Source organism: Actinokineospora bangkokensis, from assembly GCF_001940455.1.
Lineage (GTDB): Bacteria > Actinomycetota > Actinomycetes > Mycobacteriales > Pseudonocardiaceae > Actinokineospora > Actinokineospora bangkokensis.
The window spans coordinates 1-57,671 of the sequence record NZ_MKQR01000002.1 but is presented as its reverse complement, the minus strand read 5'-3'; the positions used below and the strand labels follow the sequence as shown (position 1 = coordinate 57,671).

47 protein-coding genes and 2 tRNA genes are annotated in these 57,671 nt (G+C 73.6%); 18 read left to right on the top strand and 31 right to left on the bottom strand.

The window, feature by feature from the left end; translation table 11 throughout:
• Positions 1 to 129: 129 nt before the first annotated feature.
• The 7 genes from BJP25_RS00715 to BJP25_RS00685 all read right to left on the bottom strand — a co-directional run bounded on the left by BJP25_RS00715 (position 130) and on the right by BJP25_RS00685 (position 7,819).
• Positions 130 to 1,665 (bottom strand): alkaline phosphatase D family protein, encoded by a 1,536-nt coding sequence (locus BJP25_RS00715; RefSeq protein WP_075972780.1) that lies wholly within the window; start codon positions 1,663 to 1,665, stop codon positions 130 to 132.
• A gap of 83 nt (positions 1,666 to 1,748) precedes the next feature.
• Positions 1,749 to 1,943 (bottom strand): hypothetical protein, encoded by a 195-nt coding sequence (locus BJP25_RS32955; RefSeq protein ID WP_143218809.1) that lies wholly within the window; start codon positions 1,941 to 1,943, stop codon positions 1,749 to 1,751.
• Positions 1,944 to 2,081: 138 nt separating this feature from the next.
• The gene (locus tag BJP25_RS00705) at positions 2,082 to 2,531 is read right to left on the bottom strand and encodes a hypothetical protein (protein ID WP_075972778.1); all 450 of its coding nucleotides are present in this window, start codon (positions 2,529 to 2,531) and stop codon (positions 2,082 to 2,084) included.
• Positions 2,528 to 3,211 (bottom strand): hypothetical protein, encoded by a 684-nt coding sequence (locus tag BJP25_RS36495; protein WP_408607081.1) that lies wholly within the window; start codon positions 3,209 to 3,211, stop codon positions 2,528 to 2,530. Before BJP25_RS36495 ends, BJP25_RS00705 begins: the two co-directional genes overlap by 4 nt.
• A 164-nt stretch (positions 3,212 to 3,375) precedes the next feature.
• Positions 3,376 to 3,795 (bottom strand): DUF4233 domain-containing protein, encoded by a 420-nt coding sequence (locus tag BJP25_RS00695; RefSeq protein ID WP_075972776.1) that lies wholly within the window; start codon positions 3,793 to 3,795, stop codon positions 3,376 to 3,378.
• Positions 3,792 to 5,174, bottom strand: a complete 1,383-nt coding sequence (gene folC, locus BJP25_RS00690) for a bifunctional tetrahydrofolate synthase/dihydrofolate synthase (protein WP_075972775.1) — start codon at positions 5,172 to 5,174, stop codon at positions 3,792 to 3,794. The genes BJP25_RS00695 and folC overlap by 4 nt, the downstream gene beginning before the upstream one ends.
• A complete protein-coding gene (locus tag BJP25_RS00685) occupies positions 5,171 to 7,819 on the bottom strand; it encodes a valine--tRNA ligase (RefSeq protein ID WP_075972774.1) in 2,649 nt (882 codons plus the stop codon). Before BJP25_RS00685 ends, folC begins: the two co-directional genes overlap by 4 nt.
• Positions 7,820 to 8,204: 385 nt before the next feature.
• Here BJP25_RS00685 and BJP25_RS00680 point away from each other — a divergent pair, with 385 nt between their 5' ends.
• From BJP25_RS00680 to BJP25_RS00665, 4 genes are all read left to right on the top strand, one after another.
• Positions 8,205 to 8,534: a hypothetical protein gene (locus tag BJP25_RS00680; protein WP_143218808.1), complete on the top strand. Its 330-nt coding sequence runs from the start codon at positions 8,205 to 8,207 to the stop codon at positions 8,532 to 8,534.
• 86 nt (positions 8,535 to 8,620) lie between these two features.
• On the top strand, positions 8,621 to 9,082 hold the full coding sequence (locus BJP25_RS36045; protein ID WP_075972772.1) for a hypothetical protein: 462 nt from the start codon (positions 8,621 to 8,623) through the stop codon (positions 9,080 to 9,082).
• 185 nt (positions 9,083 to 9,267) lie between these two features.
• Positions 9,268 to 11,574: an FdhF/YdeP family oxidoreductase gene (locus BJP25_RS00670; RefSeq protein WP_075972933.1), complete on the top strand. Its 2,307-nt coding sequence runs from the start codon at positions 9,268 to 9,270 to the stop codon at positions 11,572 to 11,574.
• A 111-nt stretch (positions 11,575 to 11,685) separates the two neighbouring features.
• A complete protein-coding gene (locus tag BJP25_RS00665) occupies positions 11,686 to 11,937 on the top strand; it encodes a mycoredoxin (protein WP_075972771.1) in 252 nt (83 codons plus the stop codon).
• A 30-nt stretch (positions 11,938 to 11,967) separates the two neighbouring features.
• Here BJP25_RS00665 and BJP25_RS00660 read toward each other — a convergent pair whose 3' ends face one another.
• From BJP25_RS00660 to BJP25_RS00650, 3 genes are all read right to left on the bottom strand, one after another.
• Entirely contained in the window at positions 11,968 to 12,264 is a 297-nt protein-coding gene (locus BJP25_RS00660) for an SCO4225 family membrane protein (RefSeq protein WP_143218807.1), read from the bottom strand.
• Positions 12,261 to 13,817, bottom strand: a complete 1,557-nt coding sequence (locus tag BJP25_RS00655; protein ID WP_075972769.1) for a phytoene desaturase family protein — start codon at positions 13,815 to 13,817, stop codon at positions 12,261 to 12,263. Before BJP25_RS00655 ends, BJP25_RS00660 begins: the two co-directional genes overlap by 4 nt.
• Positions 13,818 to 13,924: 107 nt before the next feature.
• Positions 13,925 to 14,707 carry an SDR family NAD(P)-dependent oxidoreductase gene (locus BJP25_RS00650; protein ID WP_233157852.1) on the bottom strand — a complete coding sequence of 261 codons (783 nt, stop codon included), beginning with the start codon at positions 14,705 to 14,707 and terminating at the stop codon, positions 13,925 to 13,927.
• A 58-nt stretch (positions 14,708 to 14,765) separates the two neighbouring features.
• On the opposite strand from BJP25_RS00650, the gene fdhD reads away from it, so the two are divergent.
• From fdhD to BJP25_RS00635, 3 genes are all read left to right on the top strand, one after another.
• Positions 14,766 to 15,587, top strand: a complete 822-nt coding sequence (gene fdhD / locus BJP25_RS00645) for a formate dehydrogenase accessory sulfurtransferase FdhD (RefSeq protein WP_075972768.1) — start codon at positions 14,766 to 14,768, stop codon at positions 15,585 to 15,587.
• Complete coding sequence (locus BJP25_RS00640) at positions 15,584 to 16,759, top strand: CaiB/BaiF CoA transferase family protein (protein WP_075972767.1); 1,176 nt, start codon at positions 15,584 to 15,586, stop codon at positions 16,757 to 16,759. Before fdhD ends, BJP25_RS00640 begins: the two co-directional genes overlap by 4 nt.
• Positions 16,760 to 16,895: 136 nt before the next feature.
• Positions 16,896 to 17,786 carry an alpha/beta hydrolase gene (locus BJP25_RS00635; protein WP_075972766.1) on the top strand — a complete coding sequence of 297 codons (891 nt, stop codon included), beginning with the start codon at positions 16,896 to 16,898 and terminating at the stop codon, positions 17,784 to 17,786.
• Positions 17,787 to 17,850: 64 nt separating this feature from the next.
• Here the strand turns inward: BJP25_RS00635 and clpX are convergent, their stop codons facing one another.
• The 5 genes from clpX to BJP25_RS00610 form a co-directional block, all read right to left on the bottom strand.
• A complete protein-coding gene (clpX, locus tag BJP25_RS00630; protein ID WP_075972765.1) occupies positions 17,851 to 19,143 on the bottom strand; it encodes an ATP-dependent Clp protease ATP-binding subunit ClpX in 1,293 nt (430 codons plus the stop codon).
• Between the two features lie 285 nt (positions 19,144 to 19,428).
• Positions 19,429 to 20,058, bottom strand: a complete 630-nt coding sequence (locus BJP25_RS00625; protein WP_075972764.1) for an ATP-dependent Clp protease proteolytic subunit — start codon at positions 20,056 to 20,058, stop codon at positions 19,429 to 19,431.
• A gap of 32 nt (positions 20,059 to 20,090) precedes the next feature.
• Positions 20,091 to 20,699 (bottom strand): ATP-dependent Clp protease proteolytic subunit, encoded by a 609-nt coding sequence (locus tag BJP25_RS00620; protein WP_075972763.1) that lies wholly within the window; start codon positions 20,697 to 20,699, stop codon positions 20,091 to 20,093.
• 150 nt (positions 20,700 to 20,849) lie between these two features.
• Entirely contained in the window at positions 20,850 to 22,253 is a 1,404-nt protein-coding gene (gene tig, locus BJP25_RS00615) for a trigger factor (protein ID WP_075972762.1), read from the bottom strand.
• 143 nt (positions 22,254 to 22,396) lie between these two features.
• A tRNA-Gly gene (locus tag BJP25_RS00610) sits at positions 22,397 to 22,470 on the bottom strand.
• A 65-nt stretch (positions 22,471 to 22,535) separates the two neighbouring features.
• Between BJP25_RS00610 and BJP25_RS00605 the strand changes: the two genes are divergently transcribed.
• Positions 22,536 to 22,609 (top strand) — tRNA-Pro (locus BJP25_RS00605).
• Positions 22,610 to 22,947: 338 nt separating this feature from the next.
• Here the strand turns inward: BJP25_RS00605 and BJP25_RS33925 are convergent.
• The 3 genes from BJP25_RS33925 to BJP25_RS00590 form a co-directional block, all read right to left on the bottom strand.
• Positions 22,948 to 23,703, bottom strand: coding sequence for a HEAT repeat domain-containing protein (locus BJP25_RS33925; protein WP_075972761.1), 756 nt, complete (start codon positions 23,701 to 23,703; stop codon positions 22,948 to 22,950).
• Positions 23,704 to 23,723: 20 nt separating this feature from the next.
• A complete protein-coding gene (locus BJP25_RS00595) occupies positions 23,724 to 29,825 on the bottom strand; it encodes a PA14 domain-containing protein (RefSeq protein ID WP_198943296.1) in 6,102 nt (2,033 codons plus the stop codon).
• Positions 29,826 to 30,757: 932 nt separating this feature from the next.
• The gene (locus tag BJP25_RS00590; RefSeq protein ID WP_269844510.1) at positions 30,758 to 31,390 is read right to left on the bottom strand and encodes a DUF6518 family protein; all 633 of its coding nucleotides are present in this window, start codon (positions 31,388 to 31,390) and stop codon (positions 30,758 to 30,760) included.
• Positions 31,391 to 31,715: 325 nt separating this feature from the next.
• Here BJP25_RS00590 and BJP25_RS00585 point away from each other — a divergent pair, with 325 nt between their 5' ends.
• Complete coding sequence (locus BJP25_RS00585) at positions 31,716 to 32,114, top strand: VanZ family protein (RefSeq protein WP_158075577.1); 399 nt, start codon at positions 31,716 to 31,718, stop codon at positions 32,112 to 32,114.
• 75 nt (positions 32,115 to 32,189) lie between these two features.
• On the opposite strand, the gene BJP25_RS00580 is transcribed toward BJP25_RS00585, so the two are convergent.
• Genes BJP25_RS00580 through BJP25_RS00570 form a run of 3 tightly spaced genes read right to left on the bottom strand, consistent with a single transcriptional unit; the run spans position 32,190 to position 34,791 of the window.
• On the bottom strand, positions 32,190 to 32,759 hold the full coding sequence (locus tag BJP25_RS00580) for a UbiX family flavin prenyltransferase (protein ID WP_075972757.1): 570 nt from the start codon (positions 32,757 to 32,759) through the stop codon (positions 32,190 to 32,192).
• Complete coding sequence (locus BJP25_RS00575) at positions 32,756 to 34,111, bottom strand: UbiD family decarboxylase (RefSeq protein WP_075972756.1); 1,356 nt, start codon at positions 34,109 to 34,111, stop codon at positions 32,756 to 32,758. Before BJP25_RS00575 ends, BJP25_RS00580 begins: the two co-directional genes overlap by 4 nt.
• A complete protein-coding gene (locus BJP25_RS00570; RefSeq protein ID WP_075972755.1) occupies positions 34,108 to 34,791 on the bottom strand; it encodes a transglutaminase-like domain-containing protein in 684 nt (227 codons plus the stop codon). Before BJP25_RS00570 ends, BJP25_RS00575 begins: the two co-directional genes overlap by 4 nt.
• A gap of 189 nt (positions 34,792 to 34,980) precedes the next feature.
• Between BJP25_RS00570 and BJP25_RS00565 the strand changes: the two genes are divergently transcribed.
• Entirely contained in the window at positions 34,981 to 35,724 is a 744-nt protein-coding gene (locus tag BJP25_RS00565) for a hypothetical protein (RefSeq protein ID WP_075972754.1), read from the top strand.
• Between the two features lie 102 nt (positions 35,725 to 35,826).
• Here the strand turns inward: BJP25_RS00565 and BJP25_RS00560 are convergent, their stop codons facing one another.
• Positions 35,827 to 36,720 (bottom strand): class I SAM-dependent methyltransferase, encoded by an 894-nt coding sequence (locus BJP25_RS00560; RefSeq protein WP_198943295.1) that lies wholly within the window; start codon positions 36,718 to 36,720, stop codon positions 35,827 to 35,829.
• Positions 36,721 to 36,896: 176 nt separating this feature from the next.
• On the opposite strand from BJP25_RS00560, the gene BJP25_RS00555 reads away from it, so the two are divergent.
• The 3 genes from BJP25_RS00555 (at position 36,897) to BJP25_RS00545 (ending at position 40,063) form a co-directional block, all read left to right on the top strand.
• Positions 36,897 to 38,390 (top strand): FAD-binding oxidoreductase, encoded by a 1,494-nt coding sequence (locus BJP25_RS00555; RefSeq protein WP_075972753.1) that lies wholly within the window; start codon positions 36,897 to 36,899, stop codon positions 38,388 to 38,390.
• A gap of 48 nt (positions 38,391 to 38,438) precedes the next feature.
• On the top strand, positions 38,439 to 39,536 hold the full coding sequence (locus tag BJP25_RS00550; protein ID WP_084793571.1) for a serine hydrolase domain-containing protein: 1,098 nt from the start codon (positions 38,439 to 38,441) through the stop codon (positions 39,534 to 39,536).
• A gap of 110 nt (positions 39,537 to 39,646) precedes the next feature.
• Positions 39,647 to 40,063 (top strand): organic hydroperoxide resistance protein, encoded by a 417-nt coding sequence (locus BJP25_RS00545; RefSeq protein WP_075972929.1) that lies wholly within the window; start codon positions 39,647 to 39,649, stop codon positions 40,061 to 40,063.
• Positions 40,064 to 40,139: 76 nt separating this feature from the next.
• Here BJP25_RS00545 and BJP25_RS00540 read toward each other — a convergent pair whose 3' ends face one another.
• Positions 40,140 to 40,919, bottom strand: coding sequence for a TetR/AcrR family transcriptional regulator C-terminal domain-containing protein (locus BJP25_RS00540; protein ID WP_075972752.1), 780 nt, complete (start codon positions 40,917 to 40,919; stop codon positions 40,140 to 40,142).
• A 98-nt stretch (positions 40,920 to 41,017) separates the two neighbouring features.
• On the opposite strand from BJP25_RS00540, the gene BJP25_RS00535 reads away from it, so the two are divergent.
• The gene (locus tag BJP25_RS00535) at positions 41,018 to 43,273 is read left to right on the top strand and encodes an ATP-binding cassette domain-containing protein (protein WP_075972751.1); all 2,256 of its coding nucleotides are present in this window, start codon (positions 41,018 to 41,020) and stop codon (positions 43,271 to 43,273) included.
• A 54-nt stretch (positions 43,274 to 43,327) separates the two neighbouring features.
• On the opposite strand, the gene BJP25_RS00530 is transcribed toward BJP25_RS00535, so the two are convergent.
• A complete protein-coding gene (locus BJP25_RS00530) occupies positions 43,328 to 44,161 on the bottom strand; it encodes an NAD(P)H-binding protein (protein WP_075972750.1) in 834 nt (277 codons plus the stop codon).
• A 133-nt stretch (positions 44,162 to 44,294) separates the two neighbouring features.
• Between BJP25_RS00530 and BJP25_RS00525 the strand changes: the two genes are divergently transcribed.
• The 3 genes from BJP25_RS00525 to BJP25_RS00515 all read left to right on the top strand — a co-directional run bounded on the left by BJP25_RS00525 (position 44,295) and on the right by BJP25_RS00515 (position 46,924).
• On the top strand, positions 44,295 to 44,747 hold the full coding sequence (locus tag BJP25_RS00525; protein WP_198943294.1) for an ester cyclase: 453 nt from the start codon (positions 44,295 to 44,297) through the stop codon (positions 44,745 to 44,747).
• 1 nt (position 44,748) lies between these two features.
• The gene (locus tag BJP25_RS00520; protein WP_143218805.1) at positions 44,749 to 45,798 is read left to right on the top strand and encodes a zinc-binding dehydrogenase; all 1,050 of its coding nucleotides are present in this window, start codon (positions 44,749 to 44,751) and stop codon (positions 45,796 to 45,798) included.
• A gap of 79 nt (positions 45,799 to 45,877) precedes the next feature.
• The gene (locus tag BJP25_RS00515) at positions 45,878 to 46,924 is read left to right on the top strand and encodes a Gfo/Idh/MocA family protein (RefSeq protein WP_075972749.1); all 1,047 of its coding nucleotides are present in this window, start codon (positions 45,878 to 45,880) and stop codon (positions 46,922 to 46,924) included.
• On the opposite strand, the gene BJP25_RS00510 is transcribed toward BJP25_RS00515, so the two are convergent.
• The 7 genes from BJP25_RS00510 to BJP25_RS00480 all read right to left on the bottom strand — a co-directional run bounded on the left by BJP25_RS00510 (position 46,834) and on the right by BJP25_RS00480 (position 56,836).
• Positions 46,834 to 48,174 (bottom strand): SWIM zinc finger family protein, encoded by a 1,341-nt coding sequence (locus BJP25_RS00510; protein ID WP_233157862.1) that lies wholly within the window; start codon positions 48,172 to 48,174, stop codon positions 46,834 to 46,836. The two genes, BJP25_RS00515 and BJP25_RS00510, sit on opposite strands and share 91 nt — an antisense overlap.
• A gap of 2 nt (positions 48,175 to 48,176) precedes the next feature.
• Positions 48,177 to 50,948 (bottom strand): DEAD/DEAH box helicase, encoded by a 2,772-nt coding sequence (locus BJP25_RS00505; RefSeq protein WP_233157850.1) that lies wholly within the window; start codon positions 50,946 to 50,948, stop codon positions 48,177 to 48,179.
• Positions 50,949 to 51,029: 81 nt separating this feature from the next.
• Positions 51,030 to 52,061, bottom strand: a complete 1,032-nt coding sequence (locus BJP25_RS00500) for an alpha-ketoacid dehydrogenase subunit beta (RefSeq protein ID WP_075972747.1) — start codon at positions 52,059 to 52,061, stop codon at positions 51,030 to 51,032.
• A gap of 118 nt (positions 52,062 to 52,179) precedes the next feature.
• On the bottom strand, positions 52,180 to 53,157 hold the full coding sequence (locus BJP25_RS00495) for a thiamine pyrophosphate-dependent dehydrogenase E1 component subunit alpha (protein WP_198943293.1): 978 nt from the start codon (positions 53,155 to 53,157) through the stop codon (positions 52,180 to 52,182).
• A complete protein-coding gene (locus BJP25_RS00490; protein ID WP_075972746.1) occupies positions 53,154 to 54,611 on the bottom strand; it encodes an NDP-hexose 2,3-dehydratase family protein in 1,458 nt (485 codons plus the stop codon). The genes BJP25_RS00495 and BJP25_RS00490 overlap by 4 nt, the downstream gene beginning before the upstream one ends.
• Positions 54,611 to 55,894 carry an activator-dependent family glycosyltransferase gene (locus BJP25_RS00485; RefSeq protein ID WP_075972745.1) on the bottom strand — a complete coding sequence of 428 codons (1,284 nt, stop codon included), beginning with the start codon at positions 55,892 to 55,894 and terminating at the stop codon, positions 54,611 to 54,613. The genes BJP25_RS00490 and BJP25_RS00485 overlap by 1 nt, the downstream gene beginning before the upstream one ends.
• A gap of 48 nt (positions 55,895 to 55,942) precedes the next feature.
• Positions 55,943 to 56,836 (bottom strand): cytochrome P450 family protein, encoded by an 894-nt coding sequence (locus BJP25_RS00480; RefSeq protein WP_143218804.1) that lies wholly within the window; start codon positions 56,834 to 56,836, stop codon positions 55,943 to 55,945.
• A 161-nt stretch (positions 56,837 to 56,997) separates the two neighbouring features.
• Here BJP25_RS00480 and BJP25_RS00475 point away from each other — a divergent pair, with 161 nt between their 5' ends.
• Complete coding sequence (locus BJP25_RS00475) at positions 56,998 to 57,579, top strand: dTDP-4-dehydrorhamnose 3,5-epimerase family protein (protein ID WP_075972743.1); 582 nt, start codon at positions 56,998 to 57,000, stop codon at positions 57,577 to 57,579.
• Positions 57,580 to 57,671 lie beyond the last annotated feature (92 nt).

Below are 57,671 nucleotides of genomic sequence, written 5' to 3'. Positions count from 1 at the left end.
TTGCCTCGGTAGAGATTGTCTCTGTAGGGGTTGCCCGCATCGGGGGAAGCCCCCCGGGGGACAGCTGTGACCAGGGTAACCGCCGGTCCCCCGCCCCTTCCCGCAAGGTCATCCCGACGGCCTCGGGGGTCAGCGCTGCGGGGTGAGGGTCTTCGACCAGAGGGACGCACCCGTGGCGTCGCGCAGGTCCACGGTGAGGGCACCGGTGCGGCCGTCGACGTTGACCTCACCGAAGTGCTGGTAGCCGTCCAGCGGGGAGGTGTTGGCCGCAGGCGGGGCGTGCACGAAGACCGCCTGCGGCCCGAAGGTCGGGTCGAGGGTGTTGGGCCCGAACGCCCCCGCGTGCAGGGGACCGGAGACGAACTCCCAGAACGGGTCGAAGTCGCCGATCGCGGCCCGCTCCGGCGAGTAGTGGTGGGCCGCGGTGTAGTGCACGTCCGCGGTCAGCCAGACGACGTTGCGCACCCGCCGCCGGGCCAGCGACCGCAGCACCCACGCCAACTCGAACTCCCGCCCGCTGGGCGCCCCCGCCAGCCCGTTGGCCACGCCCTCGATGCCCGCCCCGTCCGGCACGATGAGCCCGATCGGCAGGTCAGCGGCCACGACCTTCCACGTCGCCCGGCTGCGGGACAACCCGTCGACCAACCACCTGGCCTGCCGGTCGCCCAGGACGCGACCACGACCGTCCTGCGGGGCGGAGTTGTCGTCCTTGTAGGTGCGCATGTCCAGCACGAACACCTCGACCCGCTCGCCGTAGGCGAAGCTGCGGTAGACCCGCCCGTCCACCGCCCGGCGCCGGTCCACCGGCTGCCACTCGTGGAACGCCTGGTGCGCCCGCGCCGCCAGCACGTCCACCCGCTTCTCGGTGTACTGCGGCAGGTCCAGGATCTCCCCCGGGTACCAGTTGTTGACCACCTCGTGGTCGTCCCACTGCACCACCTGCGGCACCCGCGCGGCGAACGCGCGCACGTGCTCGTCGAGCAGGTTGTAGGCGAACTGGCCCCGGTACTCGTCCAGCGTCTCGGCCACCTTGGTCTTGGCCGGGGTCACCACGTTGCGCCACACCCGCCCGTCCGGCAGCACCACCCGCTCGGCCAGCGGCCCGTCGGCGTAGACGGTGTCGCCGCTGTGCAGGAAGAAGTGCGGCTCGCGCGCGGCCATGGCCCGGTAGGCGGTGAGCCCGCCGAACTCCGGGTTGATCCCCCACCCCTGCCCCACCACATCGCCCGACCAGGTGAACCGCACATCAGCCCGCCCCCGCGGCGCGGTCCGGAACGACCCCACCACGGGCTCGCTCACCCCGCGGTCGTCCTCCGCCCGCACCCGGTAGTGCACCTCCCGCCCCGGCGCCGACCCGCTCACCCGCACCTGCCCGGTGCCGTCGGTGGCGGGGGTCAGCAGCGGCCCGCGCACGGTGCGCGCGTGCCGGAAGTCCGGCCGGTCGCTGACCTCGACCACCATCCGGGACGGCCGGTCGGCCCTGGTCCAGACGATGGCACCGTCGGCGGTGGCGTCCCCGGTCTGCACCCCGTGGGTCAGCACGGGACGGGACCGGGGCCCGGCGGAGGAGGGCGTGGTGGTGGCCAGCGCGGCACCGGGCAGCACGACGCCCGCAGCGACGGACAGGCCGCTGGCGCGCAGCAGGGTGCGTCGGGAGATGTCCATGCGGGGTTTCTAGGCGGACGTCACGTCCAACAGGCCAATCTCCGCTGACCGGGGGATGACACCTCGGCACCGCACACCGGGGGTTAGACGGCCCGCAGCACTTCCCAGAGCAGCTGAGCGTCCTCCCTGGCACTACCTGCCGCCGCCCACGCCACGTGGCCCGGCTTGTCGAGCACATCGGCCAAGGCGAGATGCCCCTCCTTGGGAGGGTCACCAAGAGCTGTGAGGACCTGTTCGACGTCTTCGATCAACGAGACCAGGAATGCCAGGTCGTTCAAGTGCCGGGATTGAGCTGCGCGCGCGGGGGCCAACCTGTGCTCCGCCGCGTACGCGGCAGCTTTGATCTTGAGAGATCGTGGGAGGTCCGGCAGCACGACGCCGACGACGCGATCCGCATGAGCCGTGCGGACCACGGTTCAGTGCCGCAACGCCTCCCGTCCCCCGTAAACCTCGATCGTGCGTCCCGGTGGCGTGGTGGTCAAGTCCGGAGGCGGGAAGTCGTCCAACCTCGGAGCGAGCACATCGATGGATTCACCACTGGGACCGAGGTATCGGTGGGAGGACTCACGCGGACTCCCTGGAGCGAGCGAGTACCCCATGGCACCGAGGACAGCCACGGCGTCGCGGAGGGACGACGGGGCGAGCTGGATGTCGAAGAGGACATCGACATCCTCGGTGACCCTGGGTAGTGGTCTGCCGCAGACAACCCCGTGCAGGTAAACCATGATCCCGCCGATGACCACGTGGTCTGCCGGCAGGCGCTCGCTGAGGTCGAGCAGAGTCGTCCAGAGCTTGCCGCCGTCCCGGAGATCGGGCAGGGTCACGTGTCCGAGCACGGGCAGGTCGGGCCACCGATCGACGATCATGGCCGCGCAGGGTAGTCGTCCCTGCCCAGGAGTTCGGCCGCGGCGCGCGAGGACCGGTCGTCCCCCAAGTCGAGCAGATCCGCCGCAGCCACTGCTACCGGGACGACTCCTGCTTCGAACACCTCTCCGAGGGGCAGATCCGCGTCGACGACGCACAAAGCGGCATTCGGGGCGGTGCTGCCCCACCCGATGCCCCTCTGCTCCCGCAGCGCGTCCAGCGCGCTCCGGGTCAAGTAGAGGACGATGGTCTCCTCTGCGGACTGGACGAAGGGCGCACCGTGCTGGACCGCTGCACCGATCCCTCCGAGGGCTACTCCCGGCTGTGCTCGAACACGGCGCAACAGCGGAGCGGGGATGCGCACACCAGTGGTTTCAGCGCGTCGGGCCAACATCCTCGACCACTGCCTCAGGGGGCGCCGGACGAAGCGTGCGAGGCGCACCTTCTCCGAGGCTGGGATGGTCCACGGCGGAGCCAGCCCCGACGCCAGCAGCAGCACGGTCCACGCCGATCTGGGGGCCAGCGGCCGTCCCCGGGCAGGTTCGGAGGCAATCCGCCGAGCGACCGAGTCTGCGCTGATGAGAACAGAGCGGCCGACTTTCCGCGTGATCAGCTGTCCTGATCGGGTCAAGTCGCGGACGTGCCCTGAGGACACCCCGAGCTGAACTGCTGCCGCCTCCACGGACAGCCAGCCAGGGACATCGTCCACCACTGCTGACACCTCCTCAGCTGGCCTGATTCAAACAATACCCCCACTCATGGGGGGTATTGTTCGGAGCCGACGTGAGTTGCCGGGCAGCGATGGCGCGCAGGCCTCGGGTCACAGCGCTTCCAGGGCTGCGGAGGCTACTGCTGGCTGGTGAGCCTGCCCTCTTCCATGCGCTTGCGGACGTCGTTGCGTGCCCAGAACATCCAGGCCCAGACCAGGGCGAACAGGATGCCGACGACGGCGAGGGCGGGGAGGAACCAGCCGCAGGCGATGAGCAGGGCGTGCAGGGCGATGACGACCCAGTGCAGCCAGCGGCGGGCGACCAGGGCGCAGCTGAGGACGAGGGCGAGGGCGATGAGGCCGACCAGCCAGCCCTGGGTGGTGGTGATGTCGTCGTCCTTGGCGACCACGAGCAGGGCGAGCAGGACGACGATGGCTTCCAGGATGAACATGGCCGAGCAGACGCCGCGGAAGCCCTTCATCGGGTCCGGCGGGGGTGCGGGCTGCTCGACCCCGTCGCCACCGGGGGTGGCGGGGGTGGTCGGGTCGTCGGTCATGCCGGTTCCTTCCCGAACAGGGCGCGGACCTCGCCCGCGGTGACGACCGAGCCGGTGGCGACCACGCCCGCGCCAGAGAGGGGCTCGGAGGGGTCGTCGGACTGCTCGGCGAGCTGGACGGCCAGCTCGATGGCGTCGTCGAGGCGGGGGGCGGGGTGGACGCGGTCGTCGCCGAAGGTGTCGGCGGCCAGTTCGGTGAGGCGGTCGGGCGACATGGCGCGAGGGGAGGAGTTGGTGGTCACGACCACCTCGTCGAGGACGGGCTCCAGGGCGGTGAGGATGCCGGTGGCGTCCTTGTCCTCCAGCACCCCGAGGACGCCGATGAGCCTGCGGAAGCCGAACTCGTCCTGGAGCGCGGCGGCGAGGGCCTGGGCGCCGTGCGGGTTGTGCGCGGCGTCGACGAAGACCGTGGGGGCCGAGCGGACGCGCTCCAGCCTGCCCGGCACGGTCACCGCCGCGAACGCCGCGCGGATGGCCTCGACGTCGAGCTGCTTGTCCGCGCCCGCGCCCAGGAACGCCTCCACCGCGGCCAGCGCGAGCGCGGCGTTGGCCGCCTGGTGGGCGCCGTGCAGGGGCAGGAACACCTCGTCGTAGACGCCGCCAAGGCCCTGCAGGCGCAGCACCTGGCCGCCGACGGCGACGTCGCGGTCCAGCACGCCGAACTCCAGGCCCTGCCTGGCCACGGTCGACTCGGTCTCGGCGGCGCGCTCCAGCAGCACCCTGGCCGCCTCGGGGTCCTGCTCGGCGAGCAGCGCGATCGAGCCGGGCTTGATGATCCCGGCCTTCTCCCGCGCGATCGAGACCAGGTCCGGGCCCAGGAACTCCTGGTGGTCCAGGCCGATCGGGGTGATCACGGCGATCCGGGCGTCGGCGACGGAGGTGGCGTCCCAGCCGCCGCCCATGCCGGTCTCCACCACCGCCACGTCCACCGGGGCGTCGGCGAAGGCGGCGAAGGCCATGGCGGTGAGCACCTCGAACTTGCTCAGCCGCACGCCCTCGCCGTCGGTGGTCGCCCGGTCGTCGACCATGGCCAGGTACGGCTCGACGTCGCGGTAGACCTCGACGTAGCGGGCCGGGTCGACCGGCACCCCGTCGAGGCCGATCCGCTCGGTGACCAGTTGCAGGTGCGGGCTGGTGAACCGGCCCGTGCGCACGCCCAGGCCGGTCAGCAGCGCGTCGACCATGCGGGTCACCGAGGACTTGCCGTTGGTGCCCGCGACCTGGATGACCGGGTACGCCCGCTGCGGGTCGCCCAGCAGGTCCAGCAGCGCGCGGACCCGGTCGAGCGAGGGGTCGATGCGCGCCTCGGACCACCGGCCGTCCAGCTCGGACTCGACCTGGTGCAGGTCCTCCAGCGCCGCCGGGTCGAGCACGCTCACTCGCCCCCCGGCAGGGCCGCGAGCCGCGCGGTGACCCTGGCGATCTCGGCCGCGGCGGCCTCGCGCCGGGCGCGGATGCCCGCCACCACGTCCGCGGGCGCCTTGTCGGTGAACTTGGGGTTGCCGAGCTTGGCCTCGCACTGGGCGAGCTCCTTCTCGGCCACCGCGAGGTCCTTGCCCAGGCGCTTGCGCTCGGCGGCGACGTCGACGGTGCCGGACAGGTCCAGCTCCACCGACACCGCGCCACCGGCCAGCGGCACCTCGATCGAGGCGCTGGCGGCGAAGTCGTCGCCGGGCTCGGTCAGCCGGGCCAGCGACGCCACCGCGGCGGTGTGCGCGGCCAGGCCCGCCGCGTCCACACCGGACAGCCGGGCCTTGACCCGCTGGCCGGGCTTGACGCCCTGGTCGGCGCGGAACCGGCGGATCTCGGTCACCAGCTTCTGCACGCCCTCGACCCGGGCGGCGGCCGCGGTGTCGGCGGGGGCGCCCGCCGCGGTGGGCCACTCGGCCACGACCAGGCTCTCGCCGCCGGTCAGCGCCTTCCACAGCACCTCGGTGACGAACGGGGTCACCGGGTGCAGCAGCCGCAGCACGGTGTCGAGGACGTGGCCGAGCACCGCCCGGGTGGCCTCGGCGCGCTCGCCGCCCTCGGCGACCTGCACCTTGGCCAGTTCCAGGTACCAGTCGCAGAACTGGTCCCAGGTGAAGTGGTAGAGCGCGTCGCACAGCTTGGCGAACTGGAAGCCGTCGAACAGCCCGTCCACCTCGGACACCAGGGCGTCGGCGGCGTCGAGGATCCAGCGGTCGGCGTCGGTCAGCGCCGACCGCTCGGGCAGCGCGACCGCGGTGGTGGCGCCGTTCATCAGCGCGAACCGGCTGGCGTTCCACAGCTTCGTGCAGAAGTTGCGCGACCCGGCCGCCCACTCCTCGGCCAGCGCCATGTCGCTGCCCGGGTTGGCGCCGCGGGCCAGGGTGAACCGGGTGGCGTCGGCGCCGAAGCGGTCCAGCCAGTCCAGCGGGTCGAGCACGTTGCCGCGCGACTTCGACATCTTCTTGCCGTGCTGGTCGCGGATGAGCCCGTGCAGGTACACGTGCTGGAAGGGCACCTTGCGCTCGGCCTCGGCGAACGGGCTGCCGTACAGGCCGAACATCATCATCCGGGCGACCCAGAAGAACAGGATGTCGTAGCCGGTGGACAGCACGCTGGTCGGGTAGAACTTCGCCAGGTCGGCGGACTCGTCGGGCCAGCCGAGGGTGGACAGCGGCCACAGGCCCGAGGAGAACCACGTGTCGAGCACGTCGGGGTCCTGGTGCCAGCCGTCGCCGGTGGGCGGCTGCTCGTCCGGGCCGACGCAGACCACCTGGTCGTCCGGGCCGTACCAGACCGGGATGCGGTGCCCCCACCACAGCTGGCGGGAGATCGTCCAGTCGTGCATGTTGTCGACCCAGTCGAAGTACCGCTTGGCCAGCTCCGGCGGGTGCACCTGGGTGCGGCCGTCGCGCACGGCGTCGCCCGCGGCGCGGGCCAGCGGCTCGACCTTGACCCACCACTGCATCGACAGCCGCGGCTCGACCACGGTGTCGCAGCGCGAGCAGTGCCCGACCGAGTGCAGGTAGGGGCGCTTCTCGGCGACGACGCGGCCCAGCTCGCGCAGCGCGGCGACCACCGCGGGCCGCGCCTCGAACCGGTCGAGGCCCTGGAACGGGCCGGGGGTGGTGATCACCGCGGTCTCGTCCATCACGGTGATGGCGGGCAGGTCGTGGCGGCGGCCGATCTCGAAGTCGTTCGGGTCGTGCGCCGGGGTGACCTTGACCGCGCCGGTGCCGAACGCCGGGTCGACGTGCTCGTCGGCCACGATCGGGATCCTGCGGCCGGTCAGCGGCAGCTCGACCTCGGTGCCGATCAGGTGCCGGTACCGCTCGTCGTCGGGGTGCACGGCCACGGCGGTGTCGCCCAGCATCGTCTCCGCGCGGGTGGTGGCGACCACGATCGAGCCGTCGCCGTCGCCGTAGCGGATCGAGACGAGCTCGCCCTCGTCCTCGGAGTGCTCGACCTCGATGTCCGACAGGGCGGTGCGGCAGCGCGGGCACCAGTTGATGATCCGCTCGGCCCGGTAGATCAGCCCGTCGTCGAACAGCCGCTTGAACACCGTCTGCACCGCGCGGGACAGGCCCTCGTCCATGGTGAAGCGCTCGCGGGTCCAGTCGACGCCGTCGCCGAGGCGGCGCATCTGGCCGAGGATGCGGCCGCCGTACTCGGCCTTCCACTCCCAGACCCGCTCGACGAACTTCTCCCGGCCCAGGTCGTGCCGGGACAGCCCCTCCCCGGCCAGCTGGCGCTCGACGACGTTCTGGGTGGCGATGCCCGCGTGGTCCATGCCGGGCAGCCACAGCACCTCGTAGCCCTGCATGCGGCGGCGGCGGGTGAGCGCGTCCATCACCGTGTGGTTGAGCGCGTGGCCCATGTGCAGGCTGCCGGTGACGTTGGGCGGGGGCAGCACGATCGAGAACGGCGGCTTGTCGCTGCCCGCGTCGGCGGTGAAGTACCCGGCGTCTACCCAGCCCTGGTACAGCTCCGCCTCTACCGAGGCCGGCTCCCAGGCCGGCGGGAGGTCGGTGGTGCGCAGGGTGGGGGTGTCAGTCACACCCACAAGTCTACGAACGCCCGGGAAATGGGGTCGAACCGGGAGGACCAGCGCCGATACCGCTCCACCACGACGAGCGCCGACGCCCGGCCCCAGACGGGCGGGGAGCGGAGCGGTGGGACGAGGTCGGCGTCCACGGCCGACCGGGCGGCGGGCGCAGAACCGCTCCCGGGGGGCGCGGCGAGGAGCTGTCGGTAGCAGTGGAGCTGGCCGCACCATCCCGCTGACCTGGGCGTCGAGTGACGAACCAGCCCTGGTTGTCCCACCGCGGGTGACCGCCGGACGGCACTGGTGTGCCGTTCGGCGCACCACCCGCCCGGCTGTTAACACCGGACCGCGCGGTCTCGATGAGGTGGGCACCAGGCAGGCGGCAGGGGGACGGGCGGTGGACCGACACGCGACGGCTCGGCGCACCCGGATGTGGGCGCTGGAGCGCTGGCTCGTCATGTCCATGGTCCTGCTCGCCGCCGTCTCCGTCCTGATGCTCCTGGTCAGCATGGGCCTGTTCTCCGCCCGCGAGGCCACCACCACCGGCGGCCCCGCCGACGCCCCCGGCGGCGCCACCCCCGCCCTCGTCCGCGCCTCCCCCTTCGACGGCACCCCCGCCTCCGGCTGGGCCGAGGGCGCCGACGGCATCGTCCCGCCCCCGCCCCCCTCGGCCCCTTCACCGCCGCCCGGGTCGGCGAGGCGACCGCCCGCGCCCGAGCGGCCCTGATCGCCAGCCGCCTGGACCCCGCCCTGCTCACCGGGCACATCCCGGACGGCTACCTGCGCCTGCTGGCCCCCGACGCGGCCGCCCAGTTGCAGCCGCTGTTCGGCACCGGCCGCGAGCCGGAGGCCCAGGCGCTGGTGTCCCTGATCGACCCGGGGACGCCGCTGGCCGGGGTGCAGCCCCGGGTGACGGGGTCGATGGCGGTGGCCCTGGGCGCGCCCGGGGAGATCGTCGTGCACACGAACTACCTGTTCGCGTACGCCTTCACGGCCCCGGAACGGCTCGCGGACCCGATGGACGCCGTGGTGGTGGTGCGCGCGGACGTGGACTACGTGCTGCGCGAGGGGTCCCAGTGGACCTCCAGCAGCCAGGGGCTCTGGTACGGCCACGTCGCCGGGTACGGCTACTCCATCGCCTGCGACGCCTACGAGCGCGGTTTCCTCGCCCCCACCTACCGCAACCCGGACGCGTTCCGCCCGCCCCCGCAATCCGACCCCGGCGCCTACTTCGACCCCGACGCCCCCCTCCCCGGCGAGATCGGCTGCACCTAGCCTCAGCCGGCGCCCGGAAAATCCGCATCTGGGCGTTCACGGCACACATCACCACGGCGAAGGTGCCGAGCGCAGCGCTCTCGCCGCTGGTCAGGGATTCGGGCGGGGTGGCAGGCGGCCGCCCCGCGTTCTCGGCTGTGGACAATTGTTGGCGATCTTCGGCCAACAGGTCGACCATGGTGGGCATGGTGACCAAACCCCCCGCGCAGGACGTCGACGAGGATGACCTGGCCGTGGGTGAACCCAAGCGCTGGGCCGCGGGCATCCCGGGCGTGGCGGTGTCGTTGCAGCGCGGGCTGGAGCAGATGGGGCCGGTGCGGACCGCCCGGACGCTGCGGCTGCTCAACCAGCGGGAGGGGTTCGACTGCCCCGGGTGCGCGTGGCCGGAGCCGCAGGGGCACCGCAAGCTGGCGGAGTTCTGCGAGAACGGGGCCAAGGCGGTCGCGGAGGAGGCGACCAGGCGGCGGGTGGGGCCGGAGTTCTTCGCCGAGCACCCGGTGGCCGAGCTGGCCGGGCGCACCGACTACTGGTTGGGGCAGCAGGGGCGCATCACCCAGCCGGTGCTGCTGCGGCCGGGGGCCACCCACTACGAGCCGGTGGCGTGGGACACCGCGTTCGAGGTGGTGGCCGACGCGCTGCGCGGGTTGTCCACACCGGACGCGGCGGCGTTCTACACCTCGGGGCGGACCAGCAACGAGGCCGCGTTCGTCTACCAGCTGTTCGCGCGCAGCTTCGGCACGAACAACCTGCCCGACTGCTCGAACATGTGCCACGAGTCCTCCGGCGCGGCGCTGGCGGAGACCACCGGCATCGGCAAGGGGTCGGTGACGCTGGCCGACATCACCACCGCCGACCTGATCGTCGTGGTCGGGCAGAACCCCGGCACCAACCACCCGCGGATGCTCTCGGCGCTGGAGGAGGCCAAGCGCGGCGGGGCGAAGGTCGTGGCGGTCAACCCGCTGCCGGAGGCGGGGCTGCTGCGGTTCAAGAACCCGCAGAACGTGCGCGGGGTGGTCGGGGAGGGCACGCCGATCGCCGACGAGTTCCTGCAGGTGCGCCTGGGCGGGGACCAGGCGCTGTTCCAGGCGTTCGGCAACCTGCTGCTGCGCTGGGAGGCCGAGGCGCCCGGCACGGTGGTCGACCGGGAGTTCGTCGAGGGCAGCACCGAGGGCTTCGCCGAGTACGCCGCGCACGTGGCGGAGCTGGACTGGGACCGGGTGGACGAGGCCACCGGGCTCGACCGGGCCGACATCGAGCGGGTCGCGCGGATGATCGCCGGTGCCGAGCGGCTCATCGTGTGCTGGGCCATGGGCATCACCCAGCACAAGCACTCGGTGCCGACGATCCGCGAGATCGCCAACGTGGTGCTGGTGCGCGGCATGATCGGCAAGCCGGGCGCGGGCCTGTGCCCGGTGCGCGGGCACTCCAACGTCCAGGGCGACCGCACCATGGGCATCTGGGAGAAGATGCCGGAGAAGTTCCTGTCCGCGCTGGAGGGGGAGTTCGGCGTCGAGGTGCCGCGCGAGCACGGCCTCGACACCGTGGGCACGATCCGGGCGATGCGCGACGGCAAGGTCAAGGTCTTCTTCGCCATCGGCGGCAACTTCGCCTCGGCGGCGCCGGACACCGAGGTCACCGAGGCGGCGCTGCGCTCGTGCGAGCTGACCGTGCACGTGTCGACCAAGCTCAACCGCTCGCACGTGGTGCACGGGCGCACCGCGCTGATCCTGCCCGTGCGCGGGCGCACCGAGCGCGACACCCAGGAGTCCGGCGACCAGTTCGTCACCGTCGAGGACTCGATGTCGGTGGTGCACCGCTCCCGCGGCAGGCTCGACCCGGCGAGCCCGGAACTGCTGTCGGAGGTCAACGTCGTCTGCGGGCTGGCGCGGGCGCTGTTCGGCGAGGACCACCCGGTGCCGTGGGCGCGGCTGTCCGGCGACTACGACCTGATCCGCGAGCACATCGCCCGCGTCGTGCCGGGCTGCGACGACTACAACGAGCGGGTGCGCAGGCCGGACGGGTTCGTGCTGCCGCACGCCCCCCGCGACTCCCGGGAGTTCACCGGCACCCGGGACAACAAGGCGGTGTTCACGGCCAACGAGCTGACGGTGCTGCCCGTGCCGCCGGGGCGGCTGCTGCTCCAGACCCTGCGCAGCCACGACCAGTACAACACCACCATCTACGGCCTCGACGACCGCTACCGGGGGATCAAGGACGCCCGCCGGGTGGTGCTGGTGAACCCCGCCGACCTGCGGCTGCTCGGGATCGATGAGGGCGAGGTGGTCGACCTGGTCAGCGAGTGGGCCGAGGACCCCACCGGGCGCTCGGAGCGGCGGGCGCCGGGCTTCCGGGTGGTGTCCTACCCCACCGCCGCCGGGTGCGCGGCGGCGTACTTCCCGGAGGCCAACGCCCTGGTGCCGCTCGACTCGACCGCCGAGACCTCGGGCACCCCGACCTCGAAGTCGGTGGTGGTGCGCCTGGAACGCCGCTGACCACCGCGCGGCCGCAGCGCCGTGTGACCCACGACTCACGGGGGGCAGGCATGGCCCGCCTGTCCCCCGGCGTTCCCCGAGGGACGACCCCGCCGAGCCGAGGAGAGCCCCGTGACCGCCGCGCCCGAGTCCCTGACCCTGTACTCGACGAGCTGGTGCCCGTTCTGCCACATGCTCAAGGCGAGCCTGCGCGCGGAGGGCATCGAGTACCGGGAGGTCGACATCGACGAGACGCCCGGGGCCGCCTCGTTCGTCGAGAGCGTCAACAACGGGAACCGGACCGTGCCGACCCTGCACTACCCGGACGGCACCACCCAGACGAACCCGTCGATCGAGCAGGTCAAGGCCGCCCTCGCCGCCTGACCCCGTGCCCCGCGGGCACCGGGCCCGGTGTCAAGGCCTGCGGTGCCCGCGGAAGAGCACCCACAGCAGCCACGCCTGCACCAGCGCGGCCGCGACGAGCCACAGCGCGCCGACGACCTCGCCGTACGGGGCGGGGAACTCGGGCAGGATCACCAGCACCACCGACACCGGCAGGGTGACCACGAAGGCGAGCACCGGGGCGAACGACGCGTCCCCGGAGTCGTTGGCCAGGACCGCGATGGTGACCCCGGTGAACACCAGGATGACCACCACCAGGTAGGTCAGCGCGACCCGGCGGGCCACCCGCCGGTTGCTCCAGGTGCTCACCGGGCGCCCCGCAGCAGGGCCATGGCCGCGTTGTGGCCACCGATGCCGCTGACCCCGCCGCCGCGGGTGCTGCCCGCCCCGCACAGGTGCAGGGTCGGGGTGTCGGTGGCGGTGCCCCACCCCGGCGCGGCGTCGTCGTCGCGGAAGGGCCAGGCCAGGTCGCCGTGGAAGATGTGGCCGCCGGGCATGGCCAGTTCGGCGTCGAGGTCGAGCGGGGTGCGCGCCTCTAGGCACGGGGTGCCGTCGGGGAGGCGGGCGACGCAGTCCTCGATCGGCGTGGCCAGGTGGGCGTTGAGGGCCTTGAGGTAGCCGTTGACGGCGGTCTCCCGGGTCGTGTGGTTGTCCGCGTGGAAGAGCGTGCTCGGCAGGTGGAGCCCGAACAGGGTCAGGGTGTGCGCGCCCCGCCCCGCCAGCTCGGGGGCGAGGATCGACGGGTCGGTGAGGGTGTGGCAGTACATCTCACCGGGCAGCACCTCGGGCAGCCTGCCGGACGCGCTCGCCGCGTAGGCGCTCTCCAGCTCCCGGTAGGACTCTCCCAGGTGGAGGGTCCCGGAGAACGCGGCCGCGGGGTCCACCCCGGACCGGAACGCAGGCAGGCGCTCCAGCAGGACGTTGATCTTCAGCTGCGCGCCCACCGGGGCCGTCGAGGGCCTGCCGCGCAACCGGTCGAGGACGGCCGGGGCGACGTTGGCGAGCCCGTGGCCCGCGCCGATGACGTGCTCGGCGTCGCCCGCCCGGTAGGTGACCTCGACCCCGGAGGCGTCCGCGTCGACCCTGGTGACCTCCGCGCCGGTGCGGATCTGCGCGCCCGCGGCCCGCGCCACCCGCTCCAACTCGGCCGTCACCGCGCCCATCCCGCCAACCGGCACCCGCCACTCGCCGGTGGCGTTGCCGATGAGGTGGTAGAGGAAGCAGCGGTTGGCCAGCAGGTCCGGGGAGTTCAGCGAGGTGTGCGTGCCGATCAGCCCGTCGGTGGCGACCACGCCGCGCACCACGTCGTCGGTGAAGGCCTCCTCCAGCGTGGCGCCGAGCGGCTGCTCGAACACCTGCCGCCACACCGCCTCACCCGCGGCGCCCTCCACGGCCGCGCGCACCTGCGAGCGCGTCGGCAGGGGGTCGAGCACAGTCGGGGCCACGACCTCGGCCAGGCGGGCGATGCCCGCGTAGAAGTCCTGCCAGCGGCCGAACTCCGCGTCCGAGCCGGTGAGGTCGCGGAACGACGCCGCCGTGGCCGCCCCCGGCTCGCGCTCGACCAGCAGACCGCCGTGCACCCCGTCGCGGACCACGGGGGTGTACGACGAGACGCGGCGCGAGCGCAGGTCCAGCCGCAGCCCCAGGTCGGCGACGACCTGGTCGGGCAGCAGGCTCACCAGGTAGGAGTAGCGCGACAGGCGCACCCCGGGGAACGGCGACGCGCTCACCGCCGCCCCGCCGACGTGCGGCAGCCGTTCGAGGACGAGCACCGAGCGGCCCGCCCGGGCCAGGTAGGCGGCCGCGACCAGGCCGTTGTGCCCACCGCCCACCACCACGACGTCGAACCGGTCCGCAGCCACACCCCACCCTAACGGGGGACTGGGGCCTGTCCTCACAGCCTGCTCCGGGGGAGTCGTGATCAGATCGGACGCCGGCGCGGCCATCGCTGGGCGAGGCTTGGGGGGCCCTAGGTGCGGAGGTACGACGCGCCGTTGAGGTCGAGCACCGCCCCGGACGCCCACAGCGCTGGCCCCGAGGCCAGGTAGACGACCGCCGCGGCGACCTCCTCGGGGGTCGCCACCCGGTCGAACGGGCTCTGCGCGCGGATCGCCTGCCCGGCCGGGCCCGCCAACCGCCCGGCGACGCCGTCGGTGGCCACGAACCCGGGGGCGATCGAGCTGACGGCGATGCCGTGCGGGGCCAGCGCCACCGCCAGCGACTGCCCGAGGGCGTGCAGGCCCGCCTTGGTCGCGCCGTAGGCGGGGTGGTCGGGCTCGCCGCGGAACGCCCCGCGCGAGCCGGTGTTGACCACCCGGCCGCCGTTGCCCTGGCGGATCATCACCGCGGCGACCTGGTGGGCCAGCGCCGCCGGGGCGACCAGGTTCACCGCCGTCATCCGCTGCCAGGCGGCCACCCAGTCGTCGTAGCCGGTGGTCGCGGGCGGGTGCGGCGGGTCGAGCGCGGCGGCGTTGTTGACCAGCACGTCGATGCCGCCCAGCCCGGCGACCACGGCGTCCACCAGCGGCGGGATCGCCGCGGTGTCGGCCAGGTCGGCGCCCGCGAGGACGTGCCCGTCGCCGGGCAGGTCGGCCAGCACCGCCTCCGCCCGCGCCCGGTTGGACGAGTAGTGCACCGCCACCCGGTCGCCGAGGGCGGCGAACGCGTGCGCGATCGCCGCGCCGATGCCCCCCGACGCCCCGGTCACCAGCACCCGCCTGCCCGGCACCCGCCCACCCGCCGACATCGCCATGCCCCCAGCTAAGCAGCTGACGCCGCCCGTCGCGGGGAACACGACCTAGGCTGGGCGCATGGGACGCGTGACGGTGCGCAGGCAGGTCGTCCGGGTGACCGCCGGGGAGGCCCGCAGGCGGCCGGACACCCTGGCCGCCGAGGAACCCCTGGAGATCAGGGTCGACGGGAAGGCGCTCGCGGTGACGATGCGCACCCCCGGCCACGACGTCGAACTGGCCCACGGGTTCCTGCTGACCGAGGGCGTGCTGGGCGGCGCGGCGGACGTGGCCACCGCCCGCTACTGCGACGGCGTGGACGACGAGGGCCGCAACACCTACAACGTGCTCGACGTCGCGCTGGCCGAGGGCGTCGCCCCACCCGAGGTGGGCGTGGAGCGCAACTTCTACACGACCTCGTCCTGCGGGGTCTGCGGCAAGGCGGCGCTGGACGCGGTGAAGCTGAAGACCCGCTTCTCCCCCGCCGCCGACCCCGTCCGCGTCTCCCCCGCCGTGCTCAGCGGGCTGCCGGACGTGCTGCGCGCCCGGCAGCGGGTGTTCGGCAGCACCGGGGGCCTGCACGCGGCCGGGCTGTTCACCCCCGCGGGTGAACCTCTGGTGGTCCGCGAGGACGTGGGCAGGCACAACGCCGTGGACAAGGTGCTCGGCCGCGCGCTGCTCGACGGCCTGGTGCCGCTCGGGGGCACCGTGCTGCTGGTGTCCGGGCGGGCGTCGTTCGAGCTGGTGCAGAAGGCGGCGATGGCCGGGGTGCCGGTGCTCGCGGCGGTCTCGGCGCCGTCGTCGCTGGCCGCGGAGCTGGCCGCCGAGCAGGGCATGACCCTGGTGGGCTTCCTGCGCGGCGACACCATGAACGTCTACTCGGGCGAGGAGCGCGTGGCGTGAAGCCGCTGGAGGGGGTCCTGGTCGTCGCGCTGGAGCAGGCCGTGGCGGTGCCCTACGCCTCCCGGCTGCTGGCCGACCTGGGGGCCAGGGTGATCAAGGTGGAGCGGCCGGGCACCGGGGACTTCGCCCGCCAGTACGACGCGGCCTGCGGGGCGGTGTCGAGCTACTTCGCCTGGACGAACGTCGGCAAGGAGTCGGTCACCCTCGACCTCAAGGACCCCGAGGGCGCCCGCGCGGTCGCCGACCTGGTGGCCCGCGCCGACGTCGTGCTGTGCAACCTGTCGCCGGGGGCGCTGCGCAGGCTCGGGCTCGACGCCGACGCGCTGCGCGCCCGCCACCCGCGGCTGGTCGTGGCGGAGCTGTCCTCCTACGGCGAGGGCGGCCCGTACGGCGAGCGCAAGGCGTTCGACGCGCTCATCCAGTCCGAGGCGGGCCTGGTGGCCCTGACCGGCGACGGCGACGCGGTGGCGCGGGCAGGCATCTCCGTGGCCGACATCGCGGGCGGGGTGCAGCTGCACGCGGCGGTGCTGGCCGCGCTGGTGCGCCGGGGCCGCACCGGCGAGGGCGCCACGCTGCGGCTGACGCTGATGGAGGCGCTGGCCGAGTGGATGCACCAGCCCGCCCTCTACGCCCACGGCACCGGCCGCGAACCCGCCCGCCACGGCGCCCACCACCCCACCATCGCCCCGTACGGCCCGTTCCCCTGCGTGGACGGGGCCGTGCACCTGGCCGTGCAGAACGACGGGCAGTGGCGGCGGCTGTGCGGCGCCGTGCTGGGCGACCCCGCGCTGGCCGACGACCCGCGCTTCCGCACCGTCGTCGACCGGGTGCGCCACCGGGAGGCCCTGCACGCGCGGCTGGGGGAGCACTTCGCCACCGTCCGCGCCGACGACCTGCTGGCCGGGCTGGACGCCGCGGACGTGCCCGCCGCCCGCACCCGCGGGGTCGGTGAGCTGCTGGAACACCCCCAGCTGGCCGCCAGGGGGCGCCGCACGGCCGTTCCGGTGCCCGGCGGCACGGTGCCTGCGCTGCGCCCGCCGGTCGACGCCGACACCTGGGGCTGGGACCCGGCCGCGGTCCCGGCCCTGGGCGAGCACACCGAGGCCGTGCTGACCTGGCTCGGCCGCACCCCGGAGGAGGTCGCCCGGCTGCGCGCACGCGGTGTGGCCTGACGCTGGTCCCCTCCGGTGACCGCGTTCACACGACTGCCGCGCGCGCGTCATCTGAACCGAGAAACATTCGCTGTGCGTCTACCGATTGCTGAGGGGAGGGGCGGGCACGCCCCGTCGGGGATCACGGAGGGGCGCCATGGGTGACATGGCCGGGGGGAACGGGCGGCGCCTGCCCAGCAGGCGCGCGGTCCTGATCGCGGGCGCGGCCGGGCTGGCCACCGCGGGCATCGGGGTGGGGGCCGCCAGCGGCGCGCTCGACCTGGTGCGCGCGGCCGGGGCGGCCGAGCCGCAGGTCCGCACCGAGGTGGTGCGCTCGCGGGCGCGCGGCCGCGACGTCTCGATGGTGACCATCCTGCCCAGCCAGCTGCCCGCCAAGGACCTGCCGGTCTGCCTGTTCCTGCACGGCCTGCACGGCAACGCCCGCCAGGCCGCGCCCACCGGGCTCGCGAGCAGGCTCGTGCAGGGCGCGGCCGACGGCACGCTGCCCCCGTTCGCCTTCGTCGCCCTCGACGGCGGCGACAACTACTGGCACGAGAACCACGTCGGCGACAACCCCATGGGCATGCTGCTCGACGAGGTCCCAGCCTGGTTGCGCGCCCGCGGCCTCGGCGGCGCCACCGGCACCCCGTTCGCCTGCGCCGGGGTGTCCATGGGCGGGTTCGGGGCCCTGCTCTACGCCCGCCGCCGCCAGGAGCGCGCCGACCCGGTGCGCGCGGTCGCGGCCATCTCCCCCGGCCTGCTCATGTCGTGGCGCGAGATGAGCACCCGGCGGGCGTTCAAGAGCAACGCCGAGTGGGCCTCGCTGGACCCGCTGCGCAACGTCGAGAAGATCGACCGGACCCCGGTCGGCATCTGGTGCGGCACCGAGGACCACTTCATCGAGGGTGCCCGCAAGTTCATGCGCCTGGCCAGGCCGGAGGTCGCCTACACCGGCCCCGGCGGGCACGGCGACACCTTCTACCGCAAGGTCGTGCCGGACGTCCTGGGCTTCCTGGGCAAGTACGTCCCCCGCACCACCCGCGTCTGACCCCCGAACGCCGAGAACGCCCCCCGCCCGGTGCGGGCGGGGGGCGTTCTCGCTGCTCAGGCGATCAGGCCGACTTCTCGCGGCGCTCCCGGCGCGAGGGCTGGCGGGAGACGATCGTCGGGTTCACGTTCTCGCGGACGGTCTGCTCGGTGATGACGACCTTGGCCACGTCGGTGCGGCTGGGGATGTCGTACATGACCGACTGCAGGACCTCCTCCATGATGGCGCGCAGGCCGCGGGCACCGGTGCCGCGCAGGATCGCCTGGTCGGCGACCGCCTCCAGCGCGGTGTCGGTGAACTCCAGCTCCACGCCGTCCATCTCGAACAGCTTCTGGTACTGCTTGACCAGCGCGTTGCGCGGCTCGCAGAGGATCTGCACCAGGCTGCGCTTGTCCAGGTTGCGCACGCTGGCCAGCACCGGCAGGCGGCCGATGAACTCCGGGATCAGCCCGAACTTGATCAGGTCCTCGGGCATCGTGTCGGCGAAGAAGTCCGCGTTGTCGATGTCGGCCTTGCTGCGGATCTCGGCGCCGAAGCCCAGCCCGCGCTTGCCCACCCGGTCCTGGATGATCTTCTCCAGGCCCGCGAACGCGCCCGCCACGATGAACAGCACGTTCGTGGTGTCGATCTGGATGAACTCCTGGTGGGGGTGCTTGCGCCCGCCCTGCGGCGGCACCGAGGCGGTGGTGCCCTCCAGGATCTTCAGCAGCGCCTGCTGCACGCCCTCGCCGGAGACGTCGCGGGTGATCGACGGGTTCTCGCTCTTGCGGGCGATCTTGTCGACCTCGTCGATGTAGATGATGCCGGTCTCGGCCCGCTTGACGTCGTAGTCGGCGGCCTGGATGAGCTTGAGCAGGATGTTCTCGACGTCCTCGCCCACGTAGCCCGCCTCGGTGAGCGCGGTGGCGTCGGCGATGGCGAACGGCACGTTGAGCAGCTTGGCCAGCGTCTGGGCCAGGTAGGTCTTGCCGCAGCCGGTCGGGCCCAGCATCAGGATGTTGGACTTGGCCAGCTCGACGGTCTCCTCGCGGGACTCGCGGCCCTCCGGCCGGGCCCGGTCACCGGCCTGGATGCGCTTGTAGTGGTTGTAGACCGCCACCGCCAGCGACCGCTTGGCCTCGTCCTGCCCGATGACGTACTGGTCGAGGAAGTCGTGGATCTCGGCGGGCTTGGGCAGCTCGTCGAGCTTGACGTCGCCTGCCTCGGCCAGCTCCTCCTCGATGATCTCGTTGCAGAGATCGATGCACTCATCACAGATGTACACGCCGGGGCCGGCGATGAGCTTCTTCACCTGCTTCTGGCTCTTGCCGCAGAAAGAGCACTTGAGCAGGTCTCCGCCGTCACCGATACGTGCCATGACCGCTGACCTCTGTCCCCTCCGGTGCGCCGGGAGCGGCGCGCCTGGCTGTGTGTCGACCACCCCGGGAACCCCCACCCCCCGCCGGTCGTTCGACGGGTGGACGGGGCCCGCGCGGCGGGCGTTGCCTTCGACGGTACCCGCCGACCGGGGTCAGCGGGAGGACCCAGGACCCGGCGCGGCCGGATCCGGGGGAAACCGGTCCGCCACCGTAACCCGGATCGGGTCGGCGCGTCGGACTTTTCCCCCGGACGCGGCAACCGCGCCGGGCCTGGTCAGGGACCGTCAGCCCTGGCCGGACAGCTTCCGGTACGGCAGCACCTCGTCGATGATGCCGTAGTCCTTGGCCTCCGCGGCGGTGAGGATCTTGTCGCGCTCGATGTCGGCGCGCACGGTCGCCTCGTCCTTGCCGGTGTGCCTGGCCAGCGTCGACTCCAGCAGCGCGCGCACGCGCTGGATCTCCGCGGCCTGGATCTCCAGGTCCGAGACCTGGCCGTAGACGCCCTCGGTGGCGGGCTGGTGGATGAGCACCCTGGCGTTGGGCAGGGCGAACCGCTTGCCCTTGGTGCCCGCCGACAGCAGCACCGCCGCCGCCGAGGCCGCCTGACCCAGGCAGAACGTCTGGATGTCGGGGCGCACGTACTGCATGGTGTCGTAGATGGCCATCAACGAGGTGAACGAGCCACCCGGGGAGTTGATGTACATCGTGATGTCGCGGTCCGGGTCGGCCGACTCCAGGTAGATGAGCTGGGCCATGACGTCGTTGGCCGAGGCGTCGTCGATCTGGACGCCGACGAAGATGACGCGCTCCTCGAACAGCTTGTTGTACGGGTTCGACTCCTTGACCCCGTAGCTGGTGCGCTCGACGAACGACGGCAGCACGTACCGCGCCTGGGGGGAGTAAGGGTTGCTCACTGCGGGGCTCCTGGTCTGTGTCCGCGTCCGGGTCAGTTGGCGTCGGGGGTCTGGCTGACCCGCTGCACCACGTGGTCGACGAAGCCGTACTCCTTGGCCTCCTCGGCGGTGAACCAGCGGTCGCGGTCGGCGTCGGCGGTGATCTTCTCGATCGTCTGCCCGGTCTGCTCGGCGGTGATCGCGGCCATCTCGTGCTTCCACTTGGCGTAGACCTGCGCCCGGATGGCGATGTCGGAGGCCGTGCCCCCGACGCCCGCCGACGGCTGGTGCATCATGATGCGGGTGTGCGGCAGCGCGTAGCGCTTGCCCGGGGTGCCCGAGGCCAGCAGGAACTGGCCCATGGAGGCGGCCAGGCCCATGCCCCAGGTGGCCACGTCCGGCTCGATCAGCATCATGGTGTCGTAGATCGCCATGCCCGCGGTGACCGAGCCGCCCGGGGAGTTGATGTAGAAGGTGATGTCGCGCTCCGGGTCCTCCGCGGCCAGCAGCAGCAGCTGCGCGGTGATCCGGTTGGCGATGTCGTCGTCGACCTCGGAGCCGAGGAAGACGATCCGCTCGCGGAGCAGCCGCTCGTACACCGAGTCGTTCAGGTTGAGCCCCGCGGTGGCGGACCGCATCTGGGGCGAGTGGTGCTGCGTCACGTCTGCCTGCCTTCTCCACAAAGTCTGGTCGAGCTGGTTGCTGCGTACTTCTTCCCGCGTCCGACATTAACGAAAGCAGGCGGCGCCGACTTCCCGACACCGCCCACTTTCGCTCAGAGCGTCACAGACCCCCTGCCGGTCACACCCGCGTTACTTGGCGGGCTCCGGCTCGGTGGCCGGGGTCTCGGCGGCGGCCTCGGGGGCCTCGTCGACCTCGGCGGGCGCCTGCTCGTCGACCGGGCCGAACAGCTCGGACAGGTCCACGGCGTTGCCGGACCCGTCGGTCACCGAGGCCGCGCGCACCACCGCGGCCAGCGCCTTGCCCCGGCGCACGTCGGCGAAGATCGCGCCGAGCTGGCCGGACTGCTGGGCCCGCTGGACGTACTCGTCGGGGCTCACGCCGAAGCGCTGGGCCTGGTAGACGATGCGCTCGGTGAGCTCCTGGTCGTTGACCTGGACCTGCTCCTGCTCGGCGAGGGCGTCGAGGATGAGCTGGGTGCGCACGGACTTCTCCGACTCCTCGCGCACCTCGGTGTCGAACTGCTCGCGGGTCTTGTCCTGCGAGGTCAGGAACTCCTCGAACTTGGCCTCGTCGTGGTCGAACGGGTGCACCGCGTCGTGCTGGCGGTTGTCGATCTCCTGCTGGAGGACCTTCTCCGGGATCGGCACCTCGACGGTCTCCAGCAGCGCGTCGAGCACCTTGTCCCGCGCCTGCACGCCCTGCTGCATCTTCTTCACCCGCGACAGCCGCTCGCGCAGGTCGGCGCGCAGCTCGTCGATGGTGTCGAACTCGCTGGCCAGCTGGGCGAACTCGTCGTCGGCCTCGGGCAGCTCGCGGGTCTTGACCGTCTGCACGGTCACCGACACCTCGGCGTCCTTGCCCGCGTGCTCGCCCGCCAGCAGCTTGGTGGTGAAGGTCCTGGTCTCCCCGGCCGAGGCGCCGCGCAGGGCCTCGTCGATGCCCTCGATCAGCTCGCCGGAGCCCACCTCGTAGGACAGCCCCGACGTGCGGGCCTCCTCGACCTCCGCGCCGTCGACCGTGGCCGACAGGTCGATGGAGACGAAGTCGCCGTCCTCCACCGGCCGCTCGACGCCGGTCAGCGTGCCGAACCGGGCGCGCAGCTCGTCGAGCTGCTCGTCGACCTCGGCGTCGGCCAGCTCCAGGTCGTCGACCGAGACCGAGAAGCTGTCGTAGGCCGGGATGCTCAGCTCGGGCCGCACGTCGACCTCGGCGGTGAACGCCAGGTGGTCGCCGTCCTCGAGCTTGGTGACCTCGATCTCCGGCTGGCCCAGCGCCTTGACCTCGCCGGAGGTCACCGCCTCCATGTACTTGGCCGGGATGGCCTCGTTGACCACCTCGTCCAGGATCGGCGCCCGGCCGATGCGGGACTCGATGACCCGGGCCGGGGCCTTGCCGGGGCGGAAGCCGGGGATGCGGACCTGGGAGGCGAGCTTGCGGTACGCGCGGTCGAAGTTCGGCTTGAGCTCGTCGAACGGCACCTCGACGTTGATCCGGACCCGCGTCGGGCTCAGCTGCTCGACGGTGCTCTTCAACGTGTTCTCCTCGTGCGGCTGACTGGGGGTTCTCCCGGCCGCTGCGGACCGGGATCAGCCCCCGAGTCTAGGCGAGCACCCGCAGGTCACCGCCCGGGGGTGCGCACGAGCGAAACGGCCGGTCACCAGGACCGGCCGTTCACTGGAGCGGGCGACGGGAATCGAACCCGCGTAGCTAGTTTGGAAGACTAGGGCTCTACCATTGAGCTACGCCCGCGAGCGGCGGTCACGACCGCCGGGAATCAGACTAGCGGGTGCCGATAGTCTGTGCGTGCACGACCCCGGGCTGTGGCGCAGCTTGGTAGCGCATCCGCTTTGGGAGCGGAGGGTCGCAGGTTCAAATCCTGTCAGCCCGACCGAGGGGGCATCTACGCTGGTAGATGCCCCCTTCTGCATGATCCTTCACGTTGACGGCGGCTAGCGCAGTGCTCGGTGACCCTCCGCTTGGAGGTTTCCTGCGCGCACCGATCACCGACGCGGTGGCAAGCACCACCCACCGCCGCACCGACCTCGCCGGGTAACGCTCAAAGGCCGCGAGCAGCTGCTTCCTTGAACGAGCTTGCAGGAGCGCATCACGAGGTGCACTCGCGGGGGGCCGTCGCCGGAGGCGCGAGCCACCAATGACCTCGCAGCCCCCCGAGGGGATCCCCGGGGGGCTGCGAGGTCGTGTCACGGTGTTCCGCTCACCAGCGCGTCACGTCGTGCCGCCCGGCCACAGCGTGGCGAGCGGTGGTGCTTCCCCCCGCAGCGCGGCTTGGAAGGCCGCCGCGCGATCGGCCGGTGGGTTCGACACCTGCTCGACCGGTTCCGGGTGACCCGCGGCCACGAGGGCGTGCGCGGCCGCGGCCGCCACCTCGTCCCTGCGGTGGACGAGGTTCGCGGCGAGCGCGTCGCGCACCTCGTCTGGCAGGACGACCCCGGGGCCGAGGTCGCGGACCAGGCGACGCACGGAGTTGGCCGCGTCCGTGCGCAGGCGCCACGACCGGGCCCGCAGCGCCAGCACCAGCACCGGCAGCGCGACCGGGTCCGCAGTGTCGCCGAGTGCCGCGACCGCCGCAGTGCGCAAGCGCCACCCGCTCAGGTCATGGGTGTACCGCGCCACCGGATCCGTTTTGCGCAACCGCGTCACGCCGTAGGTGGACGCGAGGGGAAACCGGCTGTGCCACCGAGCCCCCACCCGCCCTCGCCACCGGGCGAACCACGACTCCCCCGACCTGTCGAACCGGTCGAACAGGTACGCCGGATCGCGGTCCGGGTCCCGTTCGGCCAGCACCCTGGACAGCACCGCCCCCGCCGGGAAGTGGCCGCGCCGGGAGCCGTACTCGGCCAGCACCACCTCGTCGGTCCTCGGGTCGGTGCTGTCGACCAACCACCGGATCGACTCCCTCCGGGTCACCGACGCCTCGTCAAGCGCGTCGGCGACCACCGCCTCGGGATCGGTCGAGACCACTGCGCACTCCATTCCCGGCACTACTTCGCCCCGAAGAAGCCAGCCAGACACATCATCGCACCGAAGGCGAGCTTCGCCCAAGGGGAGGTGACTTGGCCACGGGTGTGCTCGTTCCCGGCCTTGACCCCTGACACGCACCCCTGGGCGCGGTGCCCGAAGCTACCCGGCTTCACCGGCTTGCTGCCCCGAGCCAGGAGGCCTGCCTTGAACCTGCTCCCCACGCCCCGGGTGACGAACCGACCCTTGGTACCAGCCCCGCGCAGGACGAACTTGGTGAACCTGCCGACCTCCTTGGCGCCCTTGACCACGTGCGGCCACACCTTGGCCTTGGCGAACCGGCCCACGAAGCGGCCGACCTTCCAGAGCCCGATGGCCGCGGGCACGCAGAACCGCATGCAGGCCATCGCCGCCGGGGCGATCCAGATGAAGTCGCCGTCGAGGTCGGTGGTGTTGACCGGGTCGGCCGCGGTGTAGTCGTAGTCGTTGGCGCTGCCGCCGTCGACCGGGTCGACGGTCAGGAACCGACCGAGCGCGGGGCTGTAGGGCCGGGCACCCATCTGCACCACCGACAGCGCGCCCGCGTGCTCGTACGGCCGCTGGTGCTGGCCGAGCCACCCGTAGTCCATGTGCCCCGGCTGGTTGTCGGGGACCCCGTCGTTCGTGCCGGCGAAGACGTCGGGTTCGCCGTAGGGGCCGTAGAACCGCAGCGAACCGACTTGGCCACCGGTCGAGTCGGTGGTGAGGGACAGGTCCCCGCGCACCGTCGGGTGGTCGAAGGTCCGGTCAGCCGCGACCGGCTTCCACGTGTGCAGCACCCCACCAGGCAGGCTGATGCTGCGGGTGAGCAGCTTCTTGTCGCTGCCCGCCATGGCGTACTCGGCGCTGTCACCGGATCCGGTGTGGCCGTAGCGCGTGTCGGTCTGGGTGTCCCCGGAGCTGACCTGGCGCCGGACGACGCGGTCGGTGGCGTCGCGGGTGTAGCTCACCGCCGCCGGGTCCGCGCCCGTGGTGCTGATGGCGATGTTGCGGTCGGCGCCGTCCCAGCCGAAGTACGTCGTGGCCCCGCCCTGGGTGTACTGGGTGGTGGAGCCGTGCGCGTCGTACTGGAAGCCGGTGATCGGGTTGGCGCCGGTGGTGGCGATGAGGCGGTCGGCGGCGTCGTAGCAGTAGCCGGTGGTCACCGCCGTCCCGCCGGTGGGCTGCCGGGTCATGGTGACCCGGTTGGTGTTCAGGCCCGCGTTGGCCTGGGTCCCGGTCGGGCACCCGGAGGGTGCGGTGGAGGTGAAGTCGTAGGTGAAGTGCTGGCCCGGCACCCAGGCGTCGGTCAGCCTGCCCGTCGCGTCGTAGGCGAAGTTCGCACCGCTGTTGGCGTCGAACCCGCCGAGGGTCTCGTCGACCACGGTGCCCGCGCGGGTGCGGGTCACCGTCGAGGCGACCGTGACGTTGTCGCTCCTGCGCCAGGTCAGCGACGTGACCTCGCCCGCGGCGTCCTTGCCGATGGCGGTCAGGGCCGAGCCGTTCGCGTAGGTCACCGTGGCCAGCTCGCCCGCGGAGTCGTAGGTGGAGGTCGCCAGGGTCGTGGTGCCGAGCTTGGTGGTCAGGACGCGGCCCGCGGCGTCGTAGGTGCTGGTCATCTCCTGCGGGGAGTCGGTCGTGTTCGGGGGGATGACCTTCTCCAGCGACACCCGGCCCACCTGGTCGTAGGTGGTCTCGGTGCGCAGCCCGTGCACGTCGGTGTAGGCGACCACCCGACCCATGAGGTCGTACTGCGTGGTCACCGTCCCGTTGTGGTCGGTCACCGACCTCGTCAGCGGGTCACCGCCGACCGCGTGGTCCGCGGTGACGGTGCGCTCGCCCGCCGCGGAGCTGGCGGGGAACTTCGTGGTGACCACGCGGTCCCGCGCGTCGTAGGTGGTGCAGGTCCAGTCGGTGCCGGTGCCACGCGCGACCACCCGCCCGGAGGCGTCGTAGACCTGCTCGTCGGTCCGGGCCGCCCCGGAGGCGGGTGCGGCCGTGGTGGTCTTCCACGGCATGCCCGCCTGGTTGACCGCCTCGACGGCGGGCGTGCACGGGTTGTCCGCGGTCGCCGTGTCGCCGTAGGGGACGTAGGTCGTCTGGGCCCCGGTCGGCTTGGCCTTGCCGACCTTGCGCAGGTAGCCGGAGCCCGGCGCCTCGTAGGTGTAGGTGCTGGTCACCCCACCGGCGACCGTGCTGGTCGCCAGGCCGTAGGTGGGGTCGAGGCCGTTCTGCCCGTAGCCGGTGGTGGACGTGGAGTCGGGGACCCCGGCGGACTCGGACTCGGTGACCGACGTGGTGAGGTTGTGCCGCGGCTTGAGGTACTGACCGGGGATGTTCTCGTAGACCCCGTCAGCCGGGCGCTTCCAGTTCACGTGCAGGACGCCGAGGCTGCCGCTGTTGTAGTAGTCCACGCGGATGCGGTGCACCGAGCCCGCGACGGTGTTCACGAAGTCACCGCGCACGGCTCGGGCGCCGCCGTCGGCCCAGGAGTCAATGACGAGGGTGTCGTCGATCCACATCCGGGCTCCGTCGTCGACCCAGAGCTCCATGCCGTAGGTGGTGGCGACCGGCAGGGTGATCTCGCCGGTGAGGCGCAGGGAGAAGTTGGTCGCGGGGATGCCCGGCTGGGGGGCGGTGGTGCCGTCGAAGGACTTGGTCATCCTGCCGTCGGCGACGCCGAAGCCGGTGCCGTAGACCTTGGGGGTGTTGGCCAGCCCCGGGTTGTCGTAGTAGGCGACGGCGAGGCCGTTGATGCCCTCGTCGTAGCCGGTGTGCTTCTTGGGCACGGTATTCGCGCACGCCGCGGTGGGCTGCTGTCCGCTGAAGCAGGACGCCGGTGCCGGTCCGTACTCGTCGACCAAGCGGTCCTGGGCGTCGTAGACCATCGTCGACACGCGCCCCGCGGGATCGGTCGTGGTCAGCTTCTGGTCCTTGACGTTCCAGGTCTGCGAGGTCACCTTGCCTGTGGCGTCCGTCGTGGTGCGCAGGCGGTCGGCATCGTCGAACACGACTCGGGTGGAGTAGCCGATCGCCGGGGTGATGCCCGCGATGTCGATGTAGGTGGTCCTGGCGGCGGGGCCGTAGCGGTAAGTGCGCTTGGACCTGGCCGCGCCCTGCAGCGACACCGGGGCGGTGACCTCGATGGCGACCGGCTTGAGGGCGTTGGTGTCGACGTAGTTGATCAGGGTGTTGGCCCCGGTGTTGTTGCGGGTGGCCGGGTCGACGGCCACCCAGTCCGCGGCGAGGTTGTCGCGGACGCCGGTCAGGACGCCCGAGCTGGCGTAGGTGTAATCCGTGAGTTCTGCACCCGGGTCCTCGATGCGGGTGAGCCTGCCGCCCGAGTACCAGAGACGGGTCTCGGTGCCGTCCCAGTAGGCGATGCGGCACAGCATCTGGACGGGGGCCAGCGCGTCCGCGCCGGGAGGCGGCGTGGCGCCGCCGTAGCAGTTCTCGCCGGGGCGGTTGTAGTAGAGGGTGTGGGCGCGGTTGGAGATGGGGTCCTTGATCTGGGTCAACCGCGAGGGGGTGCCGGTGTAGATGTTCTGCAGCGCGGCGGGCTTGCGGGAGTCCTGGACGCTGGACTGGGTGTCGAGCTTGCCGTCGTTGCGGAAGGTGTAGACGTCCGCCCCCTCGGTCAGGGTCACCCTGCCCGAGGTGTCGAGGGCCAGCACGCCGTCCTCGTCGGCCGGGGGCGCGTAGCCGCCCGTAGCCTTCTTGGTGTAGGTGTGCTTGGCGCCGGTGGCGTCGGTGAGGACGATGGTCTCACCCGCGACGGTGGCCTGGGTGTAGGCGGCGCCGGTGCCGTCGAGGTCGGCCGACAGGGTCCAGCCCTTGGGCAGGGCCGGGGAGTCGGTGCTGGTCAGCCAGTCGGCGGGGACGATCTGCGTGGGGACGGTGGTGTCGTCGGTGGTGCGGGTGAACAGCTTCATCCTCGCCTCACCGCCCATCTCCTGCAGTTCGACCTTGATCGGCACGGCCTGCCCGGCGGTCAGGGGGATCGCGGTGGCCGGGCCCCAGTTGACCGTGTTGGTCCAGTTGGGGTTGTCGTACACCTTCTGGTTGTTGACCCAGATGACCGGGCCGTCGTCGTGGATGCCCGCGAACTGGTAGGTGCCGGTGACCGGTGGGACGAAGTAGCCCTCCCAGCGGACCAGCCACCAGTCCGCGCCCAGCGCGGGGGCGAACGGCGATGCGGTGCCCCAGTCGGCGTTGATCTGCGGCTCGTTGCGGATCAGCACCGGCTGCTGGATGGCGTCGTTGATCAGCCCGGCGTGGGAGACGTCGTCGAAGTAGGAGGCCTTGACGCCCTTGTTCTCCGGCTGCTGGGAGTTGTAGGTCATGGTCACGCCCGCGGTGCCACCCACGGTGGTGAAGGTGGGCGAGGAGGCGGAGGTGGAGACGTTGCCGTTGGCCAGGTTCACCGTCACCGGGCCGAGCGTGTCCACAGGGGACGGCCCGTGCTCGCCGATGCGCTGGTCGACCTTGAAGTGGCCGATGTAGGGGTTGGTGTTCATGGTGTAGCCGCTGTACGTGGAGGCCTTCCACGTGTAGGACACGCCGTCGGCGAGCACTCCTGCGGGGATCGTCCAGCTCGGGGAGGACTGGCAGCCGGAATCGACCACGGTGCCGGACTTGCCGTCGGAGCCGGTGGCGATGGTGAAGCAGTAGGTGACCGGGTCGCCGTCGGGGTCGGTGACCGGGTTGACCGCGACCGTCGGGGTGAGCGTGGTCAGCACCGCGTAGTCACCCGGGGCGGTCAGGATCGGCATGGGCGGGGCGTTGCCGGTGTCGACCAGCAGCGTGGCGGCGAGGTTCTTGTAGGTGTAGGTGCCCGGCTGCTCGGTGCCCGCCAGCATCAGGAAAGCGGTGTTGCGGTTGGCGTCGACCTCACCCTTGAGGAAGGCGGTGAACCGGGAGTCGGTGAACCGGCCCGTGTCGCCCACCGGCGCCACGGCCAGCTGCTGGCCCATGCCGTTGAAGTCGAACGCGGTGGCGTGGTGCAGGTAGGCCTGCCACGCCTTGAGGAACCCGCCACCGTTGTTGCGCGTGACGTCGATGCGGGCGCCCACGACGGTCTTGCCGAACAGCGACGAGTAGTCGAACTTGAACAGCGACCGGTTGTAGGTGTCACCGGAGGCCTGGCTGTTGCCGATGCGGATGCCGCAGTTCGAGCACCAGTAGCCATCGGTGCGGTAGGCCTCCGAGGCCACCACGCCCAACGACACCGTGGGGTCGACGTTCACCGGGTACACCCGGGCCGGGTCGTTGAGCCAGGCCTGGTCGACCGTGACCGACAGGACCCAACCGTCCTTGGCCCGCTCCAGGCCGTAGGTGCCGCCGGTGGTCGCGGGCGGGGCGGTGCCGCCACCCCCGGAGTCCCAGGTCTCGATGGGCGGCATGACCAGCGCCGGGGTACCCGCGGCGTCGACCAGTTCGACCGCGTTGCCCGCCAGGCGCGGGGTGAGCGCCCCGGTCCTGAGGGTGAACCGCCAGGTGTTCTTGGCGGGCTTGCGCTTGAGGACGATGGTCTCCTTGACCGCGCCCGGGGACACCTCGTAGCGCAGGTCCGTCTCCGGCGCGACGTCGGCGTAGTCCACCGACTTGTCCGTCACCCGGGCCTTCCTGCCCTTCTCGGCGCCCTCGACCCCGAGCGTCACCGTCTGCCCGGCGGCCTGCACCGACACCAGCGCCGGGTCGTCGGCCGACCCGCCCAGCGACGGGTTCAGCGGGTGCCGCTTGGGCTTGGCCCGCTTGCTCCCGGCATCCACCTGCAACGTCGTGTCGACCGGCTGCCAGGCACCGGCGGCGTCCTGTGCGTTCAGCGGCTGCGTGGACTGCCGGGTCGTGCGGGAGCCGTCGGGGTTGACGTACTCCTCGGTGAACATCGTCCTGGCCACCACCCGCGAGCGCTGCGGGTCGAACCGCGACGCGCCGGTGCTCGGGTTGGCCAGTGGGGTGAAGTCAGCGGCGGGCTTGGCCGGAGCTGACCGCGTCTGAACTGGTGGAGCGGCGGGCGCCACCGGCAGGTCACGCACGTCGACCGCGGTCGACCTCGGCGGATCGGCGGAGGCGACGGCGGGTGTCACGGTCTCGATGCCGGACACCACCATCACCAGGGACAGGGCCGCGGCCGCACGGCGCGCAGCACGGAATGGGCGCGCGCCGAAGCGCGCGCCACGAGGGCGACGAAGCAAGTGATCCCCCAGGATCAGTAGGCGACCCTCAACGGGCCGTCAGCAGCTTTGCGACGAACAGGCACAACTGTGCGTTTTCAGACACGGCTTTCACACCCCCATTCGGGTGATGACACTTGGAGCAACGATGTTCCCGGACAACAGGAAGGAGACTTTGCACGTTTTTTGGCAACGCCACGACATTCGTGGCGGCGGCCCCTGTCGCGAAAGTGATCTTGATGGCGCGGTCCGACGCGGTGGACTGATCGTGGGCGGGTTCGGCGCTGCGGTGATTCTTGCGACGAACCGACCCGCGAGCGGGCCAAACCCGGTCGACCGGGGCAGCACGGCTCCAGGATCCACAAGTTGATCGACCAGGCAGGGTCGCTCCTGCTCGTCAGAGCGCCCGGGTCAACGTCACCGGACACCTCGCGCCGCCCGTCCTGATCCGGGCGGCGCCGGGGGCGCGAAGTCCGGGTCGGTTCCACCAGTTCCACCCGGACAAGCCGCACGCGGACAAGGCTTGCGAAGAGCGTGAACTCCACAAGTGACAGACCGACCGGGACCACGGTCCACCCCGCCCGCAAGAACATCGACCGCTTCACTACGCATATCCGCCGCCGGGTCGTGGAGTATTGATGGACAGGGGACGACCGCAGCGTCGCAAGGGGCCAGTGGTCGTTCGGTCATGACGAGGTTGCGCATCGCGGCAGTTCGTCGCCAACGAGGCCAGCGCCCTCCTCGAGTCGCGGGAGGCGCGGCAGAGGCAATACCTGCCCACACCGTTGGAGGAAACATGACACCCCCAAGGCAGGCCGGTCGGGAGTGTGGCCCATCAGGCGCCGTTCGCGCTCGGCGGGTGGTCAGGTCCCGGACGCGGCGTTGAGGAAGGTGATGAAGGCTGCTCCGCCTGCGATGCCGAGTGCGGTGATGGGGATGACCGCTGCTGCGGCGCGGAGGCGGTCTCGGTTGGCGGGTGGGAGGAAGGCGAGCAGGAGCAGGGCCACCGCGGCGTTGTAGGTGGCTGTGGCTGTGTAGTTGAGGATGAAGGCGTAGTAGACCGCGGCGCAGGCGAACACCGACACCGGGACGGCCGTGGCGATCTCCAGGCGGGGGGTTGTCGCCCGTGTGCGCCACCAGGCGCCCGCGAGGCCGAAGACCATGCCTGCGGCGAGTGCACCGGCGCCCCAGCCGAGGGCGAGGGAGCCGCCTGCGGACCACTCGAAGTTGCCGGTGAGCCAGCTGGTCGTGTACCAGGACACCAGGCCCAGCAGCTCCACACCCGTGGCCGTGAGGACCGCGGCGCGCGGTGCGGCGACGATGGCACCCGCGGCGAACCCCCACATCGCCCAGAACGCGGGTGAGTTGGCGACAAGGCCGAACGGGGTGAGCTGGAGGGCGAACGTGAGCGCGCCCAGCGGCACGCCGAGCGCGACCGCCGTTGCCACCGCAGTGCGTGCCGATCCCCGGGTTCGGGGTTCGGGGGTGGTGGTCATGTCGCTCTCCTCCGTCGGTATCCCCGCCGACTATACATAGCGTGTATACACGCAGCGGCGAATCCCGAGCCGCAAGCCCTGCCGCTGCCCGGACCCAAGGAGTCGGTAGCGTCCGGTCGCGGTGCACGTTCGGTGTCGACGTGCACACTGTGCGTGGTATCTGTGCGGGATGGGGGCGAGGATGACGTCGTTGGTGAGGTCCTTTGTGAATCCAGTGACCGTGGGGCTGGGGGTGGTGCTCATCGGGTTGTGTGCAGTGCTTGTGCGACAGGCCCGTGCGGGGAAGGGGTCGCCGGGGGCGGGGGTGGCCGCTTTGGTGGTGTGGGTGTCAGTTCTGGTTTACGTGACCCTGGTGGTGCCGTCGTCGTCGCAGTTGCCGGTCAGGGTTGGCTTGATGCCGTTGGTGGATACGGTGCGCGGTTTGCGCTCTGGTGCCGCGGAGAATGTGCTGGCCGCGACGGTGGCCAACGTTGCGTTGTTCGTGCCGCTGGGGTTGGTGTGGGCTTTGTCCCGTGCCGCGGTGACAGGCGCCGATGGGGGGTGGTGGCGTGTCGGCGTGGGCGGGCTGGGGGTATCGGCGTTGGTGGAGGCGGCGCAGTGGGGGCTCGGCTTCGGGGCTGTGACCAGTGATGATCTCATCGCGAATTCGGCAGGCGCCGTGTTGGGATGGGTGGTGGGGATGCGGGTCGGGCGCGGGGTTCGAGGTTCTGAACTGGTCCCGTAGCGCAGTGCTCCCTGGCGCTTCGTGCATGGGCACATCGGAGCGGGTTGTGCCGCAACGGGTGGGGTTGGCGGCTGGTCAGCGGCGTGGGGGTGTGCCGGTCCAGCGGGGGGCCTCGGGGAGGTCGATGCCGAGCTGGTCGAGGGTGCGGGCGGCGATGTGGGTGACGAGGTCGTCGAGGGTGGTGGGGCGGGTGTAGAAGGCGGGGGCGGGTGGGGCGATGACGACGCCCATGCGGGCCAGGGTGAGCATGTTGTCGAGGTGGATCGGGGACAGGGGCATCTCCCGGGTGACCAGGACGAGCTTGCGGCCCTCCTTGATGGTCACGTCGGCGGCGCGGGGGATGAGGCCGTCGCCGTGGCCGGTGCGGATGGCGGCGAGGGTCTTCATGCTGCACGGGACGACCACCATGCCGTCGGTGCGGAACGAGCCGCTGGCGATGGGGGCGGCGAGGTCGCCGTCGGGGTGGGTGTGGTCGGCCAGGGCGCTGAGGTCGGCGGGGGTCAGGTCGGTCTCGGTGGCGAGGGTGGCGCGCGCCCAGCGGCTCATCACCAGGTGCGTGACCGCCCCGGCCGACCGCAGGCCCTGCAGGACCCGGACGGCGAGGGGCATCCCGGTGGCGCCGGTGACGCCGACGACGACCCTCATGCCAGCGCCCGGCCCGCGAGGCCGCGCAGGGCGAACGGCACGGTGGCGTCGATGGCGCTGCGGCCCGGCCGGGAGCCGGTGGGGCGCCAGGCGGGGTTCTCCGCGGGCACCATCGGGACCGGGGCGTGGTCGGTGCTGGTGGCGCAGTCGGAACCGAGGTTCGACCTGGTGGCGACGGCCCACCAGACATCCTCGGCGCAGGTGGGGTCGACGTCGGTGTCGGTGAAGACCACGAGGCGGACGAAGGGGTGCGCGGCGAACAGCTGCGGGGCCAGCAGGGCCGGGGCGGCGTCGTCGGCGGGGCTGGTCTTGGCCAGCGAGACGACCAGCAGGACCATGCCGCCACCGGAGGCGGGGAAGTGCAGGTCGTGGACGGCGGCCCAGCCCGGCCCGGTCCCGCTGAGCGCCACCGAGAGCGCGCCGCCCAGGCCGAGCACCACCGACTGCTCGCGGCCGGGGCCGACGACGGCCTGGAAGCGGGCGCCGGGCCGCGCGCCCAGGCCGGTGACCCGCAGGACGGGCAGGTCGCGCCCGCCCTTGCCGTGGTAGCCGAGGAACTCCGGCATGGAGCCGCCGACCTCGGTGCCCAGCGCCTCGTCGGTCGTCTCGGCGCCCAGCACGCCCTCCAGCACGACCTCCGCGTCGGCCAGCACCGGGACGGGCTGGGTGGCACCCGGCGCGACGGCCACCGGGGCACCGGCCAGCGCGCCCGCGAGGTCCAGCTTCGCGGTGCCGGGCGGGAGGAAGCGGCCGTTGACCGCGGCGGCGATCATCACCGCGGGCGCCACGCCGATGTTCACCGAGACGGGCAGTTCGCGGCCTGCGGCGAGTGCTCTCGCGTGCAGGGCGCCGAGACCGCGGCCGGGGACGATCCACACCGCCAGCCGGTCCGGGCCCAGGATCAGCATGCGGTGCACCGAAAGCGCTGAGCCGTGGTCGTCGCGGGCGTGCAGGACGCCCATGGTGATGTAGCGGCCCGCGTCGCGCGGGGTGACGCGGGGAGCGGGCAGCGCGCAGACGTCCACCGGCAGTTGCCTTGCGGTGCGGGCGGTTTCGACCGGTGGGACGGCGCTGTCGAGCAACTGCGCGGCCGCGGCGGGGGTGCAGCGGCTCGGGTAGCCGGGCAACCACGCGCGGACCCGCCCGGCGTCGCCGTACAGGCCCAGCAGCACCTTGGCGAACCGGGCCGGGTACTCCACCACCGGTTCCGCGGCGGTGCGCGACGTCGCGGGCACACCCGCGTACCGCGCGGCGAAGTCGACGGCCGCGGGTCCGCTTCCCGTGCGCACCACGCCGCGGCGGCGCGCGTCGGCCACCGCGGCGCGCAGCGACAGGGCGGGCCGCTCGGTCACGGCCGCGCGCCGATGTCGGTGCGCAGCGACCCCGCCACCACGCGGTCGTCGGGGCCGAGCAGGTCGGGGTGGCCCTCGCGGAGGTCGGCCAGCACCCGCTCGTGGGGGACGTCGTCGAACTCGCCGTGCACCCGCAGGAACTCCATGTGCTTGCGGCCGTCGAGGTCGTAGGGGTGGTGGAGGCTGTCGGCGGTGCCGTCGAAGTCGAGCACGGCGATGCGGAAGAGCCTGCACAGGCTGCGGTTGAACACCGGGGTCGCCTTGACCCAGCGGTCGTCGAGGAAGACCGACGTGTAGCAGTGCTGCCGGAACACATCACCCCCCACCAGCTCGCGCAGCCGGGGGGAGGACAGGTGGTTGCGCACGTCGGCGAAGACCAGGCGGGCGGGGACGCCCAGCGAGCGCAGGCCCGCCGCGAACAGCACCGACTTGTGGATGCACATCCCGGACCCGACCCGCGCGACGGTGCTGGCGCGCAGCCCGGCGCGCGACAGGTCGGCGCCGTAGACCTCGTAGCGCACCCCGTCGCGCACCGCCAGGTACAGGTCCACCGCCTGCTCGCGCGGGGTGCCCCCGGCGCGGACCGAGCGGTGGACGAAGTCCCGCACCGGCGCGCTGTCGAAGTCGAGGAACCCGGTGGGCGCCAACGCCCCTGCCGCGGTCCCGGTCCCGGCCGTCATCGGTTCTCCTCCCCCGGCGGCCCGCGGGGTGCGGCGCCTGCACCGATCGTCGCGGGCCGCTCTCGCAGCCGCCTCGAGCCGCGCTGGACCGGGGTCGTCACCAATTGACCGTGTTACCGCACAACCGGTACCGTTTCATCGAACGCGCCTCGCCTTCACCCAGCGCGCCCCCTGTCCCGGAGGTACGCGGTGCCCCTGCTGCTGAGCGACCTCGACGTCGAGAACGTGACCGCAGACCCGGAGTTCGTCGAGACCGGCCTGCGCTTCATCCAGGACGCGCTGGGCCACCCGGCGCCCCGCCAGGGTGCGGCGGACTGGCCGGTGCGGCTGAACACCGGCGACTGCGGGGACCGGGTCGCGCTGTTCGCCGCCGACGACGGCGCGCTGCTGGGCGTGCTCGCCGCCGACCCGCTGGCGGCCTGGCGCACGGCCCTGCCGGGCGGCTTGGTCGCCCGCTACCTCGCCCCGGCGGGCGCGCGCGTGCTCGGCGTGCGCGGCGGCGGACCGGTGGCCGCCGCGCTGGTGCGCACCCTGACCCGGGCGCTGCCGTCGCTGTCGCGGGTCGTGGTGGACGGCGACGCCGCCTTCGCCGACCTGTGCCGCAGGCGCGCCCAGCTGCCGGTGGACCGCGGCCCGGCCGAGGAGGTCGAGTGGGCGGCGGACGTGCTGGCGGTGACCGGTGAGGTGGGCGCGGTCCGGACCCGGCCGGGGACCCTGGTGCTGGCCGAGCACCCGGTGGGTCCGCGCCCGGCGGTGGCCTGGCACGTGGCGCTGCGCGACGTGCTGGCCGCGCGCACCGCGCCCTCCCCGGACGGGGCGGCGGTGGTGCTCGGCGGCTCGGGGCAGGTCGACGGCTGGGAGGAAGCGGTGTGCGCGTGGGCCCTGCGCCGCGCGTGGGAGCTGGACCTGGGGCGGTCCTTCACCCTCGACTGAGGTGGTGCACGACTGAGGGGTGCACTGAGGCGTGCACGGCCGAGGGCCTGACCACGCGCCGGTGGTCAGGCCCTCGGTCCCGCGCGCCGCGCCCGCGCGGGGTCAGGCCGCGGGCCGGTCGGGGTCGACCGTCGCGGTGACGAAGCGGACGGGCACGGGGATGGTGAGCGGCCCGCCGTCGGTGCGCATGGCGTCGAGCGCGGTGGTGAGGGTGCGGCGCAGGGCCGCGTTCTCCGCCGGGGGCAGGTGCTGCCAGAGCAGGCGCATGCCCTGGGTGTGCGACCAGTCGACCCAGGCCGTGCCGGACTCGGCCACCATGTCGATGGCCTCGTCGACCACCTCGACGTCGGTGAAGCCCGCGCGGCGCATGGTCGCGACCAGGGCGGCGGGGTCGGCCAGCCAGCTGTTGAACCGGGCGCTGAGCGCCTCGGGCTGCCACTGCGGCGGCAGCGAGCCCAGCAGCGAGCGGGGGATCAGCTCGGTGAACACCGGCGGCAGGAACGGGAAGGTGTCGTCGGTGAAGACCGGGCTGGTGAAGCCGATGCGGCCGCCGTCGGCGAGCAGGGCGGCGTAGCGGGGCAGCGCGGCGGGGGCGTCCGGGAAGAAGATGACGCTGTAGCTGCCGGTCACCACGTCGAACGAGCGCGGCGGCAGGTCGGGGTGCTCGCCGTCGGCGACCCGGGTCGTGACGGTGGTGGCGCCGCGCTCGGCCGCGGCCCTGGCCGCCTGCTCCACCATGCCCTCGGCGATGTCGATGCCCAGCACGCTGCCCGCCGGGCCCACGGCCTCGGCCGCCGGGAACAGGCACGCGCCGAGGCCGCAGCCCACGTCGAGCACCCGGTCGCCGGGGCGCGGGCCGGTGCGCTCGACGAGCCTGGCCCCCATCGGGGTGAAGAAGCGCACCCCCAGCCGGTCGTAGGTGGCGGACGCGCCGTCGAAGGCGCGGGCCACGGTGGCCTTGTACTCCGCAGGGTCCACGGTGTCCACAGTGGTCACAGCGCTGCTCCCGTCCGGTGGTGGGGTGGGTCGCGACCACCCTGGCGCGGCGCCCTCGACCGGGTCTGGAAGGCCGGTGGAGGCCGCGTGCACCGGAACTCCACCGCGCCCCGAGCGGCGGGCGACAGCCTGGTCGCACCGAACCGGCCAGCACACGAAGGGCGGAGCGCAACCCCATGGAGCAGCCGAACCGCGTCACGCCGGACGACCCGCGCTACCCGGGCCTGGCCGGGCGCGGGGACAACACCCGCTTCCTGCCCGCCCCCGAGGAGTTCGTGCTCGCCACGAGCACCGCCGACGTGGTGGCCGCCGTGCAGGCGGCGGTGGACCGCGGCGCCGGGGTGACCGCGCGCAGCGGCGGGCACTGCTACGAGGGCTTCGTCTCCGACCCCCGGCAGCAGGTGGTCGTCGACCTGTCCCCGCTCGACGGGGTCGAGTGGGACGCCGAGCGGGGCGCGGTGGTCGCGGGCCCCGGGGTGCGGCTGCTCGACCTGCACACCGAGCTGCACCGCAGGTGGGGCACGGTGCTGCCCGCCGGGGCGAGCGCGACGGTGGCGCTGGGCGGGCACCTGGCGGGCGGCGGCTACGGTCCGCTGTCGCGGGCGCTGGGCACCGCCGTCGACCACGTGCACGCGGTCGAGGTGGTCACGGTCGACGCCGAGGGCCGGGCGCGCGCGGTGGTGGCCACCAGGGACCCGGCCGACGCGGCGCACGAGCTGTGGTGGGCGCTGACCGGTATCGGCGGCGGGAACCTGGGCATCGTCACCCGGTACTGGCTGCGCTCCCCCGGCGCGGACGGCACCGCCCCCGAGTCGGCGCTGCCCCCCGCGCCCGGCAACGTCCTGATCACCAGCCGGATCTTCCCCCGCGAGGGCCTGTCCCGGGAGGCGTTCCGGGCGCTGGTCGGCGCGCACGGCCGCTGGCACGAGCGCAACAGCGGACCCGGCTCGCCGCACTCCGGCCTGTTCAGCGGGCTGGTGCTGCTGGCGGCGCAACCCGACGACGACAGCGTGCCCGCCGCCATCCTGTTCCTGACGGGCACCGGCGACGCCGACCAGCTCGCCGGCGCGCTGGCCGCGATGACCGAGGGGGTCGACGCGCCCTCCTTCGACACCCCCGTCACCACCGGGAGCTGGCCGGAGGCGGCGCGCGCGCTGTCCGAGGCCCAGGACGGCGAGCCCGGCAGGCACAAGGTCAAGTCGGCGCACCTGCGGGCCGGCTACACCGACGAGCAGGCCGACGTCCTGTTCGACCGGCTCGGCGACAGCGACCACCCGTGCCGCGGCGCGTCGGTGTCCCTCCAGTCCAGCGGGTGCGCGGTGAACGCGGTCGCCCCCGGCGCCACCGCCGTCGCCCAGCGCGACTCCGTGCTGCGCGCGCTGTTCCTGGCCACGTGGGACGACGCCGCCGACGACGAGGCGGGCCTGTCCTACCTGCGCAGGCTCTACCGGGACGTGCACGCGGGCACCGGCGGCGTGCCCGCGCCCGGACCGCGCACCGACGGCTGCCACATCAACTTCCCCGACACCGACCTGGCCGACCCCGGGTGGAACACCTCGGGGGTGCCGTGGCAGCACCTGTACTACGCCGACAACCTCGCCCGCCTGCAAGCGGCGGCGAAGGCGTGGGACCCGCTGGGCGTGTTCGGCCACGCCCTGTCGGTCCGCTGACCAGCCCGGTACCGGGCGAGCCCACCAGCAACCACCCCAGGAGGTCCCATGTCCACCACCGAAACCGCGGCGCCGGTCGACGACGCGGCGCACCCGAAGCGCATCGCGCTGCGCCAGGCGGTCAACGCCCTGGTGCCGCTGGGCGCCGCGGGCGCGCAGTTCCGCGTGTCCGTCGACGACGGCACCTTCGTCACCACCTCGGGCCTGCGCGAGTTCGGGTCGACCGACCCGGTGCCCGCCGACGGCCGGTTCCGCATCGCCTGCATCACCAAGGTGTTCGTCTCCGTGGTGCTGCTCCAGCTCAAGGCGGAGGGCAAGCTCGACCTCGACGCCACCGTGTCCTCGATCCTGCCGGACCTGCTGCCCGAGCACGGCGACCGGGTCACCGTGCGCAACCTGATGCAGCACACCAGCGGGCTGTTCAACCACGCCGACTCGTTCCAGCGGCCCGGTGAGCGGTTCCAGCGCGACCGCTACAACCACTACGACGCCGCGGACCTGGTGGCGGTGGCCGCCGCCCGACCGCTGAACTTCGAGCCGGGCACCACCTTCGAGTACTCCAACACCAACTACATCGCCCTCGGCCTGCTCATCAAGGCGATCACCGGGCGCAGCTACGCCGAGGAGATCCGCGAGCGCGTCATCGAGCCGCTGGGCCTGACCGGCACCTCGCTGCCCGGTGACGACCCGACGATCCAGGGCCCGCACGCGCGCGGCTACATGCAGATCGGCGGCGAGTCGGTCGACGTCACCGAGATGAACCCGTCGGAGGCGTGCTCGGCGGGCGAGATGCTCTCGACCACCGCCGACCTCGACGCGTTCCTGGTGGCGCTGATGGGCGGGCGGCTGCTGGGCCCGGCCGAGTTCGCCGAGATGAAGACCACGGTGCCGCCGGAGTGGGTGCCGCTGCCGATGTCCAACGGCTACGGCCTGGGCTTCATGCCGCTGGAGACCGCCTGCGGGCTGAGCCTGTGGGGCCACGGCGGCGGCATCCCCGGCTACGCCACCTTCATCGGGGCCACCCTGGACGGGCGCCGCAGGCTGATCGCCTCCATCACCCTCGACATCGACCCGGACGACTTCAGCGGCACCTTCGAGGACGGCGTCGTCGCCGCGCTCAACGCCGCCGCCGAGTGCCTGCTCTGACCGGGCGACCCGGCACGACCGCGCACCCCGCGCCCGCAGCACACCAGACCCCCGCCGCGCACCGGAACATCGGCCCGGTGCGCGGCGGGCCCCACCGGGAGGCCACGACCGTGCACCAGCTCTACTCCACCTCCGCCACGGCGACCGGGGACGGCCGCGAGGGCGCCGTCCGCACCGCCGACGGGCTGCTGGACGTGCCGCTGGCCGCGCCCACCGGCCTGGGCGGGGCGGGCGGCGACGCGACCAACCCCGAGCAGCTGTTCGCCGCCGGGTACTCCGCCTGCTTCCACTCCGCCCTGCTCTGGACCGCCCGCTCCCAGGGGGTGCGCCCGGTGGGCTCGTCGGTCACCGCGCAGGTGGCGCTGCTGGAGTCCGAGGCGGGCATGCGCCTGTCGGTGGCGCTGACGGCGCACCTGCCCGGGGTGCCCGAGGACGTGGCCGACGCCCTGGTGGCGCAGGCGCACCAGGTGTGCCCGTACTCGGCGGCCACCCGCGGCGAGGTCGAGGTGGCCGTGCGGCGCGGCTGACCACCGGTACGACGCGGGCACCGCACCCGACGGCGACGAGCCGGGGTGCGGTGCCCGCGCGCGGTGCCGGGGCGGGTCAGCCGGACGCGGTCCGCGCGCCCGCCTCCTGCTCGACCATGACCGCGATGCCGTCGAGCAGGCGTTGCAGGCCGAAGCGCAGCGCGTGCTCGGGGTCGTAGGCGGTGCCGTGCGCCTCCCCCGCCGCGGTGCCGATCCGGTCGGCGTTGGGGGTCTCGGCGGTGCCCGCGAAGGTGGCCAGCCACGGGGCGTGCGCCTGCCACCACTGCTGGTCGGTCATGCCCGTCTCGCGTTCGAGGGCCGCGGACTCGGCCACGGCGCGCGCGCAGCCGCGGACGTGGCCGAGCACCAGGGTGAGCACCGAGTCGGTGTCGACGTCGCCGAGGCCGCTGTCGAGCAGCGCGCCGAGCTCGCGCTCGTACTTGGCCATCAGGTTCGGGCCGAGCACCGGCCTGCTGGACTCCACCGAGGCCAGCCACGGGTGGGCCAGGTAGAGCCGCCAGTTGTCCATCGCGACGCGCTCCAGCCGGTCCCGCCAGTCGCCGTCGGCGGGGATGGTGGTGGGCAGCTCGCCGTAGACGGTGTCGACCATCAGGTCGAGCAGCTCGGACTTGCCGGGGACGTAGGTGTAGAGCGACATGGTGCCCACGCCGAGCGCCTCGCCCACCCGGCGCATGGCCAGCTTGGCGATGCCCTCGGCGTCGGCGACGGCGATCGCCGTGGCCGCGATCTTCGCGACGGTCAGCTCGGTGCGGCCCTCGCGGGCGACCGGCTCCCGGGTGCGCCACAGCAGCGCCAGGCTCCTGGCGGGGTCGGGCGTGCCTCTGTCCTTGGCCATAGTGGGCACCACCCTACCATCGTACTAGATACGATACATTGTCCGCCCGACCGCGGGTCCTCCCGGTCGGGAGCAGCCGACGGCGAACAGGCGGTTCCATGCAGCAGAAGTCGATCAAGATCGTCCGGGCGCGGGAGAACAACCTCAAGGCGGTGTCGCTGGAGGTGCCGCGCGGGCGCATCACGGTGTTCACCGGGGTGTCCGGCTCCGGCAAGTCCTCGCTGGTGTTCGACACCATCGCCGCGGAGTCCCAGCGCCAGCTCAACGAGACGTTCTCCGCGTTCGTGCGCACCGTGCTGCCCAAGTACGGCGAGCCGACGGTCGACTCCATCGAGAACCTCTCCACCGCGGTCGTGATCGACCAGAAGCGCCTCGGCGGCGGGTCCCGCTCGACGCTGGGCACCATCTCCGACATCGCCCCGCTGCTGCGCCTGCTGTTCGCCCGCTTCGGCAGCCCCCAGGTCGGCGGCCCGGGCGCGTTCTCCTTCAACGACCCCGCGGGCATGTGCGAGCGCTGCGACGGCATCGGCCGCACCGCCGAGCTCGACCTCGACCGGTTCCTGGACCCGTCGCTGTCGCTCAACGGCGGCGCGATCCTGTTCCCGCCGTTCGCCACCGGCACCTGGTACTGGAAGCTCTACGAGAGCTCCGGGCTGTTCGACATGGACAAGCCGCTGGCCGACTACACCGACGCCGAGATGGCCCAGCTGCTCACCGGCACCGGGGAGAAGGTGTCCTGGACCGGCCCCGGCGGCAGCGGCAGCTCCGAGTACGAGGGCCTGGTGGACCGGTTCACCCGCCTGTTCATCAAGAAGGACGTCAACACCATGGCGGAGAAGAACCGCGAGATGGTGCTGCGGTTCGTCACCCACCGCGTGTGCTCGCGGTGCGGGGGCAGCAGGCTCAACGAGCGCGCGCTGTCAGTCGAGGTGGCCGGGCGCACCATCGCGGAGATGTCGGCGATGGAGCTCGGCGACCTGCTGGAGGTCGTCCGCTCGCTCGACCTGCCCGGCGCGGCGCCGGTGCTGTCCGGGCTGGCCACCCGGATCGGGCACCTGGTGACGATCGGCCTGGGCTACCTGAGCCTGGACCGGGAGACCAACACCCTCAGCGGCGGCGAGTCGCAGCGGGTGAAGACGGTGCGGCACCTGAGCAGCAGCCTCATCGAGGTCATGTACGTGCTCGACGAACCCAGCGTCGGCCTGCACGCCAAGGACGTGCGCAAGCTCAACGAGCTGCTGCGCGAGCTGCGCGACAAGGGCAACACGGTGCTGGTGGTCGAGCACGACCCGGACGTGATCGCGGTGGCCGACCACGTCGTCGACATGGGCCCGCACGCGGGCACCCGCGGCGGCGAGGTCGTCTACCAGGGCTCGCTGGAGGGGCTGCGCGCCGCCGACACCCTCACCGGCCGCTTCCTGTCCCGCGAGGAGAAGGGCAAGGCGGAGTACCGGGTCGCCACCGGGGCGCTGACCGTCGTCGACGCCGCGGTGAACAACCTGCGCAAGGTCACCGTCGACATCCCCACCGGCGTGCTCACCGCCGTCACCGGCGTGGCCGGGTCGGGCAAGAGCTCGCTGGTCTTCGGCGCGTTCCGCGAGCAGCACCCCGGCGCCATCGTCATCGACCAGGCCGCGGTGGGCACCAGCAGCCGCTCCACGCCCGCCACCTACGTCGGCATCATGGACGACGTCCGCAAGCTGTTCGCCAAGACCACCAAGGCGCCCGCGTCGCTGTTCAGCTTCAACTCCAAGGGCGCCTGCCCCACCTGCCAGGGCCTCGGGTTCACCCAGACCGACCTGGCCTTCCTCGACCCGATCCGCACCACCTGCGAGGACTGCGGCGGCAAGCGCTTCAACCGGGACGTGCTGGCGCACACCGTGCGCGGCAAGTCGATCAGCGACGTGCTGGAGCTGACCGCCGCCGAGGCCGTGGAGTTCTTCGACGGCGCGCGCTTCGCCGGGGTGCTGGACGCGATGGTGGAGGTCGGCCTGGACTACATCAGCCTGGGCCAGCCGCTGAGCACCCTGTCCGGCGGCGAGTGCCAGCGGCTCAAGCTGGCCTGCGAGCTGAACAAGAAGGGCAGCGTCTACATCATGGACGAGCCCACCAGCGGGCTGCACCTGTCTGACATCGACCGGCTGGTGGGCATCATGGACCGGCTGGTCGCCCAGCAGAACACGGTCGTGGTCATCGAGCACAACCTCGACGTGGTCAAGAACGCCGACTGGGTCATCGAGCTCGGCCCCGGCGCCGGGCGCGACGGCGGCACCGTCGTGTTCACCGGCACGCCCCGGGAGCTGGCCGCGCGCGCCGACACCGCCACCGGCCCCTTCCTCGCGGACCTGGTCTGAGCGGGACCGCACCGCCCGGTGGGCGCCGGGTCCCGGACCCGGCGCCCACCGCGGTCAGGCGGTGAAGTCCGCGACGTGGTCGCGCGCCCACTCCTCCAGCGTCCTCCCCGGCTTGCCGGTGATCTCCGCCACGGTGGGCAGCACCGGCGGGGGCGAGTCGATCGAGGCGGCCAGGTAGCCCAGCACCATGTCGACCACCGGCGGCGGCATGGCGGCCAGCATCTCCGCCCTGGCGGCCTCGGGGGTGATCTCCTCGAACCCGATCGGCCTGCCCAGCGCGCGCGAGAGGGCCTCGACCTGCTCGCGCTGGTCCAGCGACTCGGGTCCGGTCAGCACGGGCGCGCGGCCCACCAGGTCGTCGCCGAGCATGGCCGCGACCGCCACCGCCGCCACGTCGGCCTCGTGCAGCAGCGTCTTGCGGGCCGCGGCGTAGGGGGCGCGCACCAGGTCGCGGGTGCGGATCGAGTGGCCCCACTTCCACACCAGGTTCGTGGCGAACTCGTCCGGCCGCACGAAGGTCCACTCCGGGACCGCGTCGCGCACCGCCCGCTCCACCGCGCGGTGGTGCTCACCGCTGTGGGAGTCGGGGTCCTCCACCGAGCTCGACGAGAGCACCACGACGCGGCGCACGCCCGCCTCGCCCGCCCTGGCCACGACCTCGGCGGCGGTCTCGGGCACCGGGAACAGGTAGAGGCAGCGCACCCCGACCAGGGCCTCGGTGAGGGTGCCCGGCTCGGCCAGGTCGCCGTGCGCGGCCCGCACCCCCTCGGGCAGCACCAGCTTGTCGGGCATCCGGCTGCTCGCCCGTACCTCGACCCCCGCCCGCGCCAGGCCGGCCACCACGTGCCTGCCGACGTGCCCGCTCGCGCCGGTCACCAGGAACACCATCGCGCCACCCCTCTCCCGGCCACCCCGGCGGCGGCCCCGGGGACGAGCATCCCCACCGCCCCTCAAGGCGTCCTCAAGGGAGGGTGGGGATGCTCGGTGGGCGGGCAGACCGGCGAGCGACGGGAGTGGTGGAGTGACTGCACAGCTGGCGGAGGAGCGGGTGGCCGACGAGCGGGTGGCGGCCGAGAACAAGCGGCGCTGCCTGGCCATGGTGGCGGCGTGGAACCGGTGGGAGCTGGGCGGGATCATCGAGCACTGGGCGCCCGGGGTGGTGCACTACTCCGAGGACCAGCCGGTCGACACCGACGAGATGATCGGCCGGATGGAGGAGGGCCTGGCCGCCTTCCCCGACCTGCACCTGGACGTGCGCAGCATCATGGCCGAGGGCGACCGGGTCACCCTGCGGATCACCGTGACCGGCACGCACGCGGGCGGGTTCGCGGGCCTGGCGCCCACCGGCAAGCGGGTGAGCTGGCACATCGTCGAGGAGCTGCGCTTCGTCGACGGCCGGGTCGTCGAGCACTGGGACGTGATGAACCACCTGCCCATGCTCAGCGCCATCGGCGCCGTGACGGCGGTGGCCTGAGGTGGCCGCGCAGCCGACCGGGGACCTGGCGGGCAGCGTCGGCACGAGCAGGCGGGTGGTGCTGGGCGCCTTCGACGGCGACCCCGCCTCGCTGTCGCTGGGGCACGGGCCCCGGCCCACCGCCGGGCGCGGCCGGGTCGTGGTGCGGGTGGAGGCCGCGGGGATCTCCTACGCGGAGGTGCAGCTGCTGCGCGGCCTGCACCCGTTCCCGCCCCGGCTGCCCGCGGTGCCCGGCTACGACCTGGTGGGCCGCGTCGTGGAGGTCGGCGCCGGGGTGCGCGGCTGGGCGCCGGGCGACCGGGTGGCCGCCATGCCCCGCTCCGGCTCGTGGCAGGAGTTCGTGGAGGTGCCCGCGGCGATCCTGGCCGCGGTGCCGGAGGACGTCGACGCCGCGCGCGCGGTCGCCCTGGTGTGCAACGGCGTCACCGCCTACCAGATGGCCCACCGCTCGGCGCGCCTGCGGCCCGGGCAGACGGCGTTCGTGCAGGGTGCGACCGGCGGCGTCGGCTCCGTGCTGACCCGGCTGCTCGTCCACCACGGGGTCCGGGTGATCGGCTCCGCGCACCCCGCCCGGCACGAGGTGGTCCGCGCGCTGGGCGCCGAGCCGGTGGACTACCGCTCCGGCGTGGCCGACGCGGTGCGCGCCCTGGCACCGGGCGGCGTCGACGCGGTGTTCGACCACATCGGTGGCGAGAGCGTCAGCACCGGCTGGCGGCTGCTCGCCCCCGGCGGCACCCTGGTGTCCTTCGACTCCTCGGTGGACGGCTTCCGCTCGGGCCAGTGGTTCCGCCCGCACCTGCCGGTGCTGCGCAAGGTGCTGGGCTGGGGCGTGGCCAAGGCGCTGGGGCTGACCCGGGGGCGCACGGCCAAGACCTACTACGTGCGGCCCGGCGAGCGCTTCCGCGCCGACATCGCCGCCCTGTTCGAGCTGGTGGCGGCCGGGGTGCTGGACCCGGCCGTGCACGCGCGCTACCCGCTGGAGCGGGTGGGCGAGGCGGTGCGCACGCTGATGGCGGGCGGCGTCGTCGGCAAGCTCGTGCTGGAACCGTGACCGGCCGGGCCGGGTGGGCGCCGCCCACCCGGCCCGCCGCGTTCCCCGAACACCCGAAGCGGACCAGGGAGGAGGCGCCGTGGACCCCGTCGGGTTCGGCGTCATCGGTTGCTCGTCCATCGCCCGCCGCCGGTTCATCCCGGCGCTGCGGCGCTCACCCCACCGCCTCGTCGCCGTCGCCAGCCGCTCGGCCGAGCGGGCCGCGGCGTTCGGGGCCGAGTTCGGCGCCGATGCGGTGACCGGCTACGAGGCCCTGCTGCGGCGCGACGACGTGGAGGCGGTGTACGTGTCGGTGCCGACCGGGCTGCACCGGCGGTGGGCGGAGGCCGCGCTGCGGGCGGGCAAGCACGTGCTGGTGGAGAAGCCGCTGGCCACCTCGCCCGAGGACGCCGAGGCGGTGTTCGCCGCGGCGGGCGGGCTGGTGGTGGCCGAGAACCGGATGTTCGCCGAGCACCCGCAGCACGCCGAGGTGGCCGCGCTGGTGGCGGGCGGCGCGATCGGGGAGCTGCGGGTGGTGACCGCGGGCATGGCGGTGCCGCCGCTGCCGCCCTCGGACGTGCGCCACCGCGCCGACCTCGGCGGCGGCGCGCTGCTCGACGTCGGCTACTACCCGCTGCACGCGGCGCTGCTGTTCGACGACTTCTCCGCCGTGGCCGCGGTCAGCCGCGCGGGGTCCGGTGTGGACACCGAGGGCACCGCGCTGCTGCTGGCGCCCTCGGGCGCCACCGCCCAGGTGGTGTACGGCTTCCGGCACGGCTACCGCTCGTTCTACGAGCTGTGGGGTTCGCGCGGGCGGATCGTCCTGGAGCGCGCGTTCACCCCGCCCGAGGACTTCGCCCCGGTGCTGCGGCTGGAGCGCCAGGAGGGCGTGGAGCTGCGCACGCTGCCCGCCGCCGACCAGTTCCGGTTGGCGCTGGAGCGGTTCGCCCGCTTCGTGCGCGGCACCGCCGACCCCGCCCCGCACCGCGAGCGCACGCTGCGCGGGTTGGCGCTGCTGGCCCGGGTGCGGGAGCTGGGCGGCCAAGCCCGGCTGGACTACTCGGCGGGTGCCAGTTCGGCGAGCGTGGCGGTGAGGGTGGCCCCCGGCGGGCCCGCGGGGGTCCACGCGGAGCCGTCGCGGGTGTAGGGGTGCCAGCGGCCGGTCGTCGACAGGCGCAGCTGCCAGCCGCGGTCCTCGACGGTCCAGCGGTTGCGCCACACCTTGACCTCCGGGTCGCCGTCGAGGCCCGCGGCCGACCACGCCTCCGCGAGGTCGGCCCTGGCCCTGGCGACCGCGTCGCGGTCCGGGGTCCAGGAGTCCTCCAGCGTGGCCAGCCCCTCGGCGCCCGCGTGCGACCAGGCCAGCACGCCGCGGGTGAAGTCGGCCGGGCGGGGGCCCGCCGCGGCGGCCCTGGCGCGCAGGTCCTCGTCCCCGCGCGCGGCGAGGCGGATGGCGTCGGACCACGGGTCGTCGGTCGGCACGGGCGTGCCCGCGAGCAGCGCGGCGGCCCGCTCGGCGGTGTCGGCGGCGAGCACGGCCAGCGCCGCGGTGTCGACCGGGGGCTCGGCCAGGTCGGTGTCGGCCAGCAGCGGCGCCAGGTCGAGCACGCGGTGCACGTGCGCGGGCGGCTCCGGCGGTGCCACGACCTCCGCCGCCCACGCCTGCGCCGCCGGGACGCCCACCACCGCGTCGTCGGCCTCCGCCGGGCCGCGGCCGGTGTTGCGGCGCAGCAGTTCCTCGGTCAGCTCGGCCTCCGACCGCCCGCGCAGCAGCAGCAGGACGAACGGGTCGCGGTCGAGCAGCCAGGACACCTGGTAGGCCAGCGCGGCGGCGTGCTTGCACGGGCTGTCCCAGCCGGGGCAGTCGCACTCGGGGTCGAGTTCGCCGAAGCCGGGCAGCAGGCGGGTGCCCGCGTCCGCGGCGGCGGCGACGAGGTCCTGGGGCATCTCCCGGTCGAGCAGGGCGGCGATGTGGCCCGCGCGCGCGGCGACCTTGTCCAGGAACCGGTCCCACTCGGCGTCGGACAGCTCCGCGAAGCGCACCTCGGTGGCGTGCGGGTGCAGGTGGTCGCCGTCGTGCACCGGGGCGCTGACCCGCCCCGGCGCCACCGTGATCGGGCCGACCTGGCCCGCGAAGGCGTAGCGGCGGCCGCTCTTGAGCTGGTCGAGGTCGAGCGCGGTGTCCTGCATCGCCTCGATCCAGGCGTTGCCCCACCACGTGTCCGCGAACTTGCGGCCGTAGCGCTTGTTCGGCGGGAAGGCGGGGAAGGACACCGCGCGGCTGCCGGGGTCGGCCCCGTCGTCGGTGTCCTCCTCGTCCTCCTCGTCGGCGAACAGCGCCTCCAGGCCCTCGAAGTCGCTGTCGTAGTCGTCCTCGTCCTCGTCGTAGTACCCCATGCTCACGCCCTCCTGAGTTCGACGAGGCGGCGCAGCTCGGCGTTCGACAGCTCGCTCAGCGCGGCCTCCCCGCCGCCGAGCACGGCCGAGGCCAGCTCCTGCTTGGACTCCAGCAGCGCCGCGATGCGCTCCTCCAACGTCCCGGCGGCGATGAGCCGGTGCACCTGGACCGGGCGGGTCTGCCCGATCCGGTACGCCCGGTCGGTCGCCTGGTCCTCCACCGCCGGGTTCCACCACCGGTCGTAGTGCACGACGTGGTCGGCGCGGGTGAGGTTGAGGCCGGTGCCCGCGGCCTTGAGCGAGAGCAGGAAGACCGGGACCTTGCCCTCCTGGAACTCCGCCACCATCTCCTCCCGGCGCGGCACCGGTGTGCCGCCGTGCAGGAACCGGGTCGGCACACCCCGGTCGCCCAGGTGCCGTTCGAGCAGCCGCGCCATCTGCACGTACTGGGTGAACACCAGCGCCGCGCCACCCTCCGCGGCGATGGTGTCGACCAGTTCGTCGAGCGCTTGCAGCTTCTCCGACCGGGCCGCGGTGGCGTCGGGTTCCTTGAGGTAGTGCGCCGGGTGGTTGCAGACCTGCTTGAGGCCGACGAGCAGCTTGAGCACCAGCCCGCGGCGGGCGATGCCGTCGGCGCCCGCCTCGATCTCGCCCAGCACGTCCGCGACCACCCGTTCGTAGAGCGCGGTCTGCTCGGGGGTCAGCGACACCAGGTGGTCGGTCTCGGTCTTGGGCGGCAGCTCCGGGGCGATGCCGGGGTCGCTCTTGCGGCGGCGCAGCAGCAGCGGGCGCACCAGCCTGCCCAGCCGGGCCGCGGCGTGGCCGTCGCGCTCCAGCTCCACCGGGCGCACCCAGCGGTCGCGGAACTGCCCGACGCGGCCCAGCAGCCCGGGGGTCGTCCAGTCCAGGATGGACCACAGCTCGGTGAGGTTGTTCTCCACCGGGGTACCGGTGAGCGCCACCTTCGCCCCGGCCGGGATCGACCGCAGCGCCTTGGCCGTGCCGCTGAGCCGGTTCTTGACGTGCTGGGCCTCGTCGGCCACCACCAGGCCCCAGTCGTGGGCGGCGAGCGCGGCGGCGTCGACCCGCATGGTGCCGTAGGTGGTGAGCACGAAGCCGCGGTCGGCACCGGCCAGCGAGCGCGCCCCGCCGTGGAAGCGGCGCACCGGCGTGCCGGGGGCGAACTTGCCCACCTCCCGCTCCCAGTTGCCCAGCAGCGACGCCGGGCAGACCACCAGGGTCGGGCGGTCGTCCGCGCGGCGCAGGTGCAGCGCGATGAGCATGACGGTCTTGCCCAGGCCCATGTCGTCGGCCAGGCACCCGCCGAAGCCGAGCGAGGTCATCCGGTCCAGCCAGCGCAGGCCGCGCAGCTGGTAGTCGCGCAGCACGGCCCGCAGGGCCGCGGGCTGGTGCAGGTCCTCCGGGCCGCCGTCGGGTTCGCCGATGCGCTCGACCAGCGCGCCGAGCCAGCCGTCGGCCACGGCCTCCACCCGGTCGTCGTCGACGGTGGTGCTGCCGACCAGCGCCGCGCCCAGCGCGTCGAAGGCGGGCAGCGGGGGCAGGGCGCGCTCGCGGGCGCGGCGCGCCAGTTCCGGCTCCACCAGGACCCACCGGTCGCGCAGCCCGACCACCGGCCTGCCCTTGGCGACGGTGTCCATCTCGGCGTCGGTCAGCGGCTCGCCCGCCAGGGTCAGCTGCCAGGACAGCGGCAGCGGCGGCGAGGTGCGCAGGTGCTCCGCCGGGTCCTCGGGCTGCGGGCCGGTGGTGCGCACCAGCACGCGGGAGCCGAGGTCGCGGGAGAGCCCCGGCGGCCACTCCAGCTCCACGCCCGCGGCGGCCAACCGGTCCTCCGCGCCGCCGAGCAGGTCGGAGACGTCCTCGTCGAGCAGGTCGATCGCCACCGGTTCGGCGTCGGAGAGCAGGCTCTCCAGCGGCGACCACACCCGCGCGGCGCGGCGCACGGCCAGCACGGCCTCGAACGTGGCGCGCTCGCCGAACCCGTGGTCGTCCCCGGCCCACAACCGCTCGGCGTCGACCACCCGCGTCGGGTCGGCCAAGTCGCGCAGCCGCACCACGGCGTGGAACCGGCCGCGCTCGAAGTCCCCGCCGGGGACCTCCAGCCGCAGCGCCACCCGCAGCCCGGTGTCGACACCGGCCGCCACCTGCCGCGACCACTCGCGCAGGTCCTCCGCGGCCACGCCGCCGCCGTCGCCCGCGCCGCCCCCGCAGGGCGCGGCGTAGCGGTCCTCGCCGGTGATGCGCGTGGCGCCCGCCGTGCGCGGCAAGGAGTCCGCGACCGCGTCGTAGAAGGCGCGCAGCAGCGCCTCGGGCTCGGGCAGCAGCGGCTCCTCGCCGTCGGCGTCGAGCGGGACCGCGTGCGCGGCGGCGGGCATCGCCGCCGCCAGCGCGCGCAGCCGCTCGATGTCGACGACGTCGAACGGGCCCATCCGCCACGCCGCGTCCCCGGCCGCCGACACCCCGGGCAGCAGCCTGCCCCGGGCCGCCAGGTGCAGCGCGGTGCCCGCGGCGGCGGCGTAGAACGCGGCGGCCGGGTGCGCCCGGTCGACCCCGCGCGCGGCCAGCAGCACCGGCAGGGCGTCGACCAGCGGCAGCCGCCGGGCCCGCACCGGGAGGACGGCCACACCGCCCTCGCTCGGCAGCGCGGCGCGCACCTCGGCGGGCTCGCCGAGGTCGGGTCCGGGATCGTGGTCGACGTCCCAGAACAGCACGGTGCCCGCGCACGCAGGCTCCGTCGGACTGGCTGGCTCGAACACGACAGCGCACTGGCCCGGACCCAAAGATGCCTCCCCACCGGCGACCTACCGAATACAATGTACCGTATTTGATACGCCGTGTCAGTAGGGGCCCTGGAACCCCGCCGCGACGTCGGCCAGGGCGGGCACCGCCGCCCGGTGCCCGACCAGGTCCAGGCAGGCCGCGACCAGGGCGTCGGCCCCCGGGTGCCAGGCCTGCTCCAGCGGCCAGGACACCGGCGCGGGGCTGTCCGGCGGGGTCACCCTGCGCACCGGGGCCCGCAGCGCCTCCGGCACGTTCTCGGCCACCACCGCCGCCACCTCCGCGGCGAACCCGTAGCGCGACCAGCTCGTGTCGGCCACCACCAGCCGCCCGGTCCTGGCCACCGACTCGCAGATGACGCGGTCGTCGAGCGGGCGCAGGCTGCGCACGTCGACGACCTCCACCTCCACCCCGCAGGCGGCCAGCTGCTCGGCCGCGCGCTCGGCCTCCAGCACCATCAGCGACGCGGCGACGATGGTGACGTCGGTGCCCGGCCGGGCGATGCGCCCCACCCCGAACGGCACGGCGACCGCCTCCGCGGGCACCTCCCCGGTGCGCGGGTAGAGGTTGCGGTTCTCGATCAGCACCGTCGGGGTGCCCCCGCGCAGCGCCTGCACGAGCATCCCCTTGGCGTCGGCGGGTGAGGCGGGGGCGGCCACGTGCAGGCCCGCGTAGTGGGCGAAGGTGGCGTGCGGGCTCTGCGAGTGCGTCGCGCCCTGCCCCCACCCCCGGCCCACGACCCCGCGGGTGACCACCGGGACCGCGCCCTGGTCGCCGTACATGTAGCGCCACTTGGCCGCCAGGTTCACCAGCGCGTCCAGCGCCAGGAACATGAAGTCGGCCCTGGTGTGCACGACCAGCGGCCGCAGCCCGGCCGAGGCGGCGCCGATGGCCACCCCGGCGCAGGCGTTCTCCGAGTTGGGCACGTCGACGACCCGGCCGGGGCCGTAGCGCAGGAACGCCTCCCGCGTGGTGCCGAAGGTGCCCTTGTGGTCGTCCACGCCCTCGCCGAGGACCAGGACGGCGGGGTCGTCGGCCATGCACTGCACGGTCGCCTCGCTGATGGCCTGGGCGTAGGTCAGCTCGCGCACGCGCGCTCCCTTCGGGTCGGTGTCCTCTGTGCCGTTGCCATTGCCACTGCCACTGCCGTTGCTGCCGCCGTTGCCGCTGCTGTTGCCGCGTGCGCCGCGCTGCCGGGCGCCGGGGTGCTCACGCGGTGGGCCCGTAGGCGCCGCGGGTCAGCTCCGCGGGGTCGGGCCAGGGGGCGGCCTTGGCCGACCGGACCGCGTCGTGCGCCTCGGCGGTGTGCTCGGCCGTCCAGGTGGTGACCAGGGCGTCGATGTCGGGGTGGGTCGGGCGCAGGGCGTCGGCGGCGCGGCGGATCGGGCAGCGCGCCACCCAGGAGTCGATCTCCTCGGCCGTGCGGTAGCCGTGGTCGTGGTCCCAACCGGGGCCGACGTGCTCGCGCCAGCGGTAGGTGTGCAGCTCCAGCAGCACCGGCCCGCCGCCCGCCCGCGCCGACTCCACCGCCTCGACCGCGGCCTCGCGCACGGCGAACACGTCGTTGCCGTCGACCTCGCGCGCCCGCACGCCGTGCGCGGCGGCGCGGGCGGCGATGCCGAAGCCCGCCGGTTGGCGCGTGGCCAGCGGCGAGGAGATCGAGTAGGTGTTGTTCTCGCAGGCGAACACCACCGGCAGCGCGTGCACCGCCGCGAAGTTCAGCGTCTCGGCGAACACCCCCTCCTCGGTGGCGCCGTCGCCGAAGAACGTCACCGCCACCTGCCCGCTGCCGGTGAGCGCGAAGGCCCACGCCGCGCCCGCGGCCACCGGGATCATCTCGCCCAGGATCGCCGCCGACCCGGCGAAGCCGACGGAGTGGTCGACCAGGTGGATGGACCCGCCGCGGCCCTTGGCGCAGCCGGTCTCGCGGCCGTGCAGCTCGTCGACCATGCCGCGCAGGTCGCCGCCCTTGGCCAGGTAGGGCGCGTGCGAGCGGTGCCCGGTGTAGACCAGGTCGGTGGGGCGCAGCGCGGCGCAGACCCCCACCGAGGGCGCCTCCTGCCCGATGGAGAAGTGCGTAGGGGTGCGCATCTGCTGCTCGTCGCGGTAGTAGTCGGCCAGCACCTCCTCCACCGCGCGGATGCGGACCATGTCGTGCACCAGGGTGGTGTCCGGGTTGCCGGTCACGGGCTGACCTCCGGGGTCGGGGCGGCGGGGGCGCAGATGAGGCTGTGCAGGCAGGCGACCAGGCTGCGGGCCTGCACGTTGAGGTAGTGGCTGTGGCGCAGCAGGCCCGCGAGCTGGTCGAGGGTGAGCCAGCGGAAGTCCGGGTGCTCCAGCTCGCGCTCGGGCGGGACTTCGACGACCAGGTAGCGGTTGCGGGTGTGGTAGAACCGCCCGCCCTCCTCGGAGTGCACCGCGTCGAACCGGACGTCCTCGGGCGCGGCGGCGAGCACCAGGTCCAGGAACGGCGGGCGGGCCGCCGGGGTGAGCACGCTGTAGTTCTCCGGCTTGCACTGCACCGTGGGCGCCAGCTCCACGACGTCGACGAAGCCGGGTTCGACGCGGCCGTGCATGAGCGCGTGCAGCACCCCGCCGATGCGCCGCACCACCAGCGCCACCACCCCGGGACCCGGCGCCTCGATCATCGGCTGGGTCCAGGAGTCGACCTCGCGGCCGCGGGCGCGCACCCGCACGCCCATCACGTCGAAGAACCGGCCGCTGTCGTGCCGGATGCGCCCGTCCACCCGCCGCCAGCCGTCCACCTCCGCCAGCGGGATGCGCCGGGTCTGCACGTCGGTGGCGCTGCGCGCGCGGGTGATCCAGCTCAGCACCTCCTCGTCGGGGTGGCGGCTGCCCTCGTCGGCCACGCACGAGCGCAGCAGGGCGTCGCGGAACCAGTCGCCGCCCGAGCCGACCGCGCGGCGCACCCCCCGGCCGGTGAACGGCAGGCAGGACAGCACCGTGCGGGTGTCCATGTTCACCAGGTCGTCGGCGGCGAGCAGCTGGTGGACCTGGCCCAGGGTGAACCAGCGGAACCCGTCGAGCACCGGCACCTCGCCGCGCGCCTCGACGACCATGTTGCGGTTGCGCTTCTGGTGGAACCACGCGCCCTGCTCGGACTGGCGCACGTCGGCCAGCACCGCGCCCGCCGCGGGGTCGGTGAAGTGCTCCAGGTAGGGCACGCCCCGGCCGCGGTGCGCGCCGGTGTAGTTGCTGCGGGTGGCCTGGACGGTGGGGGAGAGCTGGAGCCCGTTGCAGTTGCCCGGCTCGACCTTGGCCTGCATGAGCAGGTGCGGCACGCCGTCGAACTCCTTGACCAGGATGCCCAGCACCCCGGTCTCGGGCTGGTTGATGATCGGCTGGCGCCAGCGCGGCACCGGTCCGCCGGGCACGTGCACGTCCAGGCCCTCGACGACGAAGAAGCGGCCGCTGTCGTGGACGATGTTGCCGCTGGCCGGGTCGGTCGACCACCCGGTCAGCTCGTCGAGCGGGATCTGCTCGACCTCGGTGTAGGAGCGCGACCGCAGCTCGTCGAACCAGGCGAGCAGGTCCGCGGCGGCCCCGTCGCGGGCCAGCGCGGAGGCGGCCAGGCGCGCGGTGGCGGCCTCGGCGGCGGTGGTGGGGGCGGGCAGCAGCATCAGGCCGCCACCTCCCGGTGCCGCTCGGCCAGCCCGACCAGGCTGGGCACCACCGCCGCCGGGGCGGGCAGCTCGGCGGCCTCGGCGCGCAGCGCGCGGGCCCGCTCCCGGATGCCCGGGTCCTCCAGCAGCCGCAGCACCGCCGAGCGCACGGCGGCCACGTCGGCCCGGTCGTCGGGCAGGTACAGCCCGGCGCCGAGCTCCTGGGTGCGCGCGGCCTTGGTCCGGGTGTCCCAGCCGTAGCCGATGATCAGCTGCGGCACGCCGTGCGCCTCGGCGGTGGCCCGGGTGCCGACCCCGCCGTGGTGCACCACCGCGGCGCAGGAGGGCAGCAGGTCGTGCAGCGGGACGAAGTCGACCAGCCGGGCGTTGGCGGGCACCGGGCCCAGCCCCTCGCGGTGCTCGGCGCGCAACGTGGCGACCACCTCGACGTCCAGGTCGGCCAGCCCGCCCAGGATCTCGGCCAGCCCGGCGCGGGAGCGGTCGAGCTGGTCGGACACCCCCAGGGTCAGGCACACCCGGGGCCTGGCCACCGGCTCGGCCAGCCAGCCGGGCAGCACCGCGGGCCCGTTGTAGGGGGTGTAGCGCAGGTCCAGCGTCGGCCGGTCGAGGTCGAGCCGGGTGCTCGGCGGGGTGACGTCGATGGTGGCGTGGCCGGTGCGCACGGTCTCGTCGTACTCGCGGCCGTAGCGGGCCAGCACCGCCGAGAGCCAGTCCGCGGTGGGGTCCTCGCGGTGCTCGGGCGCCAGCGCGGCGTCGAGCTCCAGGAACGCGCGCCGGGCCCGCAGGGTGATGTCCGGGCCGTAGACGAACCGGGCGTGCGCCACCCCCGTCGCCGCGGCGGCGACCGCGCCCGCGAGCGTGAACTGCTCCCAGATCACCAGGTCGGGGCGCCAGGAGCGGGTGAAGGCCACCAGGTCGTCGACCGCGCTGTCGGAGCCGATGGCGGCGAAGAGCGAGGCGACCAGCACGTGCTCCAGGCCCAGCAGCGACTCGTGGGTCCAGGCCGCGGGGTCCTCCCCCGCCCAGTCGAAGTCCTGCACGTGCTCGGAGCCGCCCGCGGCCAGCAGCTCGCCGAGCAGCGCCGGGTCGTGCGGGTCCGCGGCGTACCAGTGCTCGGTGCCGATCGGCACCGCGGTGAGCCCGGACCCGGTGATCGCCTCGGCCAGCTCGGGCTGGCCCGCCACCCGGACCTCGTGCCCCGCGGCGCGCAGCGCCCAGGCCAGCGGGACCATCGGCTGCCAGTGCGTCGGGTGCGGCATGCAGACGAACAGCACTCTCATCGGCCGGCCCTTCCTCTCCTCGGGAGTGGGGTGTGTTCGGTGCTCGGGTCAGCGGGCGACCGGCAGCCGCACCAGCGGCCGGGTGACCGGCGCCCGGCTCGCGCGCACCGCGGGACCCGTGGGGCGCAGGGACTCGGGCAGCGCGGTGAGCACCGCCTCGGCGTGCGCGTGGGCGAAGGCCAGCGGCGCGGCGAGCGGGCCACCGGGCAGCAGCGGGGCACCGGCCCCCTCCGGGTCGCGGTTGGCCGCGCACAGGGCGATCACGACGGACTCCCCCGGCGCCACCTGCTCCCCGGCCAGGGCCACGTCGGTGGTCGCCGTGGTGAGCACGAGCTGCACCACCGGTTCCCCGGCGTGCACCGCCGCCAGCAGCGCAGCCTCGTCCGAGCCGTCCCCGGCCAGCCGCAGGGCGAGCGCGTCGGCGGCCAGCGCCGCCCCCAGCCGGGCCGCGGCCGCGGCGACCGGCGCGACCCCGGAGGTGGCCAGCGCCCGGGCGACCGCGGGGCGGGGTGGTGCGAGCGCTGCGTCGAGCACCGGGGCCGCCGCCGCCCACTCCGGGTCCGCCGGGTCGCCGCCGAGCGCGGCCACGGCCGAGCGCCACGCCAGGTCCGCGGCGTCGAACTCGGCCGGGGCACCGGAGAGCACCGCGTCCCGGGCAGCAACATCCACCGTGGACAGAGCACCCGCGAGCGGCGGCTGGGCCAAGCCGGGGTGGTCGAGGGCCGTCGCTGCCGCGGCGCGCGCGGCCACCACCCAGTGCCCGGTGCGGCTGCGCCACACCGGACCGGGGGCGCGCAGCGCCGCGGCGGCGGCGGCCGGGTCGTGCTGGTGCCCGCGCAGCACCGCGGCGAGCGCGTCGCCCTGCGCCGCGAGCAACCAGTGCAGGCCGCGGGTCAGCTGCGTGGTCCGGTCGAGCGCGGGTCCGTGGTCGAGGTCGTGCATCCGGGCACCCTTCGTCGCGGCGGTCTGGGTCCAGCGTCGCGGGCCGCGCTCGAACGGCACCCGGAGCGCGGTGGAGCGCGGGCCCCAGCGATCCCCGAGCAGGCGGGGGGATGCTGCCGGGGGCAGGCCGCACCCGGCGGCCGCGGCGAAGGGGAACCGCTATGACCGTTGACGTGCAGGGCCGGTCCGTCCCGCTGGCCGGGGTGTGGGCCGCCGACCTCACCACGCACACCGACCCGCGCGGCGGCTTCGTCGAGTGGTTCCGGGCCAGCAGGCTCAGCGGCGGCACGGGGGTGGAGTTCACCGTGGCGCAGGCGAACGCGTCGATCTCCAAGCGCGGGGTCATCCGCGGCGTGCACTACTTCGCCGACGGCGCCGGGCAGGCCAAGTACGTCACCTGCGCGCACGGCGAGGTCGTCGACGTCGCCGTCGACCTGCGCGTCGGCTCGCCCACCTTCGGCCGGTGGACGGCGAACCGGCTCTCCCAGGCCGAACCGCGCTCGGTGTACCTGCCGCGCGGCATCGGGCACGCCTTCGTCGCGCTCACCGAGCGGGCGGTCATGCAGTACCTGTGCGACCGCGAGTACGTGCCGGGCCTGGAGCTGACCATCCACCCGCTCGACCCCGAGCTGGCCCTGCCCTGGCCCGCGGACCTGCCGCGCATCGTGTCCGACCGGGACAGCTCGGCGCCGACGCTGCGCGAGGCCGCGGAGCTGGGGCTGCTGCCGCGCTACGAGGGCTGAGCACCGACGGCGGGGCGGGCACCGGGGTCCCCGGTGCCCGCCCCGCCGTCGTCGGCCCGTCAGGGGCGGGCGGCGCGGGGGGACCCTCGGGG

What these genes read in the sequence shown, in the direction of transcription:
- BJP25_RS00670 (WP_075972933.1), top strand. Translation starts at nt 9,268, where the DNA reads ATGGTGACCAAACCCCCCGCGCAGGACGTCGACGAGGATGACCTGGCC.
- BJP25_RS00475 (WP_075972743.1), top strand. Translation starts at nt 56,998, where the DNA reads ATGACCGTTGACGTGCAGGGCCGGTCCGTCCCGCTGGCCGGGGTGTGG.
- clpX (WP_075972765.1), bottom strand. Translation starts at nt 19,143, where the DNA reads ATGGCACGTATCGGTGACGGCGGAGACCTGCTCAAGTGCTCTTTCTGC.
- BJP25_RS00535 (WP_075972751.1), top strand. Translation starts at nt 41,018, where the DNA reads ATGCAGCAGAAGTCGATCAAGATCGTCCGGGCGCGGGAGAACAACCTC.
- BJP25_RS00550 (WP_084793571.1), top strand. Translation starts at nt 38,439, where the DNA reads ATGTCCACCACCGAAACCGCGGCGCCGGTCGACGACGCGGCGCACCCG.
- BJP25_RS00510 (WP_233157862.1), bottom strand. Translation starts at nt 48,174, where the DNA reads ATGGGGTACTACGACGAGGACGAGGACGACTACGACAGCGACTTCGAG.
- BJP25_RS00570 (WP_075972755.1), bottom strand. Translation starts at nt 34,791, where the DNA reads ATGACGGCCGGGACCGGGACCGCGGCAGGGGCGTTGGCGCCCACCGGG.
- BJP25_RS00715 (WP_075972780.1), bottom strand. Translation starts at nt 1,665, where the DNA reads ATGGACATCTCCCGACGCACCCTGCTGCGCGCCAGCGGCCTGTCCGTC.
- BJP25_RS00705 (WP_075972778.1), bottom strand. Translation starts at nt 2,531, where the DNA reads ATGATCGTCGATCGGTGGCCCGACCTGCCCGTGCTCGGACACGTGACC.
- BJP25_RS00485 (WP_075972745.1), bottom strand. Translation starts at nt 55,894, where the DNA reads ATGAGAGTGCTGTTCGTCTGCATGCCGCACCCGACGCACTGGCAGCCG.
- BJP25_RS00650 (WP_233157852.1), bottom strand. Translation starts at nt 14,707, where the DNA reads ATGGCGATGTCGGCGGGTGGGCGGGTGCCGGGCAGGCGGGTGCTGGTG.
- BJP25_RS00635 (WP_075972766.1), top strand. Translation starts at nt 16,896, where the DNA reads ATGGGTGACATGGCCGGGGGGAACGGGCGGCGCCTGCCCAGCAGGCGC.
- BJP25_RS00530 (WP_075972750.1), bottom strand. Translation starts at nt 44,161, where the DNA reads ATGGTGTTCCTGGTGACCGGCGCGAGCGGGCACGTCGGCAGGCACGTG.
- BJP25_RS00695 (WP_075972776.1), bottom strand. Translation starts at nt 3,795, where the DNA reads ATGACCGACGACCCGACCACCCCCGCCACCCCCGGTGGCGACGGGGTC.
- BJP25_RS00540 (WP_075972752.1), bottom strand. Translation starts at nt 40,919, where the DNA reads ATGGCCAAGGACAGAGGCACGCCCGACCCCGCCAGGAGCCTGGCGCTG.
- BJP25_RS00480 (WP_143218804.1), bottom strand. Translation starts at nt 56,836, where the DNA reads ATGCACGACCTCGACCACGGACCCGCGCTCGACCGGACCACGCAGCTG.
- BJP25_RS00580 (WP_075972757.1), bottom strand. Translation starts at nt 32,759, where the DNA reads ATGAGGGTCGTCGTCGGCGTCACCGGCGCCACCGGGATGCCCCTCGCC.
- BJP25_RS00555 (WP_075972753.1), top strand. Translation starts at nt 36,897, where the DNA reads ATGGAGCAGCCGAACCGCGTCACGCCGGACGACCCGCGCTACCCGGGC.
- BJP25_RS00590 (WP_269844510.1), bottom strand. Translation starts at nt 31,390, where the DNA reads ATGACCACCACCCCCGAACCCCGAACCCGGGGATCGGCACGCACTGCG.
- BJP25_RS00490 (WP_075972746.1), bottom strand. Translation starts at nt 54,611, where the DNA reads ATGCTGCTGCCCGCCCCCACCACCGCCGCCGAGGCCGCCACCGCGCGC.
- fdhD (WP_075972768.1), top strand. Translation starts at nt 14,766, where the DNA reads ATGGGACGCGTGACGGTGCGCAGGCAGGTCGTCCGGGTGACCGCCGGG.